This window comes from Klebsiella sp. 54 (assembly GCF_018223875.1).
Lineage (GTDB): Bacteria > Pseudomonadota > Gammaproteobacteria > Enterobacterales > Enterobacteriaceae > Klebsiella > Klebsiella quasipneumoniae.
Map to the genome: position 1 here is coordinate 1 of NZ_JAGRRA010000002.1, position 56,387 is coordinate 56,387.

The 56,387-nt window shown below is 56.3% G+C and carries 54 protein-coding genes, 2 tRNA genes and 1 rRNA gene (1 of these 57 running past the window's edge); 26 read left to right on the forward strand and 31 right to left on the reverse strand.

Going from position 1 to position 56,387, the window contains the following annotated elements:
- Positions 1-191: 191 nt before the first annotated feature.
- From rrf to dkgB, 3 genes are all read left to right on the forward strand, one after another.
- Positions 192-307 (forward strand): 5S ribosomal RNA (rrf, locus tag KHQ24_RS01670).
- Between the two features lie 57 nt (positions 308-364).
- A tRNA-Asp gene (locus KHQ24_RS01675) sits at positions 365-441 on the forward strand.
- A gap of 164 nt (positions 442-605) precedes the next feature.
- A complete protein-coding gene (gene dkgB, locus KHQ24_RS01680; protein ID WP_043521490.1) occupies positions 606-1,409 on the forward strand; it encodes a 2,5-didehydrogluconate reductase DkgB in 804 nt (267 codons plus the stop codon).
- Positions 1,410-1,441: 32 nt separating this feature from the next.
- Here dkgB and yafC read toward each other — a convergent pair whose 3' ends face one another.
- Positions 1,442-2,347: a DNA-binding transcriptional regulator YafC gene (yafC, locus tag KHQ24_RS01685; RefSeq protein ID WP_004204612.1), complete on the reverse strand. Its 906-nt coding sequence runs from the start codon at positions 2,345-2,347 to the stop codon at positions 1,442-1,444.
- 104 nt (positions 2,348-2,451) lie between these two features.
- On the opposite strand from yafC, the gene KHQ24_RS01690 reads away from it, so the two are divergent.
- The 3 genes from KHQ24_RS01690 to KHQ24_RS01700 all read left to right on the forward strand — a co-directional run bounded on the left by KHQ24_RS01690 (position 2,452) and on the right by KHQ24_RS01700 (position 5,402).
- Positions 2,452-3,642 carry an MFS transporter gene (locus KHQ24_RS01690; RefSeq protein WP_211777101.1) on the forward strand — a complete coding sequence of 397 codons (1,191 nt, stop codon included), beginning with the start codon at positions 2,452-2,454 and terminating at the stop codon, positions 3,640-3,642.
- Positions 3,643-3,744: 102 nt separating this feature from the next.
- On the forward strand, positions 3,745-4,542 hold the full coding sequence (locus KHQ24_RS01695; RefSeq protein ID WP_074194120.1) for an endonuclease/exonuclease/phosphatase family protein: 798 nt from the start codon (positions 3,745-3,747) through the stop codon (positions 4,540-4,542).
- An 89-nt stretch (positions 4,543-4,631) separates the two neighbouring features.
- Positions 4,632-5,402, forward strand: a complete 771-nt coding sequence (locus tag KHQ24_RS01700) for a class I SAM-dependent methyltransferase (protein ID WP_064188072.1) — start codon at positions 4,632-4,634, stop codon at positions 5,400-5,402.
- 59 nt (positions 5,403-5,461) lie between these two features.
- On the opposite strand, the gene mltD is transcribed toward KHQ24_RS01700, so the two are convergent.
- Entirely contained in the window at positions 5,462-6,829 is a 1,368-nt protein-coding gene (gene mltD / locus KHQ24_RS01705) for a murein transglycosylase D (protein WP_004204616.1), read from the reverse strand.
- Positions 6,830-6,900: 71 nt separating this feature from the next.
- Entirely contained in the window at positions 6,901-7,656 is a 756-nt protein-coding gene (gene gloB, locus KHQ24_RS01710; RefSeq protein ID WP_004204618.1) for a hydroxyacylglutathione hydrolase, read from the reverse strand.
- A 32-nt stretch (positions 7,657-7,688) separates the two neighbouring features.
- Here gloB and KHQ24_RS01715 point away from each other — a divergent pair, with 32 nt between their 5' ends.
- Positions 7,689-8,411, forward strand: coding sequence for a class I SAM-dependent methyltransferase (locus KHQ24_RS01715; RefSeq protein ID WP_004204619.1), 723 nt, complete (start codon positions 7,689-7,691; stop codon positions 8,409-8,411).
- Here the strand turns inward: KHQ24_RS01715 and rnhA are convergent.
- Positions 8,408-8,875: a ribonuclease HI gene (rnhA, locus tag KHQ24_RS01720; RefSeq protein ID WP_004204620.1), complete on the reverse strand. Its 468-nt coding sequence runs from the start codon at positions 8,873-8,875 to the stop codon at positions 8,408-8,410. The two genes, KHQ24_RS01715 and rnhA, sit on opposite strands and share 4 nt — an antisense overlap.
- Positions 8,876-8,939: 64 nt before the next feature.
- On the opposite strand from rnhA, the gene dnaQ reads away from it, so the two are divergent.
- Both dnaQ and KHQ24_RS01730 read left to right on the forward strand, forming a co-directional pair.
- Positions 8,940-9,671: a DNA polymerase III subunit epsilon gene (gene dnaQ / locus KHQ24_RS01725; protein ID WP_004204621.1), complete on the forward strand. Its 732-nt coding sequence runs from the start codon at positions 8,940-8,942 to the stop codon at positions 9,669-9,671.
- Between the two features lie 133 nt (positions 9,672-9,804).
- A tRNA-Asp gene (locus KHQ24_RS01730) sits at positions 9,805-9,881 on the forward strand.
- A gap of 59 nt (positions 9,882-9,940) precedes the next feature.
- Here the strand turns inward: KHQ24_RS01730 and KHQ24_RS01735 are convergent.
- On the reverse strand, positions 9,941-10,822 hold the full coding sequence (locus KHQ24_RS01735; protein ID WP_012968890.1) for a LysR family transcriptional regulator: 882 nt from the start codon (positions 10,820-10,822) through the stop codon (positions 9,941-9,943).
- Between the two features lie 103 nt (positions 10,823-10,925).
- On the opposite strand from KHQ24_RS01735, the gene eamB reads away from it, so the two are divergent.
- Positions 10,926-11,516, forward strand: coding sequence for a cysteine/O-acetylserine transporter (gene eamB, locus KHQ24_RS01740; protein WP_004204623.1), 591 nt, complete (start codon positions 10,926-10,928; stop codon positions 11,514-11,516).
- A 28-nt stretch (positions 11,517-11,544) separates the two neighbouring features.
- On the opposite strand, the gene KHQ24_RS01745 is transcribed toward eamB, so the two are convergent.
- From KHQ24_RS01745 to fadE, 3 genes are all read right to left on the reverse strand, one after another.
- Positions 11,545-12,645: an AI-2E family transporter gene (locus KHQ24_RS01745; RefSeq protein WP_048294202.1), complete on the reverse strand. Its 1,101-nt coding sequence runs from the start codon at positions 12,643-12,645 to the stop codon at positions 11,545-11,547.
- A gap of 249 nt (positions 12,646-12,894) precedes the next feature.
- The gene (locus KHQ24_RS01750; RefSeq protein WP_004204628.1) at positions 12,895-13,665 is read right to left on the reverse strand and encodes an amidohydrolase; all 771 of its coding nucleotides are present in this window, start codon (positions 13,663-13,665) and stop codon (positions 12,895-12,897) included.
- Between the two features lie 178 nt (positions 13,666-13,843).
- Positions 13,844-16,288: an acyl-CoA dehydrogenase FadE gene (gene fadE / locus KHQ24_RS01755; protein ID WP_023319786.1), complete on the reverse strand. Its 2,445-nt coding sequence runs from the start codon at positions 16,286-16,288 to the stop codon at positions 13,844-13,846.
- 239 nt (positions 16,289-16,527) lie between these two features.
- On the opposite strand from fadE, the gene lpcA reads away from it, so the two are divergent.
- Entirely contained in the window at positions 16,528-17,109 is a 582-nt protein-coding gene (gene lpcA, locus KHQ24_RS01760; RefSeq protein WP_004145825.1) for a D-sedoheptulose 7-phosphate isomerase, read from the forward strand.
- Between the two features lie 74 nt (positions 17,110-17,183).
- The gene (locus KHQ24_RS01765) at positions 17,184-17,951 is read left to right on the forward strand and encodes a class II glutamine amidotransferase (RefSeq protein ID WP_004204630.1); all 768 of its coding nucleotides are present in this window, start codon (positions 17,184-17,186) and stop codon (positions 17,949-17,951) included.
- Here the strand turns inward: KHQ24_RS01765 and dpaA are convergent.
- Complete coding sequence (gene dpaA / locus KHQ24_RS01770; RefSeq protein ID WP_002889699.1) at positions 17,922-18,662, reverse strand: peptidoglycan meso-diaminopimelic acid protein amidase; 741 nt, start codon at positions 18,660-18,662, stop codon at positions 17,922-17,924. The genes KHQ24_RS01765 and dpaA overlap by 30 nt on opposite strands.
- A gap of 411 nt (positions 18,663-19,073) precedes the next feature.
- Here dpaA and KHQ24_RS01775 point away from each other — a divergent pair, with 411 nt between their 5' ends.
- From KHQ24_RS01775 to nqrM, 7 genes are read left to right on the forward strand one after another with little or no spacing between them, the layout of a single operon-like run.
- Positions 19,074-20,417: a Na(+)-translocating NADH-quinone reductase subunit A gene (locus tag KHQ24_RS01775; protein WP_004204633.1), complete on the forward strand. Its 1,344-nt coding sequence runs from the start codon at positions 19,074-19,076 to the stop codon at positions 20,415-20,417.
- Between the two features lie 3 nt (positions 20,418-20,420).
- Complete coding sequence (locus KHQ24_RS01780; RefSeq protein WP_004204634.1) at positions 20,421-21,659, forward strand: NADH:ubiquinone reductase (Na(+)-transporting) subunit B; 1,239 nt, start codon at positions 20,421-20,423, stop codon at positions 21,657-21,659.
- Positions 21,652-22,446: a Na(+)-translocating NADH-quinone reductase subunit C gene (locus KHQ24_RS01785; protein WP_032455592.1), complete on the forward strand. Its 795-nt coding sequence runs from the start codon at positions 21,652-21,654 to the stop codon at positions 22,444-22,446. Before KHQ24_RS01780 ends, KHQ24_RS01785 begins: the two co-directional genes overlap by 8 nt.
- Positions 22,439-23,077: an NADH:ubiquinone reductase (Na(+)-transporting) subunit D gene (locus tag KHQ24_RS01790; RefSeq protein ID WP_002889716.1), complete on the forward strand. Its 639-nt coding sequence runs from the start codon at positions 22,439-22,441 to the stop codon at positions 23,075-23,077. The genes KHQ24_RS01785 and KHQ24_RS01790 overlap by 8 nt, the downstream gene beginning before the upstream one ends.
- Before the next feature lie 6 nt (positions 23,078-23,083).
- On the forward strand, positions 23,084-23,680 hold the full coding sequence (gene nqrE / locus KHQ24_RS01795) for an NADH:ubiquinone reductase (Na(+)-transporting) subunit E (protein ID WP_004177335.1): 597 nt from the start codon (positions 23,084-23,086) through the stop codon (positions 23,678-23,680).
- 12 nt (positions 23,681-23,692) lie between these two features.
- Positions 23,693-24,916: an NADH:ubiquinone reductase (Na(+)-transporting) subunit F gene (gene nqrF / locus KHQ24_RS01800; RefSeq protein ID WP_004204637.1), complete on the forward strand. Its 1,224-nt coding sequence runs from the start codon at positions 23,693-23,695 to the stop codon at positions 24,914-24,916.
- A 2-nt stretch (positions 24,917-24,918) separates the two neighbouring features.
- On the forward strand, positions 24,919-25,134 hold the full coding sequence (gene nqrM / locus KHQ24_RS01805; protein ID WP_004204638.1) for a (Na+)-NQR maturation NqrM: 216 nt from the start codon (positions 24,919-24,921) through the stop codon (positions 25,132-25,134).
- A 147-nt stretch (positions 25,135-25,281) separates the two neighbouring features.
- On the opposite strand, the gene KHQ24_RS01810 is transcribed toward nqrM, so the two are convergent.
- Positions 25,282-26,142: a glycerophosphodiester phosphodiesterase family protein gene (locus KHQ24_RS01810; protein WP_117089517.1), complete on the reverse strand. Its 861-nt coding sequence runs from the start codon at positions 26,140-26,142 to the stop codon at positions 25,282-25,284.
- Positions 26,143-26,301: 159 nt separating this feature from the next.
- Here KHQ24_RS01810 and dinB point away from each other — a divergent pair, with 159 nt between their 5' ends.
- Both dinB and KHQ24_RS01820 read left to right on the forward strand, forming a co-directional pair.
- On the forward strand, positions 26,302-27,357 hold the full coding sequence (dinB, locus tag KHQ24_RS01815) for a DNA polymerase IV (RefSeq protein WP_004204641.1): 1,056 nt from the start codon (positions 26,302-26,304) through the stop codon (positions 27,355-27,357).
- A gap of 2 nt (positions 27,358-27,359) precedes the next feature.
- Positions 27,360-27,806: a GNAT family N-acetyltransferase gene (locus KHQ24_RS01820; RefSeq protein ID WP_032455593.1), complete on the forward strand. Its 447-nt coding sequence runs from the start codon at positions 27,360-27,362 to the stop codon at positions 27,804-27,806.
- Positions 27,807-27,854: 48 nt separating this feature from the next.
- On the opposite strand, the gene pepD is transcribed toward KHQ24_RS01820, so the two are convergent.
- Positions 27,855-29,312, reverse strand: coding sequence for a cytosol nonspecific dipeptidase (pepD, locus tag KHQ24_RS01825; protein WP_004204643.1), 1,458 nt, complete (start codon positions 29,310-29,312; stop codon positions 27,855-27,857).
- A 257-nt stretch (positions 29,313-29,569) separates the two neighbouring features.
- Here pepD and gpt point away from each other — a divergent pair, with 257 nt between their 5' ends.
- The 3 genes from gpt to crl all read left to right on the forward strand — a co-directional run bounded on the left by gpt (position 29,570) and on the right by crl (position 31,834).
- A complete protein-coding gene (gene gpt / locus KHQ24_RS01830) occupies positions 29,570-30,028 on the forward strand; it encodes a xanthine phosphoribosyltransferase (protein WP_002889733.1) in 459 nt (152 codons plus the stop codon).
- 105 nt (positions 30,029-30,133) lie between these two features.
- Entirely contained in the window at positions 30,134-31,378 is a 1,245-nt protein-coding gene (frsA, locus tag KHQ24_RS01835) for an esterase FrsA (protein WP_004204644.1), read from the forward strand.
- A gap of 57 nt (positions 31,379-31,435) precedes the next feature.
- Positions 31,436-31,834: a sigma factor-binding protein Crl gene (crl, locus tag KHQ24_RS01840; RefSeq protein WP_002889793.1), complete on the forward strand. Its 399-nt coding sequence runs from the start codon at positions 31,436-31,438 to the stop codon at positions 31,832-31,834.
- Positions 31,835-31,916: 82 nt separating this feature from the next.
- On the opposite strand, the gene KHQ24_RS01845 is transcribed toward crl, so the two are convergent.
- From KHQ24_RS01845 to glaH, 18 genes are all read right to left on the reverse strand, one after another.
- Positions 31,917-32,438: a serine acetyltransferase gene (locus KHQ24_RS01845; RefSeq protein WP_004204645.1), complete on the reverse strand. Its 522-nt coding sequence runs from the start codon at positions 32,436-32,438 to the stop codon at positions 31,917-31,919.
- Positions 32,439-32,449: 11 nt separating this feature from the next.
- A complete protein-coding gene (locus KHQ24_RS01850) occupies positions 32,450-33,865 on the reverse strand; it encodes a DUF4832 domain-containing protein (protein ID WP_211777102.1) in 1,416 nt (471 codons plus the stop codon).
- Between the two features lie 7 nt (positions 33,866-33,872).
- On the reverse strand, positions 33,873-34,286 hold the full coding sequence (locus tag KHQ24_RS01855) for a hypothetical protein (protein WP_023319795.1): 414 nt from the start codon (positions 34,284-34,286) through the stop codon (positions 33,873-33,875).
- Between the two features lie 11 nt (positions 34,287-34,297).
- Entirely contained in the window at positions 34,298-35,398 is a 1,101-nt protein-coding gene (locus KHQ24_RS01860; RefSeq protein WP_192080595.1) for a glycosyltransferase family 4 protein, read from the reverse strand.
- Positions 35,395-36,609 (reverse strand): glycosyltransferase family 4 protein, encoded by a 1,215-nt coding sequence (locus KHQ24_RS01865; RefSeq protein WP_109882642.1) that lies wholly within the window; start codon positions 36,607-36,609, stop codon positions 35,395-35,397. The genes KHQ24_RS01860 and KHQ24_RS01865 overlap by 4 nt, the downstream gene beginning before the upstream one ends.
- A complete protein-coding gene (locus KHQ24_RS01870; RefSeq protein WP_004204650.1) occupies positions 36,590-37,615 on the reverse strand; it encodes a glycosyltransferase family 2 protein in 1,026 nt (341 codons plus the stop codon). Before KHQ24_RS01870 ends, KHQ24_RS01865 begins: the two co-directional genes overlap by 20 nt.
- The gene (locus KHQ24_RS01875) at positions 37,608-38,990 is read right to left on the reverse strand and encodes a hypothetical protein (protein WP_023319798.1); all 1,383 of its coding nucleotides are present in this window, start codon (positions 38,988-38,990) and stop codon (positions 37,608-37,610) included. Before KHQ24_RS01875 ends, KHQ24_RS01870 begins: the two co-directional genes overlap by 8 nt.
- Positions 38,981-40,198: a lipopolysaccharide biosynthesis protein gene (locus KHQ24_RS01880; protein WP_004204652.1), complete on the reverse strand. Its 1,218-nt coding sequence runs from the start codon at positions 40,196-40,198 to the stop codon at positions 38,981-38,983. Before KHQ24_RS01880 ends, KHQ24_RS01875 begins: the two co-directional genes overlap by 10 nt.
- Before the next feature lie 5 nt (positions 40,199-40,203).
- Entirely contained in the window at positions 40,204-42,291 is a 2,088-nt protein-coding gene (locus KHQ24_RS01885) for a GumC family protein (protein ID WP_211777103.1), read from the reverse strand.
- Position 42,292: 1 nt separating this feature from the next.
- Positions 42,293-42,847 carry a polysaccharide biosynthesis/export family protein gene (locus KHQ24_RS01890; protein ID WP_032455595.1) on the reverse strand — a complete coding sequence of 185 codons (555 nt, stop codon included), beginning with the start codon at positions 42,845-42,847 and terminating at the stop codon, positions 42,293-42,295.
- Positions 42,844-44,130: an outer membrane beta-barrel protein gene (locus tag KHQ24_RS01895; RefSeq protein WP_032426060.1), complete on the reverse strand. Its 1,287-nt coding sequence runs from the start codon at positions 44,128-44,130 to the stop codon at positions 42,844-42,846. The genes KHQ24_RS01890 and KHQ24_RS01895 overlap by 4 nt, the downstream gene beginning before the upstream one ends.
- The gene (locus tag KHQ24_RS01900; RefSeq protein WP_211777104.1) at positions 44,120-45,523 is read right to left on the reverse strand and encodes an undecaprenyl-phosphate glucose phosphotransferase; all 1,404 of its coding nucleotides are present in this window, start codon (positions 45,521-45,523) and stop codon (positions 44,120-44,122) included. The genes KHQ24_RS01895 and KHQ24_RS01900 overlap by 11 nt, the downstream gene beginning before the upstream one ends.
- Positions 45,524-45,822: 299 nt before the next feature.
- The gene (gene csiR, locus KHQ24_RS01905; protein ID WP_043521479.1) at positions 45,823-46,515 is read right to left on the reverse strand and encodes a DNA-binding transcriptional regulator CsiR; all 693 of its coding nucleotides are present in this window, start codon (positions 46,513-46,515) and stop codon (positions 45,823-45,825) included.
- Between the two features lie 45 nt (positions 46,516-46,560).
- Positions 46,561-47,961: a GABA permease gene (gabP, locus tag KHQ24_RS01910; RefSeq protein WP_043521498.1), complete on the reverse strand. Its 1,401-nt coding sequence runs from the start codon at positions 47,959-47,961 to the stop codon at positions 46,561-46,563.
- Positions 47,962-48,096: 135 nt separating this feature from the next.
- Positions 48,097-49,380 (reverse strand): 4-aminobutyrate--2-oxoglutarate transaminase, encoded by a 1,284-nt coding sequence (gene gabT, locus KHQ24_RS01915; protein ID WP_043521478.1) that lies wholly within the window; start codon positions 49,378-49,380, stop codon positions 48,097-48,099.
- Between the two features lie 12 nt (positions 49,381-49,392).
- Positions 49,393-50,841, reverse strand: a complete 1,449-nt coding sequence (gabD, locus tag KHQ24_RS01920) for an NADP-dependent succinate-semialdehyde dehydrogenase (protein ID WP_043521477.1) — start codon at positions 50,839-50,841, stop codon at positions 49,393-49,395.
- Positions 50,842-50,864: 23 nt separating this feature from the next.
- Entirely contained in the window at positions 50,865-52,133 is a 1,269-nt protein-coding gene (gene lhgO, locus KHQ24_RS01925; RefSeq protein WP_017901317.1) for an L-2-hydroxyglutarate oxidase, read from the reverse strand.
- 27 nt (positions 52,134-52,160) lie between these two features.
- Entirely contained in the window at positions 52,161-53,138 is a 978-nt protein-coding gene (gene glaH, locus KHQ24_RS01930; protein WP_025999352.1) for a glutarate dioxygenase GlaH, read from the reverse strand.
- Positions 53,139-53,601: 463 nt separating this feature from the next.
- Between glaH and KHQ24_RS01935 the strand changes: the two genes are divergently transcribed.
- Together KHQ24_RS01935 and KHQ24_RS01940 are read left to right on the forward strand one after the other, a co-directional pair.
- A complete protein-coding gene (locus KHQ24_RS01935; protein WP_002889848.1) occupies positions 53,602-53,859 on the forward strand; it encodes a YjhX family toxin in 258 nt (85 codons plus the stop codon).
- A 57-nt stretch (positions 53,860-53,916) separates the two neighbouring features.
- On the forward strand, positions 53,917-54,666 hold the full coding sequence (locus KHQ24_RS01940) for an SAM-dependent methyltransferase (RefSeq protein ID WP_004204668.1): 750 nt from the start codon (positions 53,917-53,919) through the stop codon (positions 54,664-54,666).
- A 40-nt stretch (positions 54,667-54,706) separates the two neighbouring features.
- On the opposite strand, the gene KHQ24_RS01945 is transcribed toward KHQ24_RS01940, so the two are convergent.
- Positions 54,707-55,345: a glutathione S-transferase family protein gene (locus tag KHQ24_RS01945; protein WP_211777105.1), complete on the reverse strand. Its 639-nt coding sequence runs from the start codon at positions 55,343-55,345 to the stop codon at positions 54,707-54,709.
- A gap of 217 nt (positions 55,346-55,562) precedes the next feature.
- Positions 55,563-56,387, reverse strand: the 3' portion of a protein-coding gene (locus KHQ24_RS01950; RefSeq protein ID WP_004204671.1) for a PTS galactitol transporter subunit IIC. Its footprint extends 438 nt past the window's final position; the window shows 825 of its 1,263 coding nt (coding positions 439-1,263); its start codon lies off the right edge, out of view — the gene reads right to left on this strand; it ends in the stop codon at positions 55,563-55,565.

Below are 56,387 nucleotides of genomic sequence, written 5' to 3' on the forward strand. Positions count from 1 at the left end.
CGCCGAAGATGTTTTGGCGGATTTGAGAGAATTTTCAGCACTGATTCAGAAGTACGAAATAGTTTGCGCAGCAGCAAGGCGGCAAATGATGCACGTCAGCAGGAGCATACATAAGTATGTGACTGCTGCGGGCGAATGCAGCCAACGCAGCTGATGCGATAAAATATTTCGTACTGAGCACAAAGAATTTGCCTGGCGGCACTAGCGCGGTGGTCCCACCTGACCCCATGCCGAACTCAGAAGTGAAACGCCGTAGCGCCGATGGTAGTGTGGGGTCTCCCCATGTGAGAGTAGGGAACTGCCAGGCATCAAATTGCAGTAAGCCGGGGTGACAACCGGTGGTCATAAAGCGAAAAAATTCGGTGGAGCGGTAGTTCAGTCGGTTAGAATACCTGCCTGTCACGCAGGGGGTCGCGGGTTCGAGTCCCGTCCGTTCCGCCACTTATTAAGAGCCCTGAGCATTTGCTCAGGGCTTTTTTGTTTCATCTGTTCCCGATTATTGCTAAATCAGCAAAAATCCTCTGCATTAATCGCTCTTTTTCCCCTCCACACCATCAGCCATAATTTCATCCGTTAACCGAAATGAACAAATAACGAGGAAAAACATGGCAATCCCTGCATTTGGTCTTGGCACCTTCCGTCTGAAAGATGATGTTGTTATCGCATCCGTAAAAACCGCGCTGGAGCTGGGCTATCGTACTATCGACACCGCGCAAATCTATGACAACGAAGCCGCGGTGGGTCAGGCTATCGCTGAGAGCGGCGTGCCGCGTGATGAGTTGTTCATCACGACCAAAATCTGGATCGAGAACCTGAGCAAAGACAAACTCATCGCCAGCCTGCAAGAGAGCCTGCAGAAGCTGCGCACTGACTATGTTGATCTGACGCTGATCCACTGGCCGTCACCGAACGATGCGGTGGCTGTTGAAGAGTTTATGGCCGCTCTGATGGAAGCGAAGACGCTCGGCCTGACCCGTCAGATCGGTATCTCCAACTTCACTATTCCACTGATGGAGCGCGCGATTGCCGCCGTTGGCGCTGAAAACATTGCTACCAATCAGATTGAACTTTCGCCGTATCTGCAAAACCGTAAAGTCGTCGATTGGGCGCGTGAGCACGGTATCCATATCACCTCTTATATGACCCTGGCCTACGGTAAGGCACTGAAAGATGAGGTGATTGCCCGTATCGCGGCGAAACATAATGCGACTTCGGCGCAGGTTATCCTGGCCTGGGCGATGGGCGAGGGGTACGCGGTAATCCCGTCCTCGACGAAGCGTGAGAACCTGGCCAGCAACCTGAAGGCGTTGGATCTGCAGCTGGATGATGAAGATCGCCAGGCGATCGCTGCGCTGGATTGCAACGATCGGCTGGTGAGCCCGGAAGGTCTGGCGCCGCAGTGGGATTAATCTCCCGCTTCCGGCATGCCTATCAGAGGGTACTACGACAGCTCCTTCGGGAGCTGTTTTACGTGTTCGCTTAGAAAATCAATAAACGCCCTGATACGTGTACTGACGGCTCTGTCGCTGTAGTACACCGCACTGAAGGGCATCTCCACCGGCAAGCGTTTGTCGGCCAGTAGTTCAACAAACTCCCCGCTGGCTATCTCTTTATCCACCATATAATCCGACAGACAGGCAATACCGTTGCCGGTCAGACACAGTTGTTTGAGGGTTTCCCCACTGTTTGATGACACCGCCGCCTCAATCTCTAACAACTGACCATCGCAACAGGAGACTGGCCAGGTGTTCAGAGAGACGGGTTCAGTGAAGCCCAGACACTGATGTTGTTTCAGATCTGACGGATGCTGCGGCACACCGTAGCGCGAGACATACGCTGGCGAGGCGACGATCTTACGATAGCTGGTGAACAGCGGTCGGGCGCGCAGGCTGGAATCCGTTAAGGTTCCGGCCCGTATCGCTACATCCACTTTCCGTTCAATCAGGTTAATAAACGTCTCTGAAGAGACGAGCGACAGCGTCATTTCCGGGTAACGCTCGCGAAACGGCTTCACCAGCGGCATGAGAAAATGCAGCATCACCGGCGTCGCGGCATCCACCCGCAGCAAGCCCCGCGGCGTCGTGCGCGTTTCCAGCAGGTCATTTTCTGCCGCCGCCATCTCCTGCAATACCACCTGCATCCGCCGAAAATAGCGCTCGCCTTCCTCTGTCAGACTGAGCTGGCGGGTGGTCCGATTAAGCAGGCTGACACCAAGCTTTGATTCGAGCTTTTTGACTGCCCGGCTGACGGCAGAGTTGGCCTGACCCAGCTGTTCGGCTGCCCGGCTGAAACTCCCGCTTTCCACTACCGCCACAAAGATGGCGATCTCCTCGGATGTGGCTCTCATTATTGCACCTGTAGCAAAATTCTATTGATACTTTGATAGTTTTTGTTATTTATACAACCCTTCATACTACGTGTCATCTTAATCCTGATGCTACGGAGTAAATTATGCCACTGGCGCTATTTGCCTTAACCATCGGTGCCTTTGCAATTGGCACCACTGAATTCGTGATTGTCGGCCTGGTCCCGACGATTGCCCAACAACTCTCTATCTCTCTACCTTCTGCGGGACTGCTGGTCTCTATCTACGCGCTGGGCGTGGCGATCGGCGCCCCGGTGCTGACGGCATTAACCGGGCGTATGCCGCGTAAACAGCTGCTGCTGGCGTTGATGGTCCTGTTTACGGCGGGTAATGTGCTGGCCTGGCAGGCTCCAAGCTATGAAACGCTGATCCTGGCGCGCCTGCTGACCGGCCTGGCGCACGGCGTGTTCTTCTCTATTGGCTCGACAATCGCCACCAGCCTGGTGGCAAAAGAGAAAGCAGCCTCGGCCATCGCCATTATGTTCGGCGGCCTGACGGTCGCGCTGGTGACCGGCGTTCCCTTTGGCACCTTTATTGGCCAGCATTTCGGCTGGCGGGAAACCTTCCTCGCGGTATCGATTCTCGGGGTGATTGCGCTAATCAGCAGTCTGATTCTGGTGCCGAATAATATTCCGGGCCGCGCCAGCGCCAGCCTGCGCGATCAGCTTAAAGTCTTAACCCATCCGCGCCTGCTGATGATCTATGCCATTACCGCGCTGGGCTATGGCGGCGTGTTTACCGCTTTTACCTTCCTTGCGCCGATGATGCAGGAGCTGGCCGGCTTCAGCCCCTCAGCGGTGAGCTGGATCCTGCTGGGCTATGGCGTCTCGGTGGCTATCGGCAACGTATGGGGCGGCAAACTGGCCGATAAGCATGGCGCCGTCTCCGCGCTGAAGTTTATCTTCGCCGCGCTGGTTGTGCTGCTGCTGGTGTTCCAGCTGACCGCCAGCGTTCACTATGCCGCGCTGGCAACGGTGCTGGTGATGGGCGTTTTCGCCTTCGGCAACGTGCCGGGTCTGCAGGTCTATGTGGTGCAAAAAGCAGAGCAGTATACCCCGGGGGCTGTCGACATCGCTTCCGGTCTGAATATCGCCGCCTTCAACGTCGGCATCGCGCTGGGATCGATCGTCGGCGGACAGACGGTCGAGCGGTACGGTCTGGCGCAGACGCCGTGGATTGGCGCGGTGATTGTGCTGGTCGCTTTGCTGTTGGTGGTTCTGAGCGGGCGTTTAGATAAATTGCCGCGCCGTTCGGCAGCGCTTTCTCCCGAAGGCTAAGGGTTTCTCGCAAATTGCATTGAAAGTGTATGGGAAAATCCCTATAACAGAAGAACCAGTCGTCGTCGGGCTGGTTTCTGTTATCGAGGATTAATGCCCAAATTGCGAAAGAACACCTACGCCATGCGCTATGTCGCCGGACAACCTGCGGAGAGAATATTGCCTCCGGGGGCGTTTGCGGGCGTGAGTCCGGTTTATTCCGCCGGCACGCCGTTAAGCAGCGATGAGAAGATCCGCGTGCTGGTGTGGAATATCTTCAAGCAGCAGCGTGCAGAGTGGCAGTCGGTCCTCAAAAATTTCGGCAAAGATGCGCATTTGGTCCTGTTGCAGGAGGCGCAAACCACCCCAGAACTGGTCAGGTTCGCGACTTCAAACTATCTGGCCGCCGATCAGGTGCCGGCGCTGGTGCTGCCCCAGCATCCTTCCGGCGTGATGACGCTGGCCTCCGCTCACCCCATCTATTGCTGTCCGCTGCGCGAGCGCGAGCCTATTTTGCGATTGCCGAAATCGGCCTTAGTGACCGTTTATCCGCTGCCCGATGCGCGGTTGTTAATGGTGGTCAATATCCATGCCGTCAACTTTAGCCTTGGCGTCGATGTCTACAGCAAGCAGTTGCTGCCGATCGGCGATCAGATTGCCCATCACAGCGGGCCGGTGATTATGGCCGGGGACTTCAATGCCTGGAGCCGGCCGCGAATGAACGCGCTGTACCGCTTTGCACGCGAGATGTCGCTGCGTGAAGTTCGTTTCTCTGACGACCAGCGCCGTCGCGCGTTTGGTCGCCCGCTCGATTTTGTGTTCTACCGTGGGTTAAGCGTGCACGATGCTTCCGTGCTGGTAACCCGCGCCTCCGACCACAACCCGCTACTAGTCGAATTCAGTCCCGGCAAGCCTGATTAATTTAAGGTTGGTCAGGCCTGCCATGGGGCAGGCCTGTGCATGCATAGTGCTGCCTTTTATTACTCAAAAAACCGTAAGGACAAGACAACATGACAACACGCTCTCACCATGACAACGTTGAAAAGCAGTTCGGCTCCCAGGCCAGCGCCTATCTGACCAGCGCCGTACATGCCTCTGGTCGCGATCTGCAGCGGCTGGCGGAACGTCTGGCTGATTTTCCGCAGGCGAAAGTGCTGGATATGGGCTGCGGGGCAGGGCACGCCAGCTTTACCGCGGCGGGACAGGTTGCCGAGGTGACCGCCTATGATTTATCGAGCCAGATGCTGGAGGTCGTTGCCGCCGCAGCAAAGGATAAAGGTTTTAGCAATATCGTGACCCAGCAGGGGTATGCCGAAACGCTGCCGTTCGCTGATGCCAGCTTTGATATCGTTATCAGCCGCTATTCCGCTCATCACTGGCATGACGTTGGCCAGGCGCTGCGCGAGGTGAAGCGTGTTCTCAAGCCGGGTGGGGTGATGATCGTGATGGACGTGATGTCGCCGGGCCATGCGGTGCGTGATGTCTGGCTGCAGACCGTGGAAGCCCTGCGCGATACCTCGCACGTGCGTAATTATTCCAGCGGCGAGTGGCTGACGCTGGCGACGGAGGCGGGGCTGGTGATTAATCGGCTGTTGACCGATCGCCTGCAGCTGGAATTCAGTTCGTGGGTGGCGCGGATGCGTACCCCTGAGCCGCTGGTAGAGGCGATTCGTTTATACCAGCAGAGCGCCTCGGCGGAGGTGAAAGCCTACTTTGAGTTACAGCAGGATGGTTCCTTTACCAGCGACACCATCATGTTTGAAGCGCATAAAGCGGTTTAATACGGACAACAAAAAAGGCACCGGGGGAAGTCGGTGCCTTTTTATCGAACCCTGACGTATCAGGACTCTGGTCGATCGCTGTTTTTCACAAACAGGGTTAGCTGATCGCCAGGCCGCAGATTGTCGGTATCGCTGTTCCAGCGCATGACGTCGCGAATATTAACGCCATGACGTTTGGCGATGCTCGACAGCGAGTCACCTTTGCGAACGCGATAGGTGATGCTATCGCTGTTATTCGCCAGACGCTGCGCGCTGCTGCCGGCGCCGATAACCAGATTTTGTCCAACCTTCAACCCAGAGCCGCGCAGGTTATTCCACTGCTGCAGATCGCGGGTCGTCACACCGAGACGGGAAGCAATCCCGGAAATGGTGTCGCCGGAACGCACCTTATAGCTTCGGCTGGTCAGCGGCGTATTATCCGCGAGCTGCGTCGGCTGTACGGCGGCAATGTCGCCAGAGGCCAGCGATTCACGCAGTTGGGCTGCGTGCTTCTGCGGCACCATGACATACTTTGGCCCGCTAGCGCCCAGCGTTGACCCCTTTACGCCGGCGTTGAAGGTCTTCAGCTTGCTGACCGGCATACCGGCCATATCCGCGAGCTGAGAAATCTCAACCGGACTGTCGAGGCGAACGCGCGCCAGCGCACGGCTTTCATCAGCCGTAGGCAACTTTACGCCGTAACGTTTGCTATTTTTGAGGATGTCGCTCAATGCCAGCATTTTCGGTACGTAGACTTTCGTTTCATGCGGCAGAGACAGCGACCAGAAATCGGTGGGTTTGCCACGCGAACGGTTCGCTTTCACTGCCTTCATGACCCGACCTTCGCCGCTGTTATATGCCGCGACCGTTAACAACCAGTCGCCGTCGAACATTTTGTTCAGACGTTGCATCATGTCCAGCGCCGCGGTTGTCGATGCGACAACGTCACGACGCGCATCGTAACTGCGGGTCTGTTTTAAACCATAATTGCGCCCTGTGCTCGGAATGATCTGCCAGATGCCTGCGGCATTGGCGCCAGACGTCGCGTGTGGGTCAAAAGCGCTCTCCACTATGGGTAGTAATACCAGTTCCATTGGCATGTTACGTTTCTTAACCTGCCCGGCTATCCAGTACATATACGGCTCTGCCCGTAAAGTTACATCGTGGAGATAGCTCTTATTTCTCAAATACTTCTGTTTTTGCTCGCGAATCCGGGGGTTATCCGGTATTCCCATCTTTAGCTCGTCGCCTATGGAAGTCCACAGATCCTGGTCTTGCGCGTAGAAGGTTCCATCATCTAACCAGCGCGCTTGACTTGTGAACTTGCCTGCTTCCCCTTGACCAGCCGCAGAAAGGCTCTGTGCTCGCTGTTCGACGGTGCCATCGTGCTTAGACGCCTGGCACCCCACCAGCAGGACAGAGGCGAATAATATCGCTCGTGCCTTCATGTGTGTGTCAATAGTTGCTTAAAAGACGACCAAGGATAACGGCGAAGTTAGCCGATGACAAGAATTAAATGTCAGAATTCGTCTTTCTTTGACCTTAACCACGCAAATCGCGCCACAGAGTGTTGCAATTTTGTTTCTTTGTTAATTTTATCAATTAAATCAACATCATTTACGCGTAAAAATAAATTTATACGCCGCTCGTTTTTCAGAATTACGGGTAGTGTCTTTTGTTTTTTTGCACGTAACTCATTAACTTTATGATAGTAATCGTTTATGTCCCTATCATCAGGCAGGATACTCAACGCAAACTTCATATTCGCTAACGTATATTCATGTGCGCAACATATAATGGTTTCTGCAGGAAGGGCGTTAATTTTCATAAATGATTGATACATTTGCTCTGCGGTACCTTCGAACAGCCTTCCGCAGCCGCCGGAGAACATCGTGTCGCCGCAAAACAGATAAGGTTCGCTGTAGTAACAGATATGTCCTAATGTGTGACCTGGCGTGGAGAAAATGGAAAAATCGTGACCCAGAATTGACAACCGATCGCCATCGTCTACTACCTGAGTAACCCCCTTATCCTGGGTTTCTGCCGGCCCGTAAACCACCAGAGAGGGGAATTTTTCACGTAATTGTTTTACGCCGCCGACGTGATCCTGATGGTGATGGGTCAGTAAAATGGCCTCGGGCTGCCACTGGTTTTCCTCGATTGCCGCCAGAACCGGCGCGGCCTCGCCCGGGTCAACGATGATGCAGCGGCCGTGATTCTCAATGAGAACCCAGATGTAGTTGTCCTGAAACGCGGGAATACTGATAAGATTCATAAATTACCTCTAAAGCGTAGCGGAAGGTGGCAATGAAGCCGGCAAGGATACCTCATACAGTGACAGCGCCTGAGCATTGGTCCAGTATGCCGTGGGGCGAATACTATCGCGAAACGCTTGAACAGCAGATGAAGCCATGGCTGGCTAAATTATATGGCTTTCATCTGCTTAAGATTGGCAATCTGAGCGCGGAAATCAATACCGAAGCTTGCGCCATCTCGCACCAGGTGAATGTCTCGCTGGCGGGAAACCCAATGCAGGTCCGGGCCGACCCGCTGCATTTGCCCTTTGCCGAAAAGTCCGTCGACGCCTGCCTGCTGGCGCATACCCTGCCGTGGTGCAGCGATCCGCATCGCCTGCTGCGGGAGGCCGATCGCGTCCTGATCGATGATGGCTGGATGATCCTGACCGGGTTTAATCCGGTGAGCCTGATGGGGTTGCGTAAACTGGTGCCGGTCCTGCGCAAAGGCACGCCGTACAACAGCCGTATGTTTACGCTGATGCGCCAGCTGGACTGGCTGTCGCTGCTCAACTTTGAAGTGCTGCACTATGGGCGTTATCAGGTTTTACCCTGGTCGCGGCATGGCGGCAAACTGCTGAGCACCCATCTGCCAGCGCTGGGCTGTTTGCAATTGATTGTCGCCCGCAAACGGACCATTCCGCTGACGCTCAATCCGATGAAATCCGGTAAAGCGAAAACCCAGCTGCGGCCGGCAGTCGGCGCCACCCGGCAGTGGCGCAAGGGGCAGAATTAGCTCTCCGGCTGGTAGCCGATGTCGTCCTGAGTGGGATGGGAGGCCGCCGCGCGGGCCAGCTCGTCGCAGCGTTCGTTTTCTGGATGGCCGGCGTGGCCCTTCACCCACTCCCATTTGATCTTATGCTGGCCAAGCGCGGCGTCCAGCCGCTGCCAGAGGTCGACATTCTTTACCGGTTTTTTCTCTGCCGTTTTCCAGCCGCGCTTTTTCCAGTTGTGGATCCACTGGGTGATCCCCTGGCGGACATACTGGCTGTCGGTGCTGAGCACCACCTCACAATGCTCTTTTAACGCCTCGAGAGCGACGATTGCCGCCATCAGTTCCATGCGGTTATTGGTGGTCAGACGGTAGCCGGCGCTAAAGGTTTTTTCGTGCTGGCGGTAGCGCATGATGGCGCCGTAACCGCCGGGTCCTGGATTTCCCAGGCAAGAGCCGTCGGTGAAAATTTCTACCTGTTTGAGCATCTCTGGTAGACTTCCTGTAATTGAAATCGATTTGTAAACGATAAGTCTGACATAAATGACCGCTATGAGCACTGCAATTACGCGCCAGATTGTTCTCGATACCGAAACCACCGGTATGAACCAGATCGGGGCGCACTACGAAGGACACAAGATCATTGAGATCGGCGCCGTGGAGGTGATCAACCGCCGCCTGACCGGTAACAATTTCCACGTCTATCTGAAGCCCGATCGGCTGGTGGATCCGGAGGCGTTCGGCGTGCACGGGATCGCCGATGAATTCCTGCTGGATAAACCCACCTTTGCCGATGTGGCTGATGAGTTTATGGATTACATTCGCGGCGCGGAGCTGGTGATCCATAACGCGTCGTTTGATATCGGTTTTATGGATTACGAGTTCGGTAAGCTAAACCGCGGCATCGGAAAAACCGAGACCTTTTGTAAAATCACCGACAGTCTGGCGCTGGCGCGGAAAATGTTTCCCGGCAAACGCAACAGTTTGGATGCGTTATGTTCGCGTTACGAAATAGATAACAGCAAGCGCACGCTGCACGGGGCATTACTCGATGCCCAGATCCTTGCCGATGTCTATTTGATGATGACCGGCGGCCAGACGTCGATGGCGTTCTCTATGGAAGGCGAAAGCCAGCAGCAGGCGGGAGAGATGGGCATTCAGCGCGTCGTCCGCGCCGCCAGCCAGTTACGGGTAGTTTATGCCTCTGATGAAGAACTGGTGAACCATGAATCCCGCCTCGATCTGGTACAAAAGAAAGGCGGAAGCTGCCTGTGGCGTGCCTGATAACCACTAAAATGGATTAAAAGTAGGCGGTTGGGCGATTTTTGCAGCAAACGATTCAAAACGGTAGAAAAAGCGTTGACGGGGTAGAGGGGAATCCGTAATATTCGCCTCGTTCCCAACGGAACAACAACGCGGAGCGGTAGTTCAGTCGGTTAGAATACCTGCCTGTCACGCAGGGGGTCGCGGGTTCGAGTCCCGTCCGTTCCGCCACTATTCAGAAAGCCTGAATCAGCAATGATTCAGGCTTTCGTCGTTTTCGTCGCCGAATTTCAGCGCGCCTCTTGTTCCTCCTGCATACACTGCATGAATACCCGCATCGCAGGACTGATTGCTTTCCCGGCGTGATGGGCGCAGAGCGCATGGATCGTCAGCGGCGTCTCGCTGAACGGCAGCTCGACCAGCGTCCCGCGTTTGAGTTCCTCCTCTACCGCAAAGCGCGGCAGGAAGCTCACCCCAAGATTGCCCGCCACGCACTGTTTGATGCTTTCAATACTCCACAGTTCGATGGTGTTCTCCATGGTAATGCCGCGCTGGCGCAGGGTACTTTCAAAAATCTGCCGGAACACGCACTGGGGCTCGTTGATGATAAAGCTCAATGGGATATGCTGCCGCGGGCGCAGGAAGTCGACCGGCGCCTGATCGACTGACGCGACCAGCGCCAGCGGCTGCGGGCCAAGTTCCATCATGGTGAGTGCATCATCGTTGCCAACCCGGTAAAACACCCCCAGGTCGACTTCGTCAGCGAGCAGCGCATCACGGATGCTGTAGCAATTGAGCGACTGTAGTGACAGGCGGACCTTCGGGGCGCGTTGCTTAAAACGCTGCAGCACCGGCGGCATTTTGTACGCCAGCAGGGTTTCACCAGTGGCGACGCGAAGTTCGCCGCCGGGTTCATCGTCCTGGCGCGCCGCCTGGCGAATCGACGCCATCACTTTGGTCAGATCGTAGACGTGCGGCAGGACATTCTTACCCGCGGCGGTGAGACACATCCGCCGGCCAATTTTCTCAAACAGCGGGATAGCAAGCTCCTGCTCAAGCTGCTGGATATGAAAGGTTACGGTGGACTGGGTGCAGCACAGTTTCTGCGAGGCGCGCAGAAAGGATCCTTCTTCGACAACCGTTTTGAAAGTGATAAAGCGTCGCAGATCCATATTTCCTCTTTATATCGACATTCTCGAATTCAGAATGAAAAAACATTCATTTTTTTAAATTATCAGCTTCGGGTACTGTCTGCCAGTCAAGAGGAGAAAACACGTGACACCTACCCTGATTAGCGCATTTTTAACTTACACCCTGATCACCGCCCTGACGCCCGGGCCGAATAATATTCTGGCGCTGAGCAGCGTCACCGCGCACGGCTTTCGACGGAGCATGCGGGTTCTGGCCGGCATGAGCCTGGGGTTTGTGATCATCATGCTGATTTGTGCCGGGCTGACGTTCACTCTCGTTACCCTGGATGAGGGGATAACCTCCCTGCTACGCTGGGTCGGCGCAGGGTATATCCTGTGGCTGGCCTGGCACATTGCGCGTAGCGACCCGGCCAGCGGTGGGCAGGAGGAGCGGCCTGTCAGCTTCTGGGCCAGCCTGGGGCTGCAGTTTGTGAATGTAAAAATTATCCTGTACGGCATCACGGCCCTGTCGACCTTTGTTCTGCCGGTGACTCGCGAGCCATTCTGGCTGGTGATGATAAGCCTGTTGCTATCAGTAATAGGCGTTGCCGGCAATCTTTGCTGGGCGCTGGCCGGTCATCTGTTTCAGCCGGTGTTCGAACGCCATGGAAGAGGGTTAAATCTGCTGCTGGCGCTGCTGCTGGTCTGGTGCGCGGTACGAATGTTTATGGAATGAATTAAGGGAGCGTAACGCTCCCCTGCGGTTATTTATCCTGCGGCAGGGCGGGTTGCCCTTCATTTACCCAGGTCATGAAGATCCGATAACCGATGGCCAGCAGGGTGGCGCCGAGGAACATACCGAGAATGCCGTTAGAGGCCATTCCACCGAGGGCGCCCAGCAGCACCACCGGCATTGGCGCATCGACTCCGCGCCCCAGCAGCAGAGGTTTGAGGACGTTATCGGCCATACCGGCGACGATCAGCAGGATGGTGTAGAAGATATCCATTCCGGTACTGTGGGTGCCGAGACTCCACATCAGTGCGATGGCCGGGGCCGTCACCAGGATCACCGGCACCTGGGCAATGCCGAGGATCAGGGCAAGTATAAAGAAGATCCCGACGGCGGGAATGCTGGCCATCAGCATGATCACACCGACCAGCAGCGCCTGGATCAATGCCACCCCGATGACGCCCTGGGCGACCGCGCGGATGGTGCTGGTACACAGGCGGGTGAGGGTCACGCCTTTATTTTCATCGGTAATACGGATGGCAATACGCTGGGCGCTGATGGCGCCCGCTGCGCCCCAGGCCATCATAATTCCCGAGACGATAAACGAAATAATAAAGCCAATCAGCCCGCCGCCCATGCTGGCCAAAATACTGAGAAACTGTTTGGCAATGTCGCCGATTTGCGAACGGTAATTACTGAGCAGTCCCGGGAGATCCACGGAAGCCCGCATCCACAGGGCGCTAAGCCGCTCGCCAACGATCGGTAAAGAGGCAATTCGTGAAGAGGGCGGGGGAATGGTAAAGCTCTGGCTACCCATCTTGTCAATCATGGCGCTGGCGCTTTCCGCCAGCGAGGTGATCATTAGCACCGTGGGGATAACAATCAGTAAAATACCTAACAGCACCAGCGCCACCGACGCCAGTCCCTGTTTTCCCGCTAACAGTCTGGCAAAATACTGATGTAAAGGATAGAGCGCCACGGCCAGAATCAACGCCCAGAGCATCATATTGACGAAGGGAGAAAAGACGGTAAAACAGAATGAGGCCAGCGCCAGAATAAGACCGAACCGAATAAACATATCGAGAAAGCGGGTGACCAGCCGTTTTTCTATTAACTGAAGATTATTATTATCCATTTTCCATTACGCTCATTAAATATTCATACGCCAACGCTCAGCCGGGTTCAACAAAACAAGCTGGCAATAGAAAACTCATGATTTACAAAGCAGAAGTGAATTGAAAATGATCTCCGCCCGTTTGGTTGTGGGGTCTTTTAATGAGTGTAGAACAGAAATGAAAGGCGCCCTGTAAATATTCTGTTGGGCGCTGCAAGAGGAAATTCCGCTTTCTTTTCCCGCAGAAAGGGGGAAGAAAGCGGAGGGGGATTAATCCAGAGTAAAAGGATCGGCATCGCGCCAGGCGGGGAATTTTTCACGATATTCCTGCAGGGCGCTCAGCGACAGTTCGGCGTCAAGACGAGTGGCCTGATGCGGATCGGCGGTGGCGACAATCTCCCCCTGGGGACTGATAACCCGGCTATCACCGCGGTAATGATGACCGTTGCCGTCGGTGCCGACCCGGTTACAGCCGGCGACGTAGGCCTGGTTCTCAATCGCGCGGGCGACCAGCAGCGACTGCCAGTGCAGAGAGCGCGGCGCCGGCCAGTTCGCCACATACAGCGCCAGATCATAATCGTTAAGGTTACGCGACCATACCGGGAAGCGCAGGTCGTAACAGACCAGCGGCAGGATCCGCCATCCGCGCCATTCAAAGACCACGCGCTTGTCCCCGGCCTCATAGTGATGGTGTTCATCCGCCATACGAAACAGGTGCCGTTTATCATAATGATGAACTGTGCCGTCAGGCTCGACCAGCAGGAAGCGGTTAACGGCCCCGCGCTCAGTTTGCAGCGCGGCGCTGCCGGCGATCAACGCCTGGGTTTGCGCCGCCCGGGCATGCATCCACGCCACCACCTCGGCCTCGGGTAAAGACTGTTTTGCCGCTTCCATCGCAAAGCCGGTGGTAAACATCTCAGGTAAAACAATGATATCGCGCCCGACAATCCCTTCCAGTTGGCGATCAAAATGGCGCAGGTTAGCAGGGCCGTCCATCCAGACCAGCGGTTGTTGCAACAGCGTAATTTTCAGGCCAGGCACAATGGTCAACTCCATTCTCATGAGGGGGTTAGGTTAACTGTAACACCTTATCAGCCTCGCGGCGGTCCGCGGAATATTTTGTTAAAAAAATGCTACTAACAGGAACCACGGGTGAAGGCGAGACGAAAAAAAGGCGGGGAAAATTCCCCGCCCGGCCTGTGATGTGGTTGTTGCTTTATTATGCGGCTTCAACGTTGCGAACTTTTTCCGGCAGCTTTACCGGCTGGGTTGCCAGCTCCTCTGGCGCAAAGTCGTCGACGTTAATGCTGCGCAAGCGACTGTGCTCTGCTCGGGTCAGAATGGCGGCTTCATCCTGATTAATTAAGCCTTTCGCCAGGGCATGGGTGGCCAGTTCGTCGAGACGGGTGAACGGCAGATTTTTACCCAGTTCTTTACAGATACGCTGATGGATAGGATCGGCCGCCATCACTTCCAGCAGCGCCTCTTCCAGCAGGCCGACCGGGTTATGCTCGCTCGGCGTCAGGTACTGACCGCGACCGATGCGGGAGCGGGTGGCGCTGGGCACCTGCAGAATTTTAGCGACTTTATGGTCCAGCTTATCCGACGGCGCATGATGATGACGACCGGTCGGGAAGATGACCAGCCGCATTGCGCCAGCCACCAGACGGTTGGGGAAGTTTTTCAGCAGATCGTCGATGGCCTGCTCGGCCTGATGCAGCGCATCCTGCACCCCCCAGTGAACCAGCGGCAGATCGGCTTCGTTGCGTCCTTCATCGTCATAGCGTTTCAGCACCGCCGAGGCCAGGTACAGCTGGCTTAACACATCCCCCAGACGCGCGGATATACGTTCGCGACGCTTGAGACTGCCCCCCAGCACCGCCATCGAGACGTCTGACAGCAGCGCCAGGTTCGCGCTCAGGCGGTTCATTTGCTGATAGTAGCGGCGGGTGACGTCGCGGGTCGGCGCGCTGCTGGTGCGTCCGCCGGTCAGGCCCAACCAGAAACTCCGTACTTTGTTGCTGCCGACATGGCCGATATGTTTGAACAGCAGCTTGTCATAGGCGTTCAGGTCGTTGTTCTGCGCGGCGGCCATCTCCTCCAGCACGTACGGATGGCAGCGAATCGCACCCTGACCGAAGATCATCATGCTGCGGGTCAGAATGTTCGCCCCTTCCACGGTGATGGCGATAGGCGCGCCCTGATAGGCCCGGGCGAGGAAGTTGCCTTCGCCCAGCATAATGCCTTTCCCGCCGGTAATATCCATTGCGTCGATAATGGAGCGCTGGCCGCGGTGGGTGCAGTGATATTTCACGATCGCGGAGAGCACCGCCGGTTTCTCGCCGAGCATAATGCCGTAGGTGATAAGCGACGCCGCAGCGTCCATTACATAAGCATTACCGGCAATGCGCGCCAGCGCCTCTTCAATCCCTTCCATTTTACCGATCGAGATTTTGAACTGGCGGCGAATATGGGCGTAAGCCCCGGTAGCCATAGCCACCGATTTCAGGCCGCCGGTGGAGTTGGACGGCAGAGTAATACCGCGTCCCACCGACAGACATTCAACCAGCATGCGCCAGCCCTGACCGGCCATCCCCGGCCCACCAATGATGTAATCGATCGGCACGAAGATATCTTTGCCGCGGGTTGGGCCGTTCTGGAAAGGGACGTTAAGCGGGAAGTGACGACGGCCAATTTCCACGCCCGGGGTGGAGGTCGGGATCAGCGCGCAGGTGATGCCCAGCTCTTCTTCTCCCCCCAGCAGACGATCCGGGTCAGAAAGTTTAAACGCCAGTCCCAGCACGGTGGCGATAGGCGCCAGCGTAATGTAGCGTTTGTTCCATGTCAGGCGCATACCCAGCACCTGCTGGCCCTGCCAGTCACCCATGCAGACCACGCCGGTATCCGGAATGGCGCCGGCGTCAGAGCCCGCTTCCGGGCTAGTGAGAGCGAAGCAGGGGATCTCCTGCCCGCGCGCCAGACGCGGCAGATAATGGTTTTTCTGCTCTTCGGTACCGTAATGCTGCAGCAGCTCGCCCGGCCCCAGTGAGTTCGGGACGCCGACGGTGATCGCCAGAATGCCGGAGACGCCAGAGAGCTTCTGCAGCACCCGCGACTGGGCATAAGCGGAGAACTCAAGCCCGCCATACTCTTTCTTAATGATCATCGCGAAGAAGCGATGCTCTTTCAGATACGCCCACAGCTCCGGCGGCAGATCGGCCATTTCGTGGGTGATGGCGAAGTCGTTGGCCATCCGGCAGGCTTCTTCCACCGGGCCGTCGAGGAAGGCTTGCTCTTCGGCGGTCAGACGCGGCTGCGGATAGTTATGCAGCTTGTGCCAGTCAGGGTTGCCGCGAAACAGATCCCCTTCCCACCAGGTGGTCCCGGCGTCGATGGCTTCTTTTTCCGTACGCGACATCGGCGGCATCACCTTGCGGAAAGCGCGAAACGCCGGTGCGGAAATCATGGATTTACGCATAGGCGCAAAGTTAAACGGCAACAGAATGATCGCCAGCGGCAGCAGCAGCCAGATATTCCACAGACCGGCCGCGCCGAGCGCTGCGGTCCAGGCGAGCAAGATCACGCTGCTGAGCAGCAGGCTGACCCGGTGATAGAAGAGCGCACCGAGTAAAACAACGGTTGCAACAATACTCAAAATCATCATAGAGAAATGCTCCCTGTGCTTGTAGGAGGTCTGACCACTTGTGATGTATTGGTTGTAGTGCATGCTTTTTTATTTAGCAATGTGTTTACAAAATAATTACAACCTTGCTCACATTGTTGTATGCAAAAGCGGCACATAAAATCAAAAGGGCGGGGGATAACGCTGCCTGCTGCTTCTCGCTTCGGCGGCTATCCGGTACACTGCCAGGGTTATTCCACTCATACTGAAGGATTATCCTCATGTACCAGGATCTTATTCGTAACGAACTGAACGAAGCCGCGGAAACGCTGGCTAACTTTCTGCAGGACGAAGCCAATATCCATGCTATCCAGCGTGCCGCTGTCCTGCTGGCGGATAGCTTTAAGGCGGGTGGTAAAGTGCTGTCCTGCGGTAACGGCGGTTCCCATTGCGATGCGATGCATTTTGCGGAAGAGCTGACCGGACGTTATCGCGAAAACCGCCCGGGTTATCCGGCCATTGCGATCTCCGACGTCAGCCATCTCTCCTGCGTGAGCAATGATTTTGGCTATGAGTATGTATTCTCCCGCTACGTTGAATCCGTCGGCCGCGCGGGCGATGTGCTGCTTGGCATCTCCACCTCCGGCAACTCCGGCAACGTTATCAAGGCCATAGAAGCCGCGCGGGCGCAGGGGATGAAAGTGATCACCCTGACCGGTAAAGACGGCGGTAAGATGGCCGGGAGCGCCGATGTTGAAATTCGCGTGCCGCACTTTGGCTACGCCGACCGCATTCAGGAGATCCACATCAAAGTGATCCATATCCTGATTATGCTGATCGAAAAAGAGATGGCGAAAGGCTAACAGGCAGGTGAGTGTGTACTGTTGACGGCGGCCTCGCTTCGGCGCCGTCGTGATTTGTGATGGTGAGGTGATCTATGTGCGAACTGCTCGGGATGAGCGCCAATGTGCCAACAGATATCTGTTTTAGCTTTACCGGGCTGGTACAGCGCGGAGGCGGGACGGGGCCGCATAAAGACGGCTGGGGCATCACCTTCTATGAAGGCAAAGGCTGTCGCACATTCAAAGATCCGCAGCCGAGCTTTCAGTCGCCGATCGCGAAACTGGTCCAGGATTACCCGATTAAGTCCTGTTCCGTCGTCGCGCATATCCGCCAGGCCAACCGCGGGATGGTGGCCCTGGAGAATACGCATCCGTTCACCCGCGAGCTGTGGGGGCGCAACTGGACCTACGCGCACAACGGGCAGCTCAAAGGCTATAAATCGCTGAAAACCGGCAATTTCCACCCGGTAGGTGAAACCGACAGTGAAAAGGCCTTCTGCTGGCTGCTGCACCGCTTAACCGAGCGCTACCCGCGTACGCCGGGCAATATGCTGGGCGTATTTAAGTATATCGCCACCCTGGCGGGGGAGCTGCGTGAGAAAGGGGTGTTCAACATGCTGCTATCGGACGGACGCTATGTGATGGCGTTCTGCTCGACCAACCTGCACTGGATCACCCGGCGGGCGCCGTTCGGCGTGGCAAAACTGCTGGACCAGGATGTGGAGATCGACTTTCAACGCGAGACCACACCCAACGATGTGGTCACGGTTATCGCCACGCAGCCGCTGACGGCCAATGAGACCTGGCATAAGATCATGCCAGGCGAGTGGGCGTTATTTTGTCTCGGGGAGCGTATAGTTTGAGGCCAGCTGCGGCTGGACAACCTCGTGGCTGAGCGGCTTGCTCACCACATAGCGGCCGTCGGTCACTGATACGACCGGCGGTTTGTGGGTCTGCTGGAAATAATCATAGCCAGGCTTCAGCTGTTTCCAGAAATCCGCATAGTAGGAGTATTTGTGGCGTTCCATATTGGCGTTGGTCATGCGGAACGGATAGATACTCACCTGCACGCTTGGCTGACCGAAGACTAAGGCGCCGGTCACGAACTGGAAGATCTCATCGATCCCGCTGTCGGTCATGGCGTAGCAGCCGACTGATACGCAGTCGCCGTGGATCATCAGGTATTTCCCTTCATAACCATGGGCGCGATCGTAGGCGTTCGGGAAGCCGATATTAATCGCTTTATAGAAGCGACTGTCGGGTTTGAGCTGGCTGCGGGTGACGTTATAGAACCCTTCCGGGCTCTTGAAATCGCCCTGGCGCTGTTTCGGGCCCAGGCCACCGGAGTAGTTGCAGATCCGATAGCTGTCGAGGAGCTGGTAGGTCTCACCCATTTTGACGTAAAGGTCGAGCATGCGCTCTTCTTTAAAGATCTCAATGTAAACCGGTGAACCCATTAATTGCTGCTTATATTCTTTGCTAACCGGCGTCGTCGGGCTGTTGCTGCTGAGCAGCCCGGCAAATGACACGCACGGCAGCAGAAGCATCGCAATAAATAATGCGATTTTGCGCATACTGCTTGTTCCTTGATAAAACAAAATAGCCACATTGCCAGGACGGCAAGAGAGACCCGAAATCAGAGTTTTCTGGATTTAGAGCGCTCACATTAGCATCACGGCATTTTTTCGCAAGGGCGACGTGGCGGCGTTTACAATTCCGCCTCACTTTATACCCTGACGCCGACGAAAACACAGTGAGAACTTTGCGCAATAGCTCGCATTTTAGAAGCACTTATCGCCCCTTGCGCTACAGCCGCCGCTCACGAAATGTTACACTTGCGCCGGTTCATCACCAGAGTAAGAAAGGATGCTTCTCTTCCGTCCTGAGCGCTACTGGCGCCGTTTTGCCCTTTCTTCTCTACCATTCTGTCAATAAGCTGGCCCCGGCCTGCGTCGGGGTTGAGGTTACGGATACCTGCTAACGATATGATTAAAATCACGAAAGGGCTGGATTTGCCCATAGCTGGCATGCCATTACAGCAGATTTCTTCCGCGCCAGCGGTGAAGCGCGTCGCGCTACTCGGAGAAGAGTACGTCGGCATGCGTCCCGCCATGGCGGTCAAAGAAGGCGATCGGGTCAAAAAAGGTCAGATCCTGTTCGAAGATAAAAAGATCCCCGGCGTCTGCTTTACCGCCCCGGCGAGCGGGGTCGTCAGCGCGATCCACCGCGGTGAACGGCGCGTGTTGCAGTCGGTGGTGATTGATATCGAGGGCAATGACGCGGTGGCGTTTACCCGTTACGCCGCGGACGCGCTGGCTGAACTGCCGCGCGACACCGTGCAGCAGCAGCTGTTGGCGTCGGGCCTGTGGACGGCGCTGCGCACCCGGCCATTCAGTAAAACGCCGCGCCCGGGCAGCGTGCCGGCCGCTATCTTTGTTAACGCCATGGATACCAATCCGCTGGCGGCGGAGCCGCAGCCGATTATTCTGGCCGAACGGGCCGCTTTCGACGCCGGCCTTACCGTGCTGACGCGTCTGACCGACGGGAAAGTCCACGTCTGCCAGCCCAGCGGCGGTAAGCTCGGCGGTCATCCAGCCGGCCAGGTCTGTTTTAACCAGTTCACCGGGCCGCACCCGGCGGGGCTGCCGGGAACGCATATTCACTTTCTGGAGCCGGTGAGCCTGAATAAGCAGGTCTGGCACCTCAATTATCAGGACGCGATCGCCATTGGTAAGCTTTTCCTTGAAGGTGAGCTGAACTGCGAGCGGGTGATTGCGCTCGGCGGCCCGCAGGTGAAGTCGCCGCGGCTGGTCAAAACGACGCTGGGCGCCAGTCTGGACGATCTGCTGGCGGGCGAGCTGGAGGAGGGGGAAAACCGCGTCATTTCCGGCTCGGTACTTAGCGGTACCCGCGCCCACGGCCCCCACGCCTTCCTCGGGCGTTTCCATCTGCAGGTGAGCGTGGTTCGCGAAGGTCGGGAAAAAGAGCTGTTTGGCTGGGTGATGCCGGGCAAAGAGAAGTTCTCGATTACCCGCACTACGCTAGGCCATTTCTTCAAGCGCAAGCGCTTTCATTTCTCCACCGATACCCACGGCGGCGAGCGGGCGATGGTGCCGATCGGCAACTACGAACGGGTGATGCCGCTGGATATCCTGCCGACTATACTGCTGCGCGATCTGCTGGCCGGGGACACCGACAGCGCTCAGGCGCTGGGCTGTCTGGAGCTGGATGAAGAAGATCTGGCGCTCTGCACCTACGTCTGCCCCGGGAAGTATGAATATGGCCCGGCGCTGCGCAGCGTATTAACCCGGATTGAGCAGGAAGGATAAGAGATGGGCTTAAAGCATCTGATTGAAAAACTTGAGCCGCATTTCACGCACGGCGGCAAGCTGGAAAAATATTACCCGCTGTATGAGGCGGCGGCGACCATCTTCTACACTCCAGGCCAGGTCACCCGCGGCGCGGCGCACGTGCGCGACGCCATCGACCTCAAGCGGATGATGATCCTCGTGTGGTTTGCCGTATTCCCGGCAATGTTCTGGGGCATGTACAACGTTGGGCTGCAGACCATTCCGGCGCTGCATAAGCTTTACGGCGCCGAACAACTGCAGCAGGCGATCGCCAACAACTGGCACTACAGCGTCGCCCAGTGGTTAGGGGTGAGCTTCAGCGCCGACGCCGGCTGGCTGAGCATGATGACCTTAGGCGCGGTCTTCTTCCTGCCTATCTATATCACCGTCTTTATCGTCGGCGGCTTCTGGGAAGTGCTGTTCGCTATCGTGCGCAAACATGAGATCAACGAAGGCTTCTTTGTCACCTCGATTCTGTTTGCGCTGATCGTCCCGCCCACGCTGCCGCTATGGCAGGCGGCGCTGGGGATCTCCTTCGGGGTGGTGATCGCTAAGGAGATTTTCGGCGGCACCGGGCGCAACTTCCTCAACCCGGCGCTGGCGGGGCGCGCGTTCCTGTTCTTCGCCTATCCGGCGCAGATCTCCGGCGACCTGGTGTGGACGGCAGCGGACGGTTTCTCCGGCGCGACGCCGCTCTCCCAGTGGGCCAGCGGCGGCGGTGAAGCGCTGGTTAACGTCGCTACAGGCATCCCGGTGAGCTGGATGGACGCCTTCCTCGGCAATATTCCGGGCTCGATTGGCGAAGTTTCAACGCTGATGATCCTGATCGGCGGCGCGATCATTCTCTTTGGCCGCGTCGCGTCCTGGCGCATCGTCGCCGGGGTAATGATCGGCATGATCGCCACCGCCACCCTGTTTAACGTTATCGGCTCCGACACCAACCCGATGTTCGCTATGCCATGGTACTGGCATCTGGTGCTCGGCGGCTTTGCCTTCGGCATGATGTTTATGGCGACGGACCCGGTATCCGCCTCGTTTACTGATAAAGGGAAATGGAGTTACGGCGTGCTGATCGGCGTGATGTGCGTGCTGATCCGCGTGGTGAACCCGGCTTATCCGGAAGGGATGATGCTGGCGATCCTCTTTGCCAACCTCTTCGCACCGCTGTTCGACTACCTGGTGGTGCAGGCCAATATTAAGCGGAGGAAGTCGCGTGGCTGAGAAGAAAAGTAACGATAGCATCGGCAAAACGCTGCTGGTGGTGCTGGTGCTTTGTCTGGTCTGCTCCATCGTAGTAGCGGGCTCGGCCGTCGGGCTGAAATCCCGCCAGCAGGCGCAGCGGGCGCTGGATAAGCAGCGTAATATCCTGGCGGTGTCCGGCCTGATGCAGCCCGGCATGGATGCTGATGCGGTCGCCGACACCTTCGCGGCGCGCATTTCGCCGCGACTGGTGAATCTGGCGACCGGTGAGCTGCTGGAGAAAGACCCGTCAAAATTCAATCAGGCCCAGGCGCTGAAGGATCCGCAACAGAGTATGGCGCTGGACGCCAGCCAGGATCCGGCTGGTATAAAGCGACGCAGCAACCTCGCGGAAATTTACCTGGTGCGTGACGCGCAGCAGAAGATTGAGCAGGTGGTGCTGCCCATTTATGGCAACGGCCTGTGGTCGATGATGTATGCCTTCGTGGCGCTGGACGTCGATGGCCGCACGGTAAAAGGCATTACTTACTACGATCAGGGCGAAACGCCGGGGCTGGGCGGCGAAGTGGAGAACCCGAACTGGCGCCAGCAGTTTGTCGGCAAGCAGGTGCTGGATGACAACGGCATGCCGGCGCTGAGAGTGGTCAAAGGCGGCGCGCGCGCTGGTGACCTGCATGCGGTTGATGGCTTATCGGGCGCCACGCTGACGTCAAATGGCGTACAGCACAGCTTTGATTTCTGGATGGGTGAACTGGGCTTTGGTCCGTTCCTGAAAAAGGTGCGTGAAGGAGGGCTGAACAATGGCTGAACAGAGCGATATGAAAGAGGTGAAGCGCGTGCTGGTGGGCCCGCTCATTGCCAATAACCCCATCGCCCTGCAGGTGCTGGGCGTCTGCTCCGCGCTGGCGGTCACCACTAAACTGGAAACCGCCTTCGTGATGACCATTGCGGTAACCCTGGTGACGGCGTTCTCCAGCATGTTTATCTCGATGATCCGCCACCACATTCCCAACAGCGTGCGCATCATCGTGCAGATGGCGATCATCGCCTCGCTGGTTATCGTGGTGGATCAGCTACTGCGGGCTTTCGCCTATGAGACTTCCAAGCAGCTGTCGGTATTCGTCGGGCTTATCATCACCAACTGCATCGTGATGGGCCGCGCCGAAGCTTACGCCATGAAGTCGCCGCCGCTGGCCAGCTTTATGGACGGTATCGGCAACGGTCTCGGCTACGGCGCGATCCTGATTATCGTCGGCTTCCTGCGCGAGCTTATCGGCAGCGGCAAGCTGTTCGGGATCACGGTGCTGGAGACGGTGCAGAACGGCGGCTGGTATCAGCCGAACGGCCTGTTCCTGCTGGCGCCGAGCGCGTTCTTCATTATCGGTTTACTGATTTGGGCCCTGCGTAGCTGGAAGCCTGAACAGCAGGAAAAGGAGTAATCGATGATGGCTCATTACATTAGCCTGTTTGTCCGCGCGGTGTTCGTTGAAAACATGGCGCTGGCCTTCTTCCTCGGGATGTGTACCTTCCTCGCGGTGTCGAAAAAGGTCTCCACCGCCTTTGGCCTCGGCGTTGCGGTGACGGTGGTGCTGGGTCTTGCCGTACCGATCAACAACCTGGTGTATAACCTGGTGCTGCGCGACGGCGCGCTGGTGGAAGGGGTGGACCTCAGCTTCCTGAACTTCATCACCTTTATCGGGGTGATCGCCGCGCTGGTGCAGATCCTCGAGATGATCCTCGATAAGTACTTCCCGGCGCTATACAACGCGCTGGGGATCTTCCTGCCGCTGATTGCAGTTAACTGCGCGATTTTTGGCGGTGTGTCGTTCATGGTGCAGCGTGATTACAACTTCCCGGAATCCATCGTCTACGGCTTCGGCTCCGGCATCGGCTGGATGCTGGCGATTGTGGCGATGGCGGGGATCCGCGAAAAGATGAAGTACGCCAACGTGCCTGCCGGCTTGCGCGGGTTAGGGATCACCTTTATCACCACCGGGTTGATGGCGCTGGGCTTTATGTCCTTCTCCGGCGTGCAGCTATAAGGGCGAATAAGTATGGAAATTATTCTTGGCGTCGTGATGTTCACGCTGATTGTGCTGGTGCTATCGGGGCTTATCCTGGCAGCGCGCTCAAAGCTGGTGAACGCGGGCGACGTGGTTATTGAGATCAATAACGAAGCGGATAAGCAGATCCGTACCCCGGCGGGGGATAAGCTGCTGAACACGCTGTCGAGCAACGGGATTTTTGTCTCCTCCGCCTGCGGCGGCGGCGGCTCCTGCGGCCAGTGTCGGGTGACTATCAAAGAGGGCGGCGGCGATATCCTGCCGACCGAGCTTTCGCATATTACCAAACGTGAAGCAAAAGCCGGCTGCCGTCTGGCTTGCCAGGTCGCGGTGAAGCAGAACATGAAGATTGAGCTACCGGAGGAAATCTTCGGTGTGAAAAAATGGGAGTGCGAAGTTATCTCCAATGATAACAAAGCCACTTTCATTAAAGAGCTCAAGCTGCGGATCCCGGAGGGGGAGGTGGTGCCGTTCCGCGCGGGGGGCTATATTCAGATCGAATGCCCGCCGCATAAAGTGGCCTATGCTGACTTCGATGTTCCGGATGAATACCGCTCGGACTGGGACAAGTTCAACCTGTTCCGCTACGTCTCTGAGGTGAAAGAGCCGACCCTGCGCGCCTACTCGATGGCTAACTATCCGGAAGAGAAGGGTATCATTATGCTCAACGTGCGCATTGCGACGCCGCCGCCGAAGGTGCCGGATGCCCCGCCGGGGATCATGTCGTCCTATATCTGGTCGCTGAAGCCGGGCGATAAGGTGACGATTTCCGGGCCGTTCGGCGAGTTCTTTGCCAAAGAAACCGACGCCGAGATGGTGTTTATCGGCGGCGGCGCCGGGATGGCGCCGATGCGTTCGCATATTTTCGACCAGCTCAAGCGCCTGCACAGCACACGCAAAATCAGCTTCTGGTACGGAGCGCGCTCGCTGCGCGAGATGTTCTACGATGATGAGTTTGAACAGCTGGCGCGGGATAACCCGAACTTTACCTTCCACGTCGCGCTCTCCGATCCGCTGCCGGAAGATAATTGGACGGGGCATACCGGCTTTATCCATAACGTTCTGTACGAGAACTATCTGCGCGATCACCCGGCGCCGGAAGACTGCGAGTTCTACATGTGCGGGCCGCCGGTAATGAATGCCGCGGTGATTAAGATGCTGAAGGATCTGGGCGTCGAGGACGAGAATATTCTGCTCGACGACTTTGGAGGCTGACGATGCTGACGGTGTTTGTCGCAACCTTTGTGATTTTTGCGTTGGTGATCCTCGGGATGTCGCTGGGCTACCTGGTGAAGCGCAAGAGCATTCAGGGCAGCTGCGGGGGGATCTCCTCGCTGGGGCTGGAGAAAGTCTGCGACTGTCCTGAGCCCTGCGACGCGCGTAAGAAACGTCTCGCCCGCGAGGCGCAGCGCCAGCAGCGGCGTATTTTGTAATCTTTGGCCATTTTGGCCCGGAGGCGCTGCGCTTGCCGGGCCTGCTGCTTCGGTTTTGTAGGCCGGGTAAGGCGTCAGCCGCCACCCGGCAACAACATGCCAGCAATGTGAGGCCGCTTTCGCGGCCTTTTTTCTCCCTTTGCGCCCTTACTGCCAGCTTTTCGCCTGCGCCGGGGAATCAACCATCACGCCGTCAGCGCCCAGCGCCTTCGCCGTGCGGTAATCTTCCGCACTGTTGATGCCGAAGAAGATAATGTGCGCTTTGCCCTGCGAGCGGAAGCAATCCATCGCCTCTTTATCCCAGGTGAGCGTCGCCGGGGAGATCCCCTCCCCAAGGGTGAATTTCTCCACCACCTCTACCTTGCGCTTCAGCTCCAGCCCATACCACTGTTCGCCTTCGCGCTGGCTGGCAGGCTGGCACTGATGGCTGAGCGAAATACTGGCGAGCCTGGTGCGGGTTTCGCTACGGGTGACGAAGCGGGGAATAGCCGGCGGCAGCGCGGCGATATAGCGGTCTTCGGTGGAATAGACCCGTACGCGATTGAGGCTGTGCGTGGCTTTTAACACCGCAAGCAGGCGCTCGCCCATCACGGTCGGGTCGGCATCCGGAGATTTAATGTCGATGTAGAAAAACGTATGCGGCCATTGCTGCAAAACGGCTTGCAGCGTGGGAATGGTGGCCTGCTTGCCGCGCCAGGGGTGGCTGTCATCACCCCATTTCCAGCCGGCATCGACTTTCGCCAGCTCGGCGGCGGTCAAACTGGAAACTTTGCCCTCGCTATTGGTCAATGCGGAAAGATCGCTTGACCGGTAGAGCACCGGCACGCCGTCGCGGCTTAACTGCACGGTGACCCAGATGGCCTCAGCGTTATTCTCCAGCGCCAGCTTGATCGCTGGCAGGGTATTTTCCGGCGCATCGCCGGTGCCGCCGCGGTGGGCAATCAGCTGTGGGGCTGCCCAGGCGCCGGCGGTGGCCAGCAGGCAAAGTGCGGTAAGTATTTTCTTCATGATTACACCTTCCAGATTCATTGGTTAACTTTATGAAAATAAACATAATTCATTGCATTTTTATGTTTTGACCGCTTTTTTAGCCGATGAAATAAAAAAAGCATCAAATTCGCAGCGAGTTTTGCTATGCTGTATGGGTATACAGTGTTGAGTCTGACGATGCGTAAAATTATCCATGTCGATATGGACTGTTTCTTTGCGGCGGTGGAGATGCGCGACAACCCGGCGTTGCGCGATATCCCCCTCGCAATAGGCGGCAGTCGGGTACAGCGTGGCGTGATTAGTACCGCGAACTATCCTGCGCGCAAGTTTGGCGTGCGCAGCGCTATGCCGACGGCGACAGCGCTCAAGCTGTGCCCGCATCTCACACTGCTTCCCGGCCGCTTCGATGCCTACAAAGAAGCCTCGAACCATATCCGCGAAATTTTCTCCCGCTACACCTCGCGCATTGAGCCGCTGTCGCTGGATGAAGCCTATCTTGACGTCAGCGACAGCGTGCATTGTCACGGGTCGGCCACCCTGATAGCCCAGGAGATCCGCGAAACCATTGAACGGGAGCTGCGCCTCACCGCCTCGGCGGGGGTGGCGCCGGTGAAGTTTCTTGCCAAAATCGCCTCTGACATGAATAAACCCAACGGCCAGTTCGTTATCGCTCCCCATCAGGTGGCTGAGTTTGTGCGGGCGCTGCCGCTGGCGAAAATACCCGGCGTCGGGAAGGTATCGGCAGCGAAGCTGGAAAATATGGGCCTGCGTACCTGTGGCGATGTGCAGAACAGCGATCTGGCCATGCTGCTTAAGCGCTTCGGTAAATTTGGCCGTATTTTGTGGGAGCGTAGCCACGGGATTGATGAGCGGGAAATCCATAACGACCGGCAGCGCAAGTCGGTGGGCGTGGAGCGCACCCTGGCGGAAGATATTCACGAATGGCCGGAGTGCGAAGCGATAATCGAAAACCTCTACCCGGAGCTGGAGCGCCGGCTGGCGAAGGTTAAACCGGACCTGCTGATCGCCCGTCAGGGGATTAAACTGAAATTCAATGACTTCCAGCTGACCACCCAGGAGCACGTCTGGCCGCGGCTGAACAAAGCGGATCTGATTGCCACCGCGCACAAGGCCTGGGATGAGCGCCGTGGCGGACGTGGCGTGCGTCTGGTTGGGCTCCACGTAACGCTGCTCGATCCGCAGCTGGAAAGGCAGCTTTTATTAGGGATTTAACCATGCACATTCGCCCTTACCACGACAGCGATTTGCCACTGCTCTGCCAGATCTTTCTGCGCGCGGTGCGGGAAACGGCCAGCCGGGATTATACCCCGGCGCAGATTGCGGCCTGGGCGCAGGTGGATGAGACGCGCTGGCGGCAAAAGCTGGCTGATTCAATCGGGCTGGTGGCGGAAGTAGAGCATCAACTGGTTGGCTTTATCACCGTCATCGGGACGCATATCGATTTGCTCTTCGTCTCGCCGGATCATGGCCGGCAGGGTATCGGCGGCGCGCTTATCGAGGCGCTCTGCGCTCAGTATCCTGCGCAAATCCTGACGGTGGACGCCAGCATTACCGCAAAGCCCTGTTTTACGGCTCATGGTTTTAAGGTGGTGGCTGAGCAGCGGGTGGCGGCGCGCGGAGAGTGGTTTATTAACTACCGGATGGAAAGCGCGGGTCGCTAAGGTGAGGCGGATGAAAAACCGGCGGCGGACTGCCGCCGGTGGTAGTGCTTATTTAGCCGGAATGGCTTTCAGCAGCTCGGTCAGCAGCGTCCAGTACTGGCCGACGCTTTCGATATGTACCTGTTCATCCGGAGAGTGCGGACCGGTAATGGTCGGCCCGATGGAGACCATGTCCATTTCCGGATACGGTTTTTTGAACAGGCCGCATTCCAGACCGGCGTGGATGATCTGGATGTTCGGCGTCTTGTTGAACAGACGCTGATAGGTCTCGCGCACCAGGTGCATCACTGGCGAATTGGCGTCCGGCTGCCAGCCCGGGTAAGCGCCTTTGGCTTCGGTTTTCGCCCCCGCCAGTTTACCCAGAGAATCCAGCATGCTGACCACGTAGTCTTTGCCGCTGTCGATCAGCGAGCGGATCAGGCAGTGGATCTGTACGTTGTCATCGGTCATGGTGACGACGCCGACGTTCAGCGAAGTTTCCACTACGCCTTTCGCCACGTCAGAGTTGCGGATAACCCCGTTCGGCGTGGCGTTCAGCAGACGGATGAAAGTGTCGCGGGAAGCCTGAGTCAGCGCCGCTTTGTCGTTATCGACCGCTTCCACGAGCACCACCAGGTTCTTCTCTTTGGCCTCCAGCTCGTTTTTCAGCAGCGCCTGGTAAGTATTCACCAGCGCTTTCAGCGCATCGGCTTTATCCGCGGCGACGGCGACAGTAGCGTAAGCTTCACGCGGGATGGCGTTGCGCAACGTGCCGCCGTTGAAATCGACCAGACGCAGATCCAGCTCATCGGCGTGGCCGGCGAGGAAGCGCGACAGCAGCTTGTTGGCGTTACCCAGACCAAGGTGAATATCACCGCCGGAGTGGCCGCCTTTCAGCCCTTTTAAGGTGACTTTAAAGCTCTGGAACCCGGCCGGAATCGCTTCGCGGGTCAGCGCCAGGTTAGAGGTGAAATCGATCCCGCCGGCGCAACCCATGTAGATTTCGCCTTCTTCTTCGGAGTCGGTGTTGATCAGGATATCGGCCTGCAGCCAGTTGGCCTGCAGACCGAAGGCACCGTCCATGCCGGCTTCTTCGGTCATGGTCAGCAGCACTTCCAGCGGGCCGTGAGCGACGCTGTCGTCGGCCAGTACCGCCAGCGCGGACGCCATCCCGATACCGTTGTCCGCGCCCAGCGTGGTGCCGCGCGCTTTCACCCATTCGCCGTCAATGTACGGCTGAATCGGATCTTTGGCGAAGTCGTGGACGGTGTCGTTATTTTTCTGCGGCACCATATCGAGGTGCGCCTGCAGCGCTACCGGCTTACGGTTTTCCATACCGGCAGTCGCGCCTTTACGAATCAGAATGTTGCCAACCTGGTCGCGTTCCGCGTGTAAGCCTTTTTCTTTTGCCCAACCCATAATGTGCTCGGCGAGCTGTTCTTCGTGATAGGACGGGTGCGGGATGGAGCAAATCTTGGCAAAAATATCCCAAAGCGGCTGCGGGGATAGTTGAGACAGTTCAGACACGGTAAGTCTCCTTACAGACTCCTGCATACAGCGGTTGCAGGACGAGGGTTAGCGTTAAAATACACAACAAGCCCGGGCTTGCGCGATGGGGTTGAGAATACCACTTTCCACCGCCGCAGGTAGTGTAAACAACGCAAAAAGCGTTGCGCAAACCGCTTAACACTGGTTTTTAGTGCGTCAGATCTCTATAATCTCGCGCAACCATTTTCCCCCTCGAACATTATTTAAGCCGTATTACACAGGCTGGGACACTTCACATGAGCGAAAAATACGTCGTCACCTGGGACATGTTGCAGATTCACGCCCGCAAACTGGCCAGCCGTCTGCTGCCGGTTGAGCAATGGAAAGGCATTATTGCCGTTAGCCGCGGCGGACTGGTACCGGGAGCGTTACTGGCGCGTGAACTGGGCATTCGTCATGTTGATACCGTATGCATCTCCAGCTACGACCATGATAACCAGCGCGAGCTGAAAGTGCTGAAACGTGCGGAAGGCGATGGCGAAGGCTTTATCGTTATCGACGATCTGGTGGATACCGGCGGGACCGCTGTGGCGATCCGCGAAATGTATCCCAAAGCGCACTTTGTCACCATTTTCGCCAAACCGGCAGGCCGTCCGCTGGTGGATGATTACGTGGTTGATATTCCGCAGGATACCTGGATTGAACAGCCGTGGGATATGGGCGTGGTGTTTGTACCGCCTATCGCAGGTCGTTAATTCTTCAGGACAGTGCTATTTACCACGCCCGGCTTGCCGGGCGTGGTTTTTTTTATCCTTTAGCAGGTTACAATATCCGGAGTGGCACTACGACGGAGACTGCACATGTCACAGGCTAACCTTAGCGAAACGCTGTTTAAACCTCGCTTCAAACATCCCGAAACCTCTACGCTGGTGCGCCGGTTTTCTGCCGGAAAACCCCAGGCGATGCAGTCAGCGCTGAGCGGCAATCACGTCGATCACTGGTACCGTCTGATCAATCGCTTAATGTGGATCTGGCGCGGCGTAACCCCGCAGGAGATCCTCGATGTGCAAGCGCGCATTGTGATGAGCGAGGCCGAACGAACCGATCCCGAGCTGTTCGATACCGTTATCGGCTATCGCGGCGGCAACTGGATTTTTGAGTGGGCGAAAGAAGCCATGCAGTGGCAGCAAAAGGCCGGGCAGGAAGCCGATCCTTTGCTGAGCGGCCGCCACTGGCTGCATGCTTCGAACCTGTACAGCATTGCCGCTTATCCGCATATCAAAGGCGATGAGCTGGCGGAACAGGCGCAGGCTTTAGCCAACCGGGCGTATGAAGAGGCCGCCCAGCGACTGCCTGGCGCCCTGCGCGAGCTGGAGTTTACTATCCCTGGCGGCTCGCCGATAACCGGTTTTTTGCATATGCCGAAAGGCGAGGGGCCGTTTCCGACGGTGCTGATGTGCGGGGGGCTGGACTCGCTGCAGACCGATTATTACAACCTGTATGAAAACTACTTCTCACCGCTCGGCATTGCCATGCTGACCATTGATATGCCCTCCATCGGCTTCTCATCAAAATGGACGCTGAATCAGGACACCAGCCTGCTGCATCAGCACGCGCTGCGCCATCTGGAAAATGTGCCGTGGATTGACCATACCCGGGTCGCCGCCTTCGGCTTCCGCTTTGGCGCCAATATCGCGGTGCGTCTCGGTTACCTGGAGCCGCAGCGGCTGAAGGCCGTAGCCTGTCTGGGGCCGGTGGTCCACGGTCTGCTGGTGGATCCCCTGCATCAGGGGCGCGTGCCGGAGATGTACCTCGACGTGCTGGCCTCGCGGCTGGGCATGCATGACGCATCCGATGAAGCGCTGCGCGTGGAGCTCAATCGCTATTCGCTCAAAACCCAGGGACTGCTGGGGCGCCGTTGCCCGACGCCGATGCTCTCCGGCTTCTGGAAGGATGATCCGTTCAGCCCTGAAGAGGAGTCGCGGTTAATCACCTCGTCATCTGCCGATGGCAAACTGCTGGAGATCCCGTTTAACCCGGTGTATCGCAATTTTGATCACGCATTGCGACAGATCGCCCGCTGGATCAATCATAGATTTGGTTAATTTATTGCTAAATTCTATTGGTTTGGTAAAACAGTTGCATCACTAAAGGAGATCGCAATGACGTTACCGAGTGGACACCTGAAAAGTAAGTTGATCAAGAAATTCACGGCGCTAGGGCCTTACATTCGCGAAGAGCAGTGCCATGACAACCGTTTCTTTTTCGATTGCCTGGCAGTTTGCGTCAATGTTAAGCCCGCGCCGGAGAAGCGTGAATTCTGGGGCTGGTGGATGGAAATGGAAGCACAAGAGTCACGTTTCACCTATAGCTACCAGTTTGGTCTGTTCAATAAAGAAGGGTCATGGCAGGCGGTCGACATTGACGACCCGGAAGTGAGCGACAGACTGGAAAAAACGCTGCGCGAATTTCACGAGCGCGCGGCAGCGCTGCTGACCACCTTTAATCTGAAGCTGGAACCGGCCGACGATTTCAGCGAGCCGGTTCGTCTGCGGGCGTAGGCTATACTCTGGTATCCGCTTCCTGTCCCGGGAAGCGGATGACTCCTCCGAACGTTACGTTGCTGTTACGGTTTACGTACCGTCATTCTTGCATTTCGCGATGAGATGACAACACCCTGAATGGCTGGCCGACCACTACCTGACCGGCGGCCAGATCTTTCGTCACCACGGTCCCCGCGCCAATTTTGACATTATCACCCAATGTTACCGGACCGATGACCACCACGTGGGCGCCGAATTCGACGTTATTGCCAATCACTGGGCTTGGTCCCTCGCGGCCTTCGCTATCCGTCAGGCTGCCAATGGTGGCTCCCTGACGCAGGATACAGTTTTCACCGATTACGGTACCTCGGTTGAGGACGATGCAGTGCGGGTGATACAGCTTCAGCCCATAGCCAATCCGCGTTTGCCAGGGTAGCTCGACGCAAAACAGGCATTCGTTAATCAGTTTATTGAGAATAACGAATGGAATGCCGAGAAGCTTGTAAAACGGATTTCGGCTGCGATACAGCGTCGCGAGGCGATAGAGTAGAATCGCGATTTTCGCCTTCATACTGCCGGTATGTTTGATCTCGCGGCGTACCTGACTGATGGCATTAGACATGAATTCTCCGTTTACTTAATGGAAAAGGTGGTCAGTTGATACCAGCCGTCGGCGGTTTTGCCTTGGTTGGCCAGCAGGAGCCGCGGCTTGCCCTGAGCATCGGTAATGGCGGTCTGCAGCGCGTAATCGCCGGCGGGCAGCGAGGTGGGTAGCGTCAGAGTGACAGTGCTTTGCATATCCCCCGGCAGCCAGCGGCGCACATCATCCTGCGTTTTTAACTGGGTAACCGTAGCGCCGCCAGCGTTGACCACGCGCCACTGTACCAGGTAGAGCAGATAGGCAGGGGCGACGCCATCATTACGCCAGGTGACATTGATCGTTAATGGATTACCTGCCTTAACCGGCGTCGCAAAGGCGAGCTTGTTGACCCGGAAACGGTAGCCGATTCGCAGCAAGGCTTTATCGACAATGTCGCGATATTCCGCCGGAATGGGTCGTGATTTCAGGTTCAAAGTGCTGGCGTGCTGCTGCAGCGCCCAGTCGAAGGTGGCCTGGACCTCTTCGCGAGTGTAGTGCTGCACGCTCTGCCATTCGCTCATGTAACCGCAGATCTCAAGGCTGACCGGCGCGCGTTTCCAGCTATCGACAAACCCCGGTGACTCAGCCTGGGCGGCGGCAAGGCGCTGTGGATAATCATCGCGCATATGGCTCCAGTCGCTGGAGAAGTTATGCCAGTCGCCCCAGCAGTCCGCCCGCCAGCCGGCGCCACGGCGGCTGGCCCATGCCAGCGAATCACCACCGCTAATCAGCATGATTTTCGGCGTTTTCGGGAAGCTATCGAAATGCATATCAACATAGCGATTGAGCTGATCCGGCGTGTATTTCTCCATTAACGGCGGAATATCGCTAAAGTTGGAATTGTGCCATTCGCCCCAGGATCCGACGATACCGATATCGATGAAGGCCAGCTCAGGATTGCCGTCGTAACGCTGACCAAGGGCTTTCAGCAGCCTCTGCGCATAGGTGATAAAAGTTGGATCGCTGAGATCCGGAACGAAGGTTTTGCCGTCGGCTACCCACTGGCCTTTGATCCCTTTGGCGATCAGCCAGTCGGGAATTTTCGATCCCGTTTGCGGATCGTCGAGCACCATCACCCTCAAACCAACGTTCATTGCTGGCTGATGGTTGGCGGCGACGCTAAAGGCGTTATCGATCAGATCGAAATTGTAGACCCCTTCCTGTGGCTCAAGCTCGCTCCAGTAGAAGCGATCGTACTCAAAACCGGTATCGGGGTACTCGGCTCGGGTCGGTTTTTCACCATAGCCATTATGAAAGCTGGCGACGCCGATGCCCGGATTGATCAACAGGCCATCGAAGGGGGGCGGCGTGATGACCATGGGTTGCGCACTCACGGACACTGTCAAAAAAGCGCTGATCAGTAGCAGAGCGCGAACCCAGGGAGCTCTACGCAGAGATGATATCGCCATACTCATTTCACTTTGTCATGTGGTCATGAAGACTAACAAACCACGTCCAGATACCGACGTGGAAATTCTTAAACACATCAATGCCTAATGCTGATTTCAGCATATAGAGCGCCAGCAGGATCGACAGCAGGCCAAACACCACGCCAAGCGTAATCAGCAGGGTCGCGAAGATGCGCCCGAACAGGGTGCTCTCGCGCGAGACTTTGCGCAGATCCCGACCAAAAAGAAACACCACGAAATAGCGGCGATGCAGGAACGGAAAGCTATGGCGAAAATCGATTCGATGGCGCGATGCCAGATTGGCGCGAACCAGCGCCTGTTCGATTCCGCGTTTTTGCTCCGCGGTTAATGAGGTTTCCACCTCCTCGTCAAGCGCAGCATAGAAGCGCTCAACCACCAGTTCAGATGTAGATTTCGGCACGAGTACCCTGCTTACGTTAAGCGCTGATAGACTTGCGCGGTTTGTGCCGCAATTTCCGGCCAGCGGTACTTCGGCATAAACTGGCTGTAGTCCGCTTTTTGTCCCGCCACCCAGTGTTGCAGTTTTTGCGTCAATGCCGGAACGCTGCCCACGGGGAAGTAGTCCGCTGGCGGCAGGCCTATTTCAAGGTTGGCCGGAATGTCGCTCACCACCACTGGCAGCGACCACGACATGGCTTCCAGCAATGCGATTGGCAATCCTTCATGATAAGAGGGCAGCACGAATAGCCCGGCCTGCGAGAACAGCGTATGCAGCGGCGCGCCGCTGATAAAGCCGGTGAGGATGACGTTTGGCGTCGCAGCAGCCTGCTTTTTCAGGCGTTCGCTATATTCATCGGCGTGGTCGGCATCGCCAATCAGTACCAGCGGTACCGAACACCCGGCGGCGGCATAGGCGGCAACGAGATCGTGCAGCCCTTTCTCTTCGACAAAACGGGCGACGGCAACAATATACTGGCCCGGTTTTAGACCGTACTTATCGAGGATCGCCGCCTGCCGTTTAGCAGGCGGCAGTTCGACCTGGCGCACGCCGTTGTAGATAACATGGGCGTTATGTCGGCCGTGCTTGTGCTTAATCAGATTATTGATAACTTCGGAAATAACGATCACTTCATTGGCGTATTTCACCGCCCATTTTTCGCCAAGGCGCAGCATCTCTTTGGCCATCCGGCCCCATTTCTGTCGATCGTAATCTGGACCATGATGGGTAAAAACGACGCGTTTTCCCAGCAAGCGAAGCAACGGCACCACCAGACCGGGGCCGACGGCGTGAACGTGCACCACGTTCGAACCATCAAATAAAGTACTGAACGCCGCCAGCATAGAATGGATAATGGCCTCGAATTTACGGCTTTTCGGCGCCCACAGGCTTTTGAGTTTGACGCCCTGATATTCGCTGCGGCGGTAATTCACATACGGCGAGCGGGCAATCACGCAGATGTCCGTGCTGCCCTGGCGATAGATTTCCGGGTATAAGTTCTGGCAATGGGTTTCGACGCCCCCCTGTACATCAGGGATTCCGCGAGTGCCTAACACCGTTACTTTGATAGTCATTTTGTCTCCCCGACAAGTTGCTGATAAAGCGCCTGCAGCACCTGCATGTGGCGGGCGAGATCATATTTTTCTTCCAGCCGCTGGCGGGCGTTAATTCCCATTCTGCGAGCCAGCTCAGGGTCTGCAGCCAGTTTGTCCATTAGTTGTGCCAGCGCGTCGCTATTGCCGGGTTCAACCAGATAGCCGTCGACGCCATCACGAATCTGTTCCGGAATGCCGCCAATATTGCCGCCGATCACCGGGCGACCAAAAGCCATGGCTTCGAGCACCGACATAGAGCAGTTTTCATAATATTCGGAGGGGACGACCACCGCGCGGGCCCCACGGATGAGGTTATTCAGCTCCTCACCGTGTTTCATGTAGCCGAGGAATTGTGGCCCACTGAAACGCGTGCGCAGATCTTTGCCCAATGGGCCGTCGCCGACAATCTTCAGCGGCATCATCTCCTGCATTTTCTGCTGTGCCTGCGCCAGCGTCGGCACGCCTTTTTCCCGACTCAGGCGACCAATATAGAGAAAATAGTCGCCCGCGGTTTCGCCGGGTACGGTGCTGTCGGCATCAATACCGTTGACGATTACCTCAATGCGGGCATTGGGCAGCTTACGCAACAGTGTCTGGCGCATAAACTCGCTCGGGGCAATGATGCAGTCGAGCATGGCGTAATTTTTGGCGAACTTCTGCCAGTAGGCCTCCAGCGACAACAGCAGGCTTTTGAAGGTGTTGCCCTGCTGACAGCGGTGACGAAAAGCGTTGATCACCGACCCGGTAAGGCACTCTTCACAGACATGACCATCGCGCAGCATGGTGTACGAAGGACAGACGATTTTGTAATCGTGGGCGGTGAGTACCGTTTTGCAGCCAAAACGTTTCGCCACGCCGATAACGGCAGGCGTAAGCTGGTGATAGATATTATGAAAATGCACAATGTCCGGCCGCTCTCGCAGCAATAGGGTGTTGAGCTTTGCGCAGGCCTCGGCATTATAAATAAAGTCTACTCCGGCTTTGATTTTGCTCATCAGGCCGTGACTGTCGTGATAATCGACGTTATGGACGAAAAATTCCTCCCACGGCGACGGTTTATTTTCTGCGTGCTGCATACTGAAGTCGACCACCTGGTAGCCGGCTTGCAGCATCGCGTCGCGCTCCTGAAAATAAACGGTTTCCGCGCCGCCTTTGATAAAGAAGAATTTGTTAACGAAGAGAATTTTCATTTTCAGTATCAATATGCTGTGGATTCGAGACGGTCACCGCCGGGCGTTTCATCGGATCGCGCACTGAATTCATCACCCCGCGCAGCAGCCCCGCAGAAAATAGCGATAAGTTAATGGCGCTCTGCACGCCATCGCGCAGCGATTTATTTTTAATGGCCTTCAGGCCGATAAACGCCAGCAGCGGCAGCAAAGCAATGGCGATGACTTTGCCGTTAAAGGTGAGCAGGCAGACCAGTAAAACCAGAAGATAGAGAGTGAAGATCAGTTCATTACGCACAATCCGCAGCGCTGCCGGGAAATGGGCTTTCCCCCAGCAGTTACGCAGCAATTCGCCCGGAGCCCACAGGAAACCGTTCTTCCAGCGGTAGGCCAGCATTTTGAAGGTCGGCATGGTGTAAGAGGCGTGGCTGAAGTAGGGCGCCGCCAGGCGATGCAGCTTGTAACCCGCCGCCTGCAAACGAATTCCCAGCTCCGCTTCTTCGTAGCCGTGCAGGTTGAGATTGGTCAGGTAGCCGATTTTCTCGATCGCTTCTCGGCGATACAGGCCGCCGCCACCCAGATGGTCGGTATCGCCTTGCGGATAGATCAGATGCAGGCGCTGCTTGCGCGATTTGAACTCGTAGTTAGAGGCATCATCCATCTCGACGCTGCCGGCGACGCCTGCGTACTCGGGATGTGTCTCCAGAAATCCGACCGCGGTATCCAGAAAGCCCGGTTCCAGCTCCATATCGCCATCCAGCAGCAGCAGATAATCGCCTTCACTATACAGCCAGCCCAGTTGGTGGCCGATACCGCAGCAGCGGTCGGCGGCGTTATCCAGGCATACCACCATCGCGCCTTTCGCGATAGCCAGTTCGCGGGTGTTATCCGTTGATAAACTGTCGGCGACGATAATTTGATGCGGATACGGTTGCAGCTGTTTGCGCACGCTATCGATCGTTTTCTCGATGCCCTGCGCTTCGTTCAGAGTCTTGATGCTGACGGTAATGGATGGCGTTTTATTCATAGTGGGTACCGGAGTTAAGACGGACAGCGCGGTGGATGACAATCAGCGCCCCAAGGGATAACCATAATAAAAACTGTAGCATGGGAATGATCATCAGGATCTGGCTGTACGGCAGGCTGAGAAGGCAGCCAATGACGAAGACATAGAATGCCGGGGCTGAGCTAAGCAGCTGGAGATCCTCAAGCTTAAGATCGTGGCGCGAAAAGGTCTCTTTAGGCCGCATCGCGACCAGTATTGAGACGATGGTGCCAATGAACAGAATGATGCCGATAATCCCCACTTCCCACAGCAGCATGCTTAGGGCGGTGGAGTCGAGGATCAGGTGATACCAGACGCCGATATAGCCCGGCGAGACGGTGCTGCCGCTGTTGGTGGCGTTAAGGCCGTAACCAAACAGCATGCCGCCCGGGCCGAATAGTTCGTTATGCTGCAGCCAGAAGAAAAGGGTGGTGAACCGTCCCAGCTCGCCGCTTGGCATAATGTAGTTGGTATCGAAAATGTATCCTAGCGAATCGATAAACACCGACAGCGCGCTTTTCGTCGGGTCGCCGCCGAAGGCCGCTGAGTAGTTTGAGGCCAGCACGGTGATAGCGACAAAAATCAACAGCGCCATGCCGGCGGCGATGATCAATAGCGATCGCAGGCTGACTTTACTCACGCCGCTGACGTAGCCGGGCAGGATCCACAGCAGAGCCAGCAGGAACGGTGACAACAGGATGACGAATTTCACTTCGCCGACCACGCAAAGGAAGAACCCGAGTGCGATGTGAATCACCAGCGATTTTAATGAACAGATGCCGTGCTTAAATTCCGACACTTTCAGCAGCATGATTAACAGGCAGAACATGCCCATCGCTGCGGTGTTGCCACCGCCCATCGGATCACCGCCAAAAGTGCCGACCACCGAGTCCCACTTCTCATCTTCGCCGCGAAACGCCACTCGTTTAGGCACGACGAAAATCACCTGATAAATAGCGACCGGGATCTGCACGTAGTAAATCCAGTAGAAAAGCCGGGTCAAACGGTACAGCTGTGATTCGCTAAACATGCCCAGCAGCATGCAGAACATTAACAGCGATAGCGCCAGCTCGTTTTTAAAGCCGACGATGGCAGTCACGATCCCTGACTGCAGCACCGTTGAAACCAGTCCGAGAAGGATAAAGGTGAGATATAGCGCCAGAATCAGCTTTTCACGTCCTGTGAGGACCAAGGGGTGCTGTCGGCTCTGCATCAGGAGCAGTACCGCCATCACCAGTACCAGAAAAAATGGCAGCCACAGCACAGCCGAGATACCGGTGAAATACTGGACCGTACCGCAGAACACCAGCGTCATCAGGGCATAGGCTTCAAGATAGCGGCCGGTGTTTAGCTGCATATTTTCTGCTCCTGTAAAGAAAGCGTTTTCGCCCGCTGATTCATTTTTAGCAAAATGAATAAGTACCGCGCGAAGGTCAGGAACGAGAACGTCAACAGGGCGATTTCATAAGTGACGCCAAAGTACGGCAAGGCGATAAAGGCGATGACGATAATGAGTAACTGCTCAATCTGAATGCGCAGGAAATAGCGGCGGGAACCAAAGATCAGTTCGATCACCGTGAGCGGGCTGACCGCCAGCGCCGCGAACAGATAAGGTAGCATGTAGCGCGAGGTGGGAATCGAATTCAGCCACTCCTCACTAAAGCCAAGGCGCATTACCAGCGGATAGAAAATCCAGATGCCAAGGATGCATACCGCGGCGGCGCCCAGCAGCAGCAGGCGAACCTTTTTATATTCCGGATAGTTAAAGGTGTGGTTGCGGAAATCCATCGACCATTTAGAGAAGATGGAGTTACGCACAGCGTTGCCGATAATCATCACCGGCGACAGGCAGAAACGGCTGACCACCGAAAAGTATCCGGCGACCAGCGGCGAGAACCAGACGTTAATCAGCATTGTCGGCAGATTATTACTGGCCATCGCCAGCACCTCGGCGCTGCCGACGCGGCTGATATGCTGCCAGTGCTCGCGTAAAAAACGCAGATTCACTGCAGGTGAAAAGTGGTGCAACGTTAAGCTGCGAAAGTTGAACAGGCGAACCAGGCAGGCGACCAGCAGCAGCAGGATCCCGACCATCCACGCCAGATAAAACAGCGTAGGGTTCGGCATCACCAGCAGCGCGATGGCGACCACCAGCGACACCGCAATGCGCTGGAAGGTGAGGAAAGGATAGTTGCCGCCGCGCAGGGAAAGGTTTTCCGCCACCAGAACCAGCGCATAGCCAAAGGTGAGCAAATAGAGAAAGGCGATATTGAGGTCAAAAATGAGCCCGGTAATCACCGCCCACGGGATCGCCATCAGCAAGCTTTGCAGCAGGCAAAATACCACGTTTTGCTCCAGTTCATGATCCTCCTGGCGAGGAATCAATAGCTGCGAAGCAAAGGTACAGACCTGTGCGCCGATCAGCACATTGCTATAGATCATCGCGTAATGACCGACTTCCGCCATTCCATAACGATGCGAGATAAGCCAGACCGAAAAGGCGCCAATCAGCTGCGAAAGCACTGATGAGCTGGCGATGGATGAAATACTCTTAATCAGATTCATAGGCGCTATTTCGGGGAAATGAGTTCGCGCATCTGGCGATCGAGCAGACGCTTTCCTTCCTGCGTTTCCAGCTGCTCTTCCTGAACCTGGTTGAGTACGCTCGCCACCAGGAGCTCGCCTGTACCTTGCAGACGATGCTCCGCTTCGCGGATGCGTGCCGCCTGCTCGCCGGCTTTCACTACCAGCAGACAGATATCGCTCTGCGCCGCCAGCAGCAAGCTATCCTGTGCCTGGCTGAGTGCCGGGGTGTCGATGATCAGCGTATCGTAACTCTGATGCAGATTGGCCAGTAGATCAGGCAAGCGCTGGGCGGTCAGCAGCAGCAGCGATGATTCCTGAAGATCGCCGCGCGGCATAAAATCCAGTTGCTCATCGAGCTTGACGATTGCCTGTTCTGGCGTACAACAATTATTGAGCAGCTGGCTGAAGCCTTTTTTGTGCTGCGGATACTTCGCGGACAGGCCCTGAGCAGTTTGATAGTCGAGATCAATCAGCAGCGTTTTACGCGATTTACTGGCAGACCAGGCGAGAAGTTCTGAGATAAGCGAACTGCCGGACTGAGATTGCACCGAGGTCACCAGAATGGTAGCGGGTTTGTCGCGCTGATTAAGCAATGCCAGCCGCAGGCTGTGGATCATGTCGGCATAAAGGACGTTATGGGAAACCTGCTTCACACTCTCCAGTTGCGTCAGACGCGGGAATTCTCCACTGGCTTTGAGCCCAGTTTTCGCTTTCAGCTCGCTGAGGCTGTTGACTGATTTATCCAGGGCGGTACTGACGATCAGGTACATGATATACAGCGCGAGGGCCATCATGGTGATCATCACGATCAGCAAACCACGCTGTGGTTTTGAGGGGCGGTCCGGCGGCACCGCGGCGTCATAAATGACCTCATCCGGCACTGAAAAACTCTCTGATAATTTCTGTTCGTTGGCGCGCTGATACAGGGATTTATACAACTCTTCAGTTTTATTCAGCGCGGTGGTCATAGTGTTATACTGGTCGCGCTTAGCACCAAGTGCCTGAAAGTTCGCCTTCTGGTCGTTAAGCATTTTCTGGTAATGCTGCTCATCGTCGAGAGCGATTTGATACTGCTGGCGCAGGCCGTTAAAAAGCTCCCCCAGTACCTGGCCTAGCTGTATGTTGACCGCCTGCAACTGGGCTTGAGCCTGCAAATATTTTGGATGTTGCGGCCCATAATGCTTAGCCGCTTCAGAAAGATTACGCCGGGTCTGAATAAGCGCAATCCGTAAGTCCTGTATTTGTGGGTGCCCGGATATTTCCGGCAGTGAGATAATCTGCTCTACTGGTTTACCCTGCTCGCGACGAACTTTATCCCACACCGTCTGAGCCTTCAGGCGACGCTGGGTGGCGTCGGCAAGATGGTTAATGACGATTCCCATGCGCTCGGTCTCATAGCCATCCATGCTGCGGAACGTCAGCAATCCATTCTGCTTAAGGAAGTTGTCGATGTCCGCCTTTTGCTGATCCATTTTGTGCTTAAGGTCGTCCATCATTTTTTCGTTCCAGCCCTGGGCCTGAAGCAAGGTGTTTTGCTTCTGTTGTAGGCTGTAATCGATAAAGGCCTGGGCAACGCCGTTGGCGATATCGGCAGCCTTTTGCGGCGATTTTGCTTCCATTGACACGGATACCAGTTGGGTAGTACGCACCCCCGATATTGTCAGGCCTCTTTCCAGCGCCTGAATGGCATTATGGATGCGTGTGGCTTCGTCGAGCTTATCACCGCCGTTAAATTCCGCGTCCTGATACAGCTTTAATTTGCGCACGGCGGCATCAAGTACTACTCGTGAACCCATGAGCGCGTACTTGGTTTCATAGTAATCGCTACGCGTGGAGTCGTAGTTTTCAAGCCGCGGAAGGGGAGAAATGTCTTGTGATTGCGCTTTAAACAGCACGGTAGCAGTCGCTGTATAGCTTGAGGACATAAAGCGCGTCAGGATAAATGATGCCACCGCGGCAACAATAACCACTACCAGGCACCAGATCAGCTTGTGCTTAATTTTGTTGAAATAGGGCGCAAAGTCGATAAAGCCCTCTTTCTTTTTTGCATTTTCGACCAATGAAATTGCCATATCAGAAGAAACTCATGCCAATAATGATAGTGTCTCCAGCCTGAACGGAGGAGTCGGCGGCGACGTTTTCCAACAGCTTACCGCCGCGGGCCTGTCGAATACGAATATCATGACGGTCGGCGCGATCGGTGAAACCACCCGCCAGGGCGATGGCCTTTTCCGCCGTTAATCCCGGCTCCCAGGCGTAGCCGTCGGGTTTTTTCACTTCCCCCAGTAAATAAATCTTGCGGTATTCAGCGATGCTCACGGTGACCATCGGCGCCTGCAGATAATTGCCGCGCAGCTTATCGGCGATTTCATTGCTCACCTGTTCAGGCGTTTTGCCTTTTAACAGCAGCGATCCGATATAGGGGTAATCAATGCTGCCGCTGTTGTCTATTTTTACCCGCATGGTCAGATCCTGCTCCCCGGAAACGGCAATATTGATTTCATCGCCCTGGTCGAGAAGATAGACAGCGTCCGGTGGCGTTTTGATCGTCTGCGGCGGCGTGGAGCAGCCAGCCAGCAGTAGTGCAAGCAGCGGAAGCATCGCCAGTTTTTTATTGAAAAGGATCATATCTGTACCTGCGTCATAAAAATAATGGCCGAATCGTCGTAGCCCAGGGTGCGGTCAACCGCATGCGAGTAGTCAGGGCCAATATAAAAAGTGTCCGTATCTTTATTTGAATGCATGGTGTTCCACTGCAGCTTCAGCTTAAAGTTAATCGAGGGACGGAAATCGTAGTTAAAAGTCAGCGACAGAAGATTGCTCTGGTCTTTGCGTTTATTGCTCTGATGCTTATAGTCTTCAGTGATATATGAATAATCGACCAGGGTTGAGAATCGATCCACCAGCCAGTGATGTTCATAGCCAACGCCAAAATTAGATACCAGAATGTAGCCCCCGGAGTCGGTCGGATCCTTAATGCGCTGCGAGCTGTGTAAGTTAAACTTCATCTGCTCCAGCGGTTTCCAGTCGGCGGTGATATCCCAGTTCAGGCCGTTGAAACCCTGGGAGTCCGGGTTATGGATAAAGTCTTTGTACAGCCAGGCAACGTTACCATTGATCTCGGTTTTTCCCGACAGGCGGTTTTTCATGCCAAACAGTAGATAATATTCATTGCTGTCTTTTAGCGGGTTGAGCTCGTAACGGCGCTGGTTTGTGATAAAGCTATAGCGGTAGCGCAGCGTTTTCGCTTTCTGATCGAACAGCTCTGCCACCAGGCTGTTTTCATTCCATTCCTGGTCGTGCATGTAGTAATCAAAGTCATCGCTGGCCGCTTTAATACTATCAAGGTCGCGAAAGCGCAACTGCTTACGCAGTAACGCGACCTCCACTTTACCGCGTCCCTCCGGGGCGCCATAGCTGTAGCGTAGCTCGCTGTTGAAAAAACGGGTGCCGATAGGTTTTTTGATACCAAACTCTTTAAACTGCTCGGGCAAAAAGCCTTCGGTCGTATCCTGACCGCGTTCTTCGTGGCCTAACGTCTCATCAAGATCCAGCGAGAGGCCATGCATTTTGCCGAAGCGCCATTTGCCATTGAACATAAAAAAATGGTTATTACGATTATCCGCGCTATCGTTGGCATAGTTGCGGTAATCGCCGGAGTACATCAGCAGATAGCGGTCTTCATAGCGTTCACCAATGGCTTTAACGATCGGCTTTATGTTCTGGTAGCTGGATCCTATTCTATTCTGGCCATAGCGCTGCCAGGTCACGTTGTCGTTGTAACCGATGTCATAGCCTAGCTGGCTCTCGAAATCGATACCAGCAATACCGGTATGCGCTTTCCCCTGCAGGTCGGCATGGACCCAGGGTATATAAAGCAACACCGTTAGAGCCACCCCTTTAGAACGCATTTTTGCCCACAAAGCCACGGAAGAAAGTCAGAAAGATGATTTTTAAATCCAGTAACAGTGACCACGACTGAATATATTGCAGATCAAACTGGATACGTTTTTCCATTTTATCGAGTGTATCTGTTTCGCCGCGAAAACCATTAATTTGCGCCAGCCCGGTAATGCCAGGCTTAACTTTATGGCGAATCATGTAGTTCTCGACGAGTACGCGATACTGCTCGTTATGTGCGACGGCATGTGGACGCGGGCCGACAATAGACATTCGTCCTTGCAGGACATTAATAAACTGGGGCAGTTCATCAAGTGAGGTTTTCCGCAAAAAAGCGCCGAATTTGGTGATTCGTGGATCGTTACGCGTGGCTTGCGTGACCACCGCGCTGTTCTCCATCACCCGCATGGTTCGAAATTTCCACACCTGGATCTGTTTACCGTTGAGACCGTAGCGGTTTTGTTTAAACAACACTGGTCCTGGCGAAGTGAGCTTAATACCTATCGCCACAAACAGCATCACCGGAAGGCTAAGCAAGGTAAAAAAGAGACCAAGAATAATATCTTCAATACGCTTGAGTACCGCGCCTTCACCTTCAAACGGTGAGGTGAAAATACTGATAGTTTGAATGTTGCCAAACATGCGTAACTGGGAAATGTGTGCACTGTACGAGAAAAGATCCGGCACCAGAAAAACATCCACCGTGGTATCGGAAAATTCGTTCAAAAACTGGCGAATACGCTGTTGGGCCACCATTGGCAGCGCAATGTAAACTTCATCTACCTCACCTTTTTTTGCCAGCGCCAGCAGATCTCGTGAGTTACCCGCCTTATCAATATTGATAAGGCGGCTGTCGCGTTGCACCGCCCGGTCCTCATAGAAACGAATGTCGATACCTTCAGCTGAGAATTCTTTATGCAATTCCTGCAGGATAGCCAGCCCTGCTGGCGTTATGCCCAGAATGGCGACCCTGCGTTTGCTCTTAAAGAAATAGCGACTGGTCACAACACGGATGAAAAACATGCTGATGAAAACAGCAACCGAGCACAGTGCAATGGTTTTGGCTAATACCAGGTGGTGAATCGACAGGGGGCGACTGGCAAGTTGTTCAGCGATAACGATCAATAGGAAAGATAGCAAGCCTCCCAGACACGCGCTTATAAACAGCTTCACGAGAATGGACAAGTATCTACCTTTCATTTGTCCAGAATAGAGCTGAAAATACTCGTTGGTACGTATAAATATTAATGAATAAATAATCCCAAGTAATATAGAAGAAGGGGTAGGAACAAGGTTAAGAACGAGAAGATAGACGTAGATAAAGATGTTAACGGAGAAAAAATCCAGCAATTTCATTAAGTTGCTATAGCGTGTGCTATAAATTTTAATTTTGCTATCTGTCATTTTTCGCTCATTTTATCGCCAATTAAATAACGTTTTCTTAATATTTAGTTGAGATATAGAAAAATTATTTATTGACATGATTTTGAATAAACTTCCTGTAACTATAGATGAAATGTTATAGGTTGTCGACGTGATAGTTAAAAATATATAGATTTATCAATGAATAAAATAACCATGGATATTGCACTGTTTTGCACTATTTATGGGGCATATTCCAATGTTTATGCAATCCAGGAACGTCGGTTGAGAAAGTGAAACCTTCCTGGCTGCGGCCAGAGTAGCAATCTCCACCGCCTGACTCACACTACCTGCGGCTGCAGCTTGTCGGCCATCGCCTGCTGAATAATCGGGATCGGAGTCAGTAAGTGCTCGCGCATCAGCGCGCTGGCCTGTTCAGCGTCGCGCGCCAGAATAGCGTCCACCAGAGTCTGATGCTGGACATGCTTATCTTCCAGCATCTCCACCGACAGCACAGTGGTGCGCAGCCAGATGAAGCGGTAGCGGGCCGCCAGGTCGAACAGCCGTTCGCGCATCTGCAGCAGATACTGCGAACCGCAGCCGGCGACGATGGCGGTATGAAATGCCTGATGGCGCTGGTCCCATTCATCGAGTAAGTGCTCACTCGCTTCGCACGACTCCAGCTTGTTGAGCAGATGGGCGCGGGCCAGCAGCTCGGCTTCCCACTCATCGCCGCCGCGCTCAATAGCGAGGCGCACCAGCATGGCTTCCATGTTGGCGCGCGCGTCGAAGATATCGAGAAGCTCCTGTTCCGACATGGGCGCTACCCGATAGCCTTTCTGATTGACCACCGTCACCAACCGCTCGGCCACCAGCTGCGAAAGCGCCTCGCGCAGCGGACCGACCCCCAGGGCATAGCGCGAGGTCAACAGGCTCATCCGCAGCTTCTCATCGGGTTGGTAGACCCCGCGGATGATGTCGTTTTTTAACCAACGGTACCCGTCAATGGCCGTCGCCTGGGAAATGGCGGTCATGTTCTTACTCCTGAAGACTCTTCCCGGCGGGCGCCGGGAAGAGGGTTAACGCGTATTTTGCAGCGGCAGTTTTTGCCACAATACCAGCTTTTTCCAGCGCGACATAATCGGTACCGTACAAATAATTCCCAATGCTAACAGGCCGGTAGAGATCACCTCCAGCTGCTGCGCCGGACGGAACAGCATCACCACCAACACGAAGGTGATAAAGGCGATCACCAGCCAGGTCAGATACGGATAGAGCCACATTCTGAGACGGATCTCGCCGCCTTGCGCCTGAAGGATTTTGCGCATCCGCAGTTGCGAAACGGCGATCACCAGATAGACCAGCAGGGCGATGGCGCCGGAGCTGTCGATGAGGAATTTAAACACCTTGGCAGGCGCGTAGTAGTTCACCACCACGGTGAGGAATGCCGCGCCGGTGGAGAGCAGCACCGCCACGTACGGCGTTTTGCTGCGGTTGGTCCGCCCCATGATGGCCGGCGCATCGCCGCGGCGGCTCAGGGAGTAGAGCATCCGCGAAGCGGTATACAGCGCCGAGTTCAGACAGCTGGTGACCGACAGGAGGATCACGCCGTCCATAATCAGCTTGGCATAGGGAATATGCAGCAGCTCGAGCACCGAGCGGTAGGAGCCGATGCTCTTCAGCCCCGGCATATTCCACGGGATGAGGGCGACGACGATAAAGATCGAGCACAGATAAAAAATAGAGATACGCCAGATCACCGAGTTGGTGGCGCGCACGATATGTTTATCCGGAGTTTCTGATTCGGCGGCGGCAATGGTGACAATCTCCGCGCCCATAAACGAGAACATGGTGATCAGCATCGCGCTGAGCACCGCGCCGAAGCCGTTGGGCATAAAGCCGCCGTGATCCCACAGCCGCGAAATGCCGCTCACCTCGGCATAGGGATAAAAACCGGTAATGGCGACCGCGCCCAGTACGATAAACGCCAGAATAGCGACCACTTTGCACAGCGCCAGCCAGAACTCGAATTCGCCGTAGTTTTTGACGCTCAGCAGGTTACTGCCGGTGAGGGCGAGGGTGATGACCAGGGAGAACAACCACACCGGGACGCCCGGCACCCATGAATGCAAAATAATCGCCGCGATATTGGCTTCCAGCGGAATAACCAGGACCCAAAACCACCAGTACAGCCAGCCGATGGTATACCCCGCCCAGCGGCCGATGGCTTTATCAGCATAGGTGGAAAAGGAGCCGGTATCCGGCGTGGCGACCGCCATTTCGGCCAGCATACGCATAATCATCACCACCAGCAGCCCGGCAAACAGATAGGCCAGCAGCACTGCCGGGCCCGCCTCGGCAATGGCGACGCTGGATCCGACAAATAAACTCGCGCCGATCACCCCGGCGATAGATAACATTGTGACGTGGCGCGACTTCAGTCCCGCCCCTAAATCCTGTGATTGCGACAGTTGCCCCATCATTTACCCTCTCGAAGTGTGTCACCTGGGAGAGCACCCCGACATTCCCGCGCCGGGGCACGCGTATAATTATTGTTTTGCAGGTCTCGTCTTCATTCCCTTACTAACGTACTTCGTTTCCGCATATCTGTTGTTTTATGCCTGTTTCGCCTCGGTAAAGCAGTCGGCGATGATCTTCAGCCCCTGCTCGATCTGCGCCTCTTCGATGGTCAGTGGCACCAGGATGCGCAGTACGTTGTAGTACGGCCCGCAGGAGAGCAGGATCAGGCCTTTGTCGCGCGCGCGGGCGACGATATCCGCCGTGAGTCTTGCATTCGGTCTGCTGTGGTCGCCTTCTTCAAACAGCTCGATGGCGATCATCGCTCCCAGACCGCGGACATCGCCGATCTCCGGATGATTTTCAGCGATCGCCAGCAGGCCCTGGCGCAGGGTATCACCGAGCTGGTTGGCTTTTTCCAGCAGGTTTTCCTGCTCGAAAATCTGCAATACCGCCAGGGCGGCGGCGCAGGCGATGGGGTTGCCGGCGTAGGTGCCGCCCAGTCCGCCGGGGGCGATGGCGTCCATCACCTCCGCACGGCCGGTGACGCCCGCCAGCGGGAAACCGCCGGCGATGGATTTGGCGAAGGTGGTGATATCCGCCGCGACGCCCATCTGCTCCATGGCGAACAGGGTACCGGTGCGGCCCGCGCCGCTCTGAACCTCATCGGCGATGAGCATAATGCCGTGCTCGTCGCACAGGGCGCGCAGGCGCTGCATAAAGGCCGGGGAGGCGGCATAGAATCCGCCTTCACCCTGCACCGGCTCGATAATGATGGCGGCGATATCTTCCGGCGCGGCATCGTTTTTGAAGATGCGATGGATGCTGGCGATCGCCTCGTCATCGCTGACGCCGTGCAGCGCGCACGGGTATAGGGCGCGATAGACGTGGCCCGGCATTAAGCCCATACCGGCGGAGTAAGGATTCACTTTACCGGTCAGCGACAGGGTGTAGTGGGTACGGCCGTGATAGGCGCCGGTGAAGGCGATAGCGCCGCTGCGCCCGGTTGCCGCGCGGGCGATCTTCACCGCGTTCTCCACCGCTTCCGACCCGGTGGTGACCAGCAGGGTTTTCTTGGCGAAATCACCTGGCACCTTCTGGTTCATCTTTTCGCACAGCGCCAGGTAGGGCTCGTAGGCCAGCACCTGGAAGCAGGTATGGGACAGCTTTTTCAGCTGGTCCTCCACGGCGGCGACAATCTGCGGATGCAGGTGGCCGGTATTGAGCACCGCGATACCGCCGGCAAAATCGAGATATTCCCGCCCTTCGACGTCCCACACCCGGCAGTTCTCCGCGCGCTCGGCGAAGATAGGATGGATCTGGCCGACGCCGCGCGGGACCGCGTCGCTGCGACGCGCCATTAATGCTTTATTGCTGTTCATCCGACACTCCTGTTAAAGGCCAATACACATGTATTTGATTTCTAAGTAGTCTTCGATACCGTACTTCGACCCTTCGCGGCCGAGGCCGGAGGCCTTAACGCCGCCGAACGGGGCGACTTCGGTGGAGATAATGCCGGTATTGATGCCGATGATGCCGTACTCCAGCGCTTCGCCGACGCGGAAAACGCGGCTCAGATCGCGGGCGTAGAAATAGGCGGCGAGGCCGAACTCGGTATCGTTGGCCTGGGCAATGACGTCGGCTTCATCTTTAAAGCGGAACAGCGGGGCCAGCGGGCCGAAGGTCTCCTCTTTCGCCACTTTGGCGCTGTCGGGAACGTTGACCAGGATGGTCGGCTGGAAGAAGTTGCCGCCCAGGGCGTGCGGTTTGCCGCCGGTGACCACCTTCGCGCCTTTGGCGATGGCGTCGGCAATGTGTTCTTCAACTTTGGCGACGGCTTTCTCGTCGATCAGCGGGCCGGTGGTGACCCCGTCCTGCAGGCCGTCGCCAATGCGCAGTTTTTCCACCGCCTGCTGCAGCTTCTCGGCGAAACGTTCATATACCCCGTCCTGGACGTACAGGCGGTTGGCGCAAACGCAGGTCTGCCCGGCGTTGCGGAACTTCGACGCCAGCGCCCCCTCGACGGCTTTGTCGAGGTCGGCATCGTCGAAGACGATAAACGGCGCGTTGCCGCCCAGCTCCAGGGAGACTTTTTTGATGTCTTTCGCGCACTGCTCCATCAGCTGGCGGCCAATCTCGGTCGAGCCGGTAAAGGAGAGCTTGCGCACCAGCGGGTTACTGGTCAGTTCGCCGCCGACCGCGCCGGCTGAGCCGGTGACCACGTTGAACACCCCGGCGGGGATCCCGGCGCGATTGGCCAGTTCGGCCAGCGCCAGCGCGGAAAACGGCGTCTGGCTGGCCGGTTTCAGGACCATGGTGCAGCCCGCAGCCAGCGCCGGGCCCGCTTTGCGGGTGATCATCGCCGCCGGGAAGTTCCACGGGGTGATGGCGGCGGTAACGCCGATGGGCTGCTTAATCACCAGCAGGCGCTTGTCGGCCTGGTGGCCAGGAATGGTGTCGCCGTAAATGCGCTTACCTTCTTCGGCGAACCACTCAATAAAGGAGGCGGCGTAGCTGATTTCACCTTTGGCTTCCGCCAGCGGTTTCCCCTGCTCGAGGGTCATCAGACGAGCGAGATCGTCCTGATTCTCCATCATAAGATCGAACCAGCGGCGCAGAATGTTCGCCCGCTCTTTGGCGGTGAGGGCACGCCAGGCGGGAAGGGCGCGGTTAGCGGCCTCGATCGCTTGTCGGGTTTCGTCGGCGCCCATTTTCGGCACGCTGCCGAGCTGCTCGCCGTTGGCCGGGTTGGTCACCGCAATCACGTCGCCGTTGGGCGCATCGCGCCACTGACCATCAATCAGCGCCTGCTGGCGAAACAGAGTCATATCGTTGAGTTGCATAATCGCTTCCTGTCTTCAGGGGGTTAACGGGTAAAAGCGGCGTGTAGTGTCTCCACGCTACGTGCCGCACGCAGCGTGCGTCCGGGATTGCTCTGGCTGGCCAGCAGGGTCTGCACCTTGCTGACGATATGCGCGCCGATCGGGATAGCCGACGTCGCCGCCGGCGACGGCGCGTTACAGGTGTGAATGGAACGCGCGGTGGTGACAAAGAGAAAATCGTCGATCAGTTTGCCCTGCGGCGACACCGCCTGCGCCCGCACGCCGGCCGGCCACGGGCGTAAATCGCTGAGCGTCAGGCTCGGGCAGTATTTCTGCACCAGCCGCAGATAGCCGCTTCTGCACAGCGAATTCTTCATTTCGCCCAGTCCGGAGCGCAGGTTGTTTTGCAGCACCCGGCGGATGCCGGGCGAGGTGAGGATCTCCAGGGTATCGGCCAGCGAGATATCACGCTTGCGATAGCCTTCGCGCTTCAGGGCCAGCACGGCGTTGGGGCCGACGGTGACGCTGCCGTCGATCATGCGGGTCAGGTGGACGCCGAGGAACGGCATCGCCGGATCGGGGATCGGATAGATCAGATGGTTGACGATCTGATTGTGCTGCGGGGCAAGCTGGAAATACTCCCCGCGGAACGGGCAGATGATAAACCCGGGATCGACGCCGAGCATTTTCACCAGCCGATCGGCCATCAGCCCGGAGCAGGTAATCAGCGTCGAGGCCTCATACTCACCGCCCTGACGGGTGCGGATCACCACGCCGCTGGCGTGTTCTTTCAGGGCGCTGACTTCGGCGTTGTAGACAATGGCGCCGCCTTTCGATTCGAAGTTCTTCGCCATCGCCGCCGCCACGTCGCGGTAGCTGACGATGCCGCTGGAAGGGACGAATATCCCGCCGAGCCCGCTGATGTTCGGTTCGCGCTCGCGTAGCTCCCCGGCGCTTAGCCACTCGCGCTGCAGGCCGTTGGCGGCGGTGCGATCCCACAAGGCGCGCATCCGCTCCATCTCCAGCGGCGAGGTGGCGACCAGCATCTTGCCGCAGACGTCATAGCGGATGCCGTTCTGCTCGCAAAAGGCCTTGGTAGCGCGGTTGCCGGCGAGGCAAAACTGCGCCTTGAGGCTGCCGGGGGTGTAATACACCCCGGCGTGGATCACGCCGCTGTTGTGGCCGGTCTGATGGCAGGCCGGGCCGGACTCTTTTTCCAGCAGCGCAATGCGGGCGTCCGGGTAAATCTCAATTAACTGCATGGCGGTCGACATGCCGATGATGCCGCCGCCGATAATCACGAAATCATACATCCGCTCAATTCCTTCGCCTGAAAACCCTTATTGATGAGTCTGGTAATGATTCGTGGAATACGCAAAGTAGCCGCGCTGGCGCATCAGCTCGCGGCGCAGGTCCGGGTGCGGCGTAAAGCGGTCGCGGCCGTGCAGCCAGAACAGGTTGTTAATCAACAGAAATTTGCCTACCGGCACCGGTATAGAAAGAATGTTTTTGCTGGTCTCCAGCGCGTCGGAGAGGCGGCTCAGCCAGGTGCCTTCTTCGAAATCTTTCGGCTGGACGAACTGGTCGATATAGCGCATCACCGGGCGACCCAGCTGGTCGACGTCGAACACCGGGTGGAAAACATCTTTGCTGACGTTTTTGCTCGGCGGCGCGGCCCAGCGCATCGGGCGGCGGGCGAGCGGGTCGCGGAAGAATTCGTCGAGGTGCTCCCAGTCGTCGAGATGCAGCAGCAGGGAATTGCCGCCCTGCATGTTCTGCTCGTCGATCTTCATCATCAGCACGTAGTCGGTTTGCTCTTCGACGTAGGTACCGTCGTTGTGCAGCTCCATCACCCGGTGCGGCTGGCGCAGGTAGCTGTCGGAATTATCGACGTTTTTCACCACGAAGCGGGCGTAATACTGGCCGCTCATGGCGTCGAAGTTGGAACGGCCAATCAGGTGGGCGACGGCGGTGGCCAGCTTGACCATCTCTTCGGCCTGGCTGACGTTATCGATCCCTTCGCCGTTGATCAGCAGCGCGCCTTCCGCGCGATCGAGCAATGTTTTGATCAGCAGCGGCTGCAGCTGGTTGCCGCACAGATCGTCGAGGATCTTGCCCACCTGGAAGCGTAAGAAAGATTTGTACTCCAGCGCCTGCACCGGCCACTGCGCGACCTGCTGCAGAAACTGGGTGGTGGTGTCCGCGGAAAAGGTGAGCTCCAGCAGGCGCGGCGACTGGGCGGAAGGGGAGACGGTAAAGCCAGGGTATTGCTGGGCTAACGGCGCGGGTGTCGGTTTTACTGCGGTCAGGGCGTTCATCAGGATCGTTCCTCGCTGTAAGGTCAGGGTGATGTTCATTTCGTAGCCATAAATTAAAAATATCTACATTTTTATAAAATGCGTACGAAATGGCCTTTTTGTTTCCATTTTGTGATCTGACAACAATTATTTAACAATGCGGGAGGGGGATAAGGTGGTGGTGAAAGTTGAGGAGCAGAGCGAGCGGCGGATAGCGCAAAAAATGGGGGGTAGGCTGACGGGAAATCGTAATACCGGTCACAGTTTTTAATCTGCACAATACCCTTACCAGATGAAGGTGTTAATATTCAGCCGGTAAATACCTTTCAATGCTCACCGAGGCTTCGATGCTGGAGAATGTCATTATCAGATAATCAGCTTCCCGACCTGCCCAGGCCGGACTGATTATCGCTGCGCTTAAACCTTACGCACACACCTGCGGGTGTAGGCATGTTTTCGCACATGATAATGAACAGGTTTCAGTATGAATTTATCCCGTCAGGAACAACGGACCTTACACGTACTCGCCAAAGGTGGCCGTATTGCGCACGTCCGCGATACCTCCGGCCGCATTACCGCCGTCGAATGCTACACCCGGGAAGGGCTGTTGCTGAGCGACTGTACCCTCGCGGTCTTCAAAAAGCTCAAAACCAAAAAGCTGATTAAGTCGGTGAATGGCCAGCCGTACCGGATCAACACCACCGGTTTGAATAACGTTCGCGCACAGGCGGACAACCGCTGATACAGCGACCCGGGCAGGGTCGCTGCCCGGGCGTATGGCTCTCAAGGAGAAACACCCATGATCGATATCCCTCGCATTTTTACTATCAGTGAAAGCGAACACCGTATTCATAACCCTTTTACCCCGGAAAAGTACGCCACGCTGGGACGGGCGCTGCGAATGGCGCCGGGCACCACCATTCTTGACCTCGGCAGCGGCTCCGGCGAGATGCTCTGTAGCTGGGCGCGCGATCATCAGATCGTCGGCACCGGGGTGGACATGAGTCTGCTATTCAGTCAGCAGGCGGCCGCCCGGGCAGAAGCGCTCGGGGTGAGCGACCGGGTGACCTTTGTGCACCAGGATGCCAGCGGGTATGTCGCCAGCCAGCCGTGCGATATTGCCGCCTGCGTGGGGGCAACGTGGATCGGCGGCGGAGTGGCAGGCACGATTGCGCTACTGAAGCAGAGTCTTAACCCAGGCGGCATGCTGCTTATCGGCGAGCCATGGTGGCGCAAACGCCCCGCCACGGCGGAAGAGGCGGTTGCCTGCGGCGCGCAGTCACCCGATGACTTCCTGACGCTGCCGGCGCTGGTCGCTCACTTTGGCGAACTGGGCTATGACGTGGTGGAGATGGTGCTGGCCGACCAGGAGGGCTGGGATCGTTATGAAGCGGCGAAATGGCTGACGATGCGCCGCTGGCTGGAGGCCAATCCGCACGATGACTTCGCGCCGGAGGTTCGCCAGCAGTTGACCACTGCGCCGCTACACCACGTCACCTGGACCCGGGAATATCTCGGCTGGGGCGTGTTTGTCCTGATGGCGCGTTAACCGGTATGTCGGTAGCGTCAGGAGGCGCTACCGACCATTTTCAGACCTTCAGCTCGTCGTAGCTGACCATGACGTGCTGGCGAAAGGCGGGCCGTGCGGTTAGCCGTGCATAATACGCCGCAAGGTGGGGGAGGGGACGACGGGTGATATCGATGGCAAAGTAGCGGTACAGCACATGGCCAAACTGGATATCGGCCAGGGTGAAGGTATCGCCCACCAGATAGCGACTGCCGGCGAGACGTGCCTCGGCAATCGCCAGCTTTTGCTCCAGGGCCGTCACCGCCGCGGCGATGGCCTGCGGATCCCGCTCGGCGGCGGGCGTGCGCACCACGCACCAGAACACCGGCGCCGTAAAGCCGAGGGCGATATTCTGCTTTGACCACTCGGCCCAGCGATCAACCTCAGTACGAGCCAGCAGTTCGCCCGGCCAGAAGGCGTCGTCGGCGTAGCGACTGGCTAAATAGCGAAGGATCGCGCCGGTTTCCCACAGCGGCGGATTTTCGTCATCCTGCAGCACTGGCACCGTACGATTGGGATTGAGCTGATAAAACGCCTCGCTGTCGGTACCGCCATAGCGATGCCCCACGTCGAACCGGAGATAGTCCAACCCAAGCTCGCCAACACACCACATCAGCGCCTGCACGTTAGAGGAGGTTTTTCGGTCCCAGATGGTCAGCATCGGGATCTCCAGAGAATAATGAAAGAAGGAGCATAGCAGGTTGGGTTGAAAAGAGGAGGGGGCACAAAAGAAATGAACCACCTCGCCGCGCAGGGGGCGGACGCGCTGGTCAGATGTTCAAACCAGGGGCGTAGCTGAGCCAGCTATTCAGTGCACAGTATAAGAGGAAGAAATAGAGGGCAGCAGTTTGCCCTCTGTTTACTTGTGTGGTTTTGTACTAAGGTGTGGCGCTAAAAAACTCGCCAAACTTGACGGCCAGCCAGCCGACAGGCGTCGTGGCGCCGCCGACGATATTGGTGATCTCGGCCATCCCTTCCGGCACTGGAATATGCGAGTTCACCGCCGCCTGAGTGTATTCTTGCGAAATGTCCGTCCCGACATACAGGATGCAGGTCACGATCAGGGTTCCGGTTATGAACATGCGGAACATATTTCGTTTACAGAACGGCGTGACCATTGCCAGCAGGAACATTAATGAAGCCAGATCGACAAAGGGCAGTACGCGGTTGCCGGGCAGAATGATAGACAGCACCACAGCCATAGGGATTAACAGCAGACCGGTCGCCAGTACCGAAGGTTCACCGATCAGTAACGCCGTATCCATCCCGATGTAAAAATCGCGCCCCGGGAATTTAGCCTTCAGTTTTGCTTCAGCGGCATCACGGACAATCAACAATCCCTGCACCAGAATTTCAATCATTTTAGGCAGTAGCAGCATGGCGGCTGAAACCTTAATGGCCAGTGAAACGGCAGCAGATACGTCATATCCCGCCAGGAAGGCCAACAGCAGTCCCAGCACAAATCCCAGGGTAAGAGGCTCGCCAAAAACGCCGAATTTTTTATTAATACTTTCCGGATCGAAATTGATTTTATTGATAAGCGGGATCTTATCAATGATGTAATTACAGGCAATGCCAAACGGCACGTAAGCTATACAGGTAAGATGTGGGAATGATATCCCTTTAAGATTATAGTTTTTTTGTAAATATGGAGCCGTTAAATCTGCCGCCAATAGCGTCAACACAAAAATAGCGAATGTAAT

Excerpts from the sequence above, each read along its gene's own strand:
- dkgB (WP_043521490.1), top strand. The coding sequence starts at position 606 with ATGGCAATCCCTGCATTTGGTCTTGGCACCTTCCGTCTGAAAGATGAT.
- yafC (WP_004204612.1), bottom strand. The coding sequence starts at position 2,347 with ATGAGAGCCACATCCGAGGAGATCGCCATCTTTGTGGCGGTAGTGGAA.
- KHQ24_RS01690 (WP_211777101.1), top strand. The coding sequence starts at position 2,452 with ATGCCACTGGCGCTATTTGCCTTAACCATCGGTGCCTTTGCAATTGGC.
- KHQ24_RS01700 (WP_064188072.1), top strand. The coding sequence starts at position 4,632 with ATGACAACACGCTCTCACCATGACAACGTTGAAAAGCAGTTCGGCTCC.
- mltD (WP_004204616.1), bottom strand. The coding sequence starts at position 6,829 with ATGAAGGCACGAGCGATATTATTCGCCTCTGTCCTGCTGGTGGGGTGC.
- gloB (WP_004204618.1), bottom strand. The coding sequence starts at position 7,656 with ATGAATCTTATCAGTATTCCCGCGTTTCAGGACAACTACATCTGGGTT.
- KHQ24_RS01715 (WP_004204619.1), top strand. The coding sequence starts at position 7,689 with ATGAAGCCGGCAAGGATACCTCATACAGTGACAGCGCCTGAGCATTGG.
- rnhA (WP_004204620.1), bottom strand. The coding sequence starts at position 8,875 with ATGCTCAAACAGGTAGAAATTTTCACCGACGGCTCTTGCCTGGGAAAT.
- dnaQ (WP_004204621.1), top strand. The coding sequence starts at position 8,940 with ATGAGCACTGCAATTACGCGCCAGATTGTTCTCGATACCGAAACCACC.
- KHQ24_RS01735 (WP_012968890.1), bottom strand. The coding sequence starts at position 10,822 with ATGGATCTGCGACGCTTTATCACTTTCAAAACGGTTGTCGAAGAAGGA.
- KHQ24_RS01745 (WP_048294202.1), bottom strand. The coding sequence starts at position 12,645 with ATGGATAATAATAATCTTCAGTTAATAGAAAAACGGCTGGTCACCCGC.
- fadE (WP_023319786.1), bottom strand. The coding sequence starts at position 16,288 with ATGATGATTTTGAGTATTGTTGCAACCGTTGTTTTACTCGGTGCGCTC.
- lpcA (WP_004145825.1), top strand. The coding sequence starts at position 16,528 with ATGTACCAGGATCTTATTCGTAACGAACTGAACGAAGCCGCGGAAACG.
- KHQ24_RS01765 (WP_004204630.1), top strand. The coding sequence starts at position 17,184 with ATGTGCGAACTGCTCGGGATGAGCGCCAATGTGCCAACAGATATCTGT.
- dpaA (WP_002889699.1), bottom strand. The coding sequence starts at position 18,662 with ATGCGCAAAATCGCATTATTTATTGCGATGCTTCTGCTGCCGTGCGTG.
- KHQ24_RS01775 (WP_004204633.1), top strand. The coding sequence starts at position 19,074 with ATGATTAAAATCACGAAAGGGCTGGATTTGCCCATAGCTGGCATGCCA.
- KHQ24_RS01780 (WP_004204634.1), top strand. The coding sequence starts at position 20,421 with ATGGGCTTAAAGCATCTGATTGAAAAACTTGAGCCGCATTTCACGCAC.
- KHQ24_RS01790 (WP_002889716.1), top strand. The coding sequence starts at position 22,439 with ATGGCTGAACAGAGCGATATGAAAGAGGTGAAGCGCGTGCTGGTGGGC.
- nqrE (WP_004177335.1), top strand. The coding sequence starts at position 23,084 with ATGGCTCATTACATTAGCCTGTTTGTCCGCGCGGTGTTCGTTGAAAAC.
- nqrF (WP_004204637.1), top strand. The coding sequence starts at position 23,693 with ATGGAAATTATTCTTGGCGTCGTGATGTTCACGCTGATTGTGCTGGTG.
- nqrM (WP_004204638.1), top strand. The coding sequence starts at position 24,919 with ATGCTGACGGTGTTTGTCGCAACCTTTGTGATTTTTGCGTTGGTGATC.
- KHQ24_RS01810 (WP_117089517.1), bottom strand. The coding sequence starts at position 26,142 with ATGAAGAAAATACTTACCGCACTTTGCCTGCTGGCCACCGCCGGCGCC.
- dinB (WP_004204641.1), top strand. The coding sequence starts at position 26,302 with ATGCGTAAAATTATCCATGTCGATATGGACTGTTTCTTTGCGGCGGTG.
- KHQ24_RS01820 (WP_032455593.1), top strand. The coding sequence starts at position 27,360 with ATGCACATTCGCCCTTACCACGACAGCGATTTGCCACTGCTCTGCCAG.
- gpt (WP_002889733.1), top strand. The coding sequence starts at position 29,570 with ATGAGCGAAAAATACGTCGTCACCTGGGACATGTTGCAGATTCACGCC.
- frsA (WP_004204644.1), top strand. The coding sequence starts at position 30,134 with ATGTCACAGGCTAACCTTAGCGAAACGCTGTTTAAACCTCGCTTCAAA.
- crl (WP_002889793.1), top strand. The coding sequence starts at position 31,436 with ATGACGTTACCGAGTGGACACCTGAAAAGTAAGTTGATCAAGAAATTC.
- KHQ24_RS01845 (WP_004204645.1), bottom strand. The coding sequence starts at position 32,438 with ATGTCTAATGCCATCAGTCAGGTACGCCGCGAGATCAAACATACCGGC.
- KHQ24_RS01850 (WP_211777102.1), bottom strand. The coding sequence starts at position 33,865 with ATGGCGATATCATCTCTGCGTAGAGCTCCCTGGGTTCGCGCTCTGCTA.
- KHQ24_RS01860 (WP_192080595.1), bottom strand. The coding sequence starts at position 35,398 with ATGACTATCAAAGTAACGGTGTTAGGCACTCGCGGAATCCCTGATGTA.
- KHQ24_RS01865 (WP_109882642.1), bottom strand. The coding sequence starts at position 36,609 with ATGAAAATTCTCTTCGTTAACAAATTCTTCTTTATCAAAGGCGGCGCG.
- KHQ24_RS01870 (WP_004204650.1), bottom strand. The coding sequence starts at position 37,615 with ATGAATAAAACGCCATCCATTACCGTCAGCATCAAGACTCTGAACGAA.
- KHQ24_RS01875 (WP_023319798.1), bottom strand. The coding sequence starts at position 38,990 with ATGCAGCTAAACACCGGCCGCTATCTTGAAGCCTATGCCCTGATGACG.
- KHQ24_RS01880 (WP_004204652.1), bottom strand. The coding sequence starts at position 40,198 with ATGAATCTGATTAAGAGTATTTCATCCATCGCCAGCTCATCAGTGCTT.
- KHQ24_RS01885 (WP_211777103.1), bottom strand. The coding sequence starts at position 42,291 with ATGGCAATTTCATTGGTCGAAAATGCAAAAAAGAAAGAGGGCTTTATC.
- KHQ24_RS01890 (WP_032455595.1), bottom strand. The coding sequence starts at position 42,847 with ATGATCCTTTTCAATAAAAAACTGGCGATGCTTCCGCTGCTTGCACTA.
- KHQ24_RS01895 (WP_032426060.1), bottom strand. The coding sequence starts at position 44,130 with ATGCGTTCTAAAGGGGTGGCTCTAACGGTGTTGCTTTATATACCCTGG.
- KHQ24_RS01900 (WP_211777104.1), bottom strand. The coding sequence starts at position 45,523 with ATGACAGATAGCAAAATTAAAATTTATAGCACACGCTATAGCAACTTA.
- csiR (WP_043521479.1), bottom strand. The coding sequence starts at position 46,515 with ATGACCGCCATTTCCCAGGCGACGGCCATTGACGGGTACCGTTGGTTA.
- gabP (WP_043521498.1), bottom strand. The coding sequence starts at position 47,961 with ATGGGGCAACTGTCGCAATCACAGGATTTAGGGGCGGGACTGAAGTCG.
- gabT (WP_043521478.1), bottom strand. The coding sequence starts at position 49,380 with ATGAACAGCAATAAAGCATTAATGGCGCGTCGCAGCGACGCGGTCCCG.
- gabD (WP_043521477.1), bottom strand. The coding sequence starts at position 50,841 with ATGCAACTCAACGATATGACTCTGTTTCGCCAGCAGGCGCTGATTGAT.
- lhgO (WP_017901317.1), bottom strand. The coding sequence starts at position 52,133 with ATGTATGATTTCGTGATTATCGGCGGCGGCATCATCGGCATGTCGACC.
- glaH (WP_025999352.1), bottom strand. The coding sequence starts at position 53,138 with ATGAACGCCCTGACCGCAGTAAAACCGACACCCGCGCCGTTAGCCCAG.
- KHQ24_RS01935 (WP_002889848.1), top strand. The coding sequence starts at position 53,602 with ATGAATTTATCCCGTCAGGAACAACGGACCTTACACGTACTCGCCAAA.
- KHQ24_RS01940 (WP_004204668.1), top strand. The coding sequence starts at position 53,917 with ATGATCGATATCCCTCGCATTTTTACTATCAGTGAAAGCGAACACCGT.
- KHQ24_RS01945 (WP_211777105.1), bottom strand. The coding sequence starts at position 55,345 with ATGCTGACCATCTGGGACCGAAAAACCTCCTCTAACGTGCAGGCGCTG.